Source organism: Streptomyces sp. cg36 (genome assembly GCF_041080675.1).
Taxonomy (GTDB): domain Bacteria; phylum Actinomycetota; class Actinomycetes; order Streptomycetales; family Streptomycetaceae; genus Streptomyces.
This window is the reverse complement of sequence record NZ_CP163521.1, coordinates 280524-336197: the sequence shown is the minus strand read 5'-3', so window position 1 is coordinate 336197 and position 55674 is coordinate 280524. Positions and strand designations below refer to the sequence as shown.

At 68.2% G+C, this 55674-nt stretch carries 54 protein-coding genes and 8 pseudogenes (1 of these 62 cut by a window edge); 29 read left to right on the top strand and 33 right to left on the bottom strand.

The window, feature by feature from the left end:
• Positions 1-106: 106 nt before the first annotated feature.
• A complete protein-coding gene (locus tag AB5J87_RS39565) occupies positions 107-289 on the top strand; it encodes a hypothetical protein (RefSeq protein ID WP_369384165.1) in 183 nt (60 codons plus the stop codon).
• Between the two features lie 457 nt (positions 290-746).
• On the opposite strand, the pseudogene AB5J87_RS39560 reads toward AB5J87_RS39565, so the two are convergent.
• Positions 747-1142 (bottom strand): annotated as a pseudogene (locus AB5J87_RS39560) (transposase); the annotation flags it as partial.
• Between the two features lie 43 nt (positions 1143-1185).
• Here AB5J87_RS39560 and AB5J87_RS39555 point away from each other — a divergent pair.
• Together AB5J87_RS39555 and AB5J87_RS39550 are read left to right on the top strand one after the other, a co-directional pair.
• Positions 1186-1410 (top strand): annotated as a pseudogene (locus tag AB5J87_RS39555) (IS630 family transposase); the annotation flags it as partial.
• Positions 1404-1589 (top strand): annotated as a pseudogene (locus AB5J87_RS39550) (sigma-70 family RNA polymerase sigma factor); the annotation flags it as partial. The pseudogenes AB5J87_RS39555 and AB5J87_RS39550, both read left to right, overlap by 7 nt.
• A gap of 242 nt (positions 1590-1831) precedes the next feature.
• Here AB5J87_RS39550 and AB5J87_RS39545 read toward each other — a convergent pair.
• Positions 1832-2005 carry a CsbD family protein gene (locus AB5J87_RS39545; protein WP_369384164.1) on the bottom strand — a complete coding sequence of 58 codons (174 nt, stop codon included), beginning with the start codon at positions 2003-2005 and terminating at the stop codon, positions 1832-1834.
• 252 nt (positions 2006-2257) lie between these two features.
• On the opposite strand from AB5J87_RS39545, the gene AB5J87_RS39540 reads away from it, so the two are divergent.
• A complete protein-coding gene (locus tag AB5J87_RS39540; RefSeq protein ID WP_369384163.1) occupies positions 2258-2419 on the top strand; it encodes a hydrophobic protein in 162 nt (53 codons plus the stop codon).
• Positions 2420-2895: 476 nt separating this feature from the next.
• The gene (locus AB5J87_RS39535) at positions 2896-3423 is read left to right on the top strand and encodes a hypothetical protein (protein ID WP_369384162.1); all 528 of its coding nucleotides are present in this window, start codon (positions 2896-2898) and stop codon (positions 3421-3423) included.
• Positions 3424-3721: 298 nt separating this feature from the next.
• On the opposite strand, the gene AB5J87_RS39530 is transcribed toward AB5J87_RS39535, so the two are convergent.
• The 4 genes from AB5J87_RS39530 to AB5J87_RS39515 form a co-directional block, all read right to left on the bottom strand.
• Entirely contained in the window at positions 3722-4063 is a 342-nt protein-coding gene (locus tag AB5J87_RS39530; protein WP_369384160.1) for a hypothetical protein, read from the bottom strand.
• A gap of 400 nt (positions 4064-4463) precedes the next feature.
• Positions 4464-4889, bottom strand: coding sequence for a ribonuclease domain-containing protein (locus AB5J87_RS39525; RefSeq protein WP_369384159.1), 426 nt, complete (start codon positions 4887-4889; stop codon positions 4464-4466).
• A 140-nt stretch (positions 4890-5029) separates the two neighbouring features.
• Complete coding sequence (locus AB5J87_RS39520) at positions 5030-5785, bottom strand: hypothetical protein (RefSeq protein ID WP_369384158.1); 756 nt, start codon at positions 5783-5785, stop codon at positions 5030-5032.
• A 681-nt stretch (positions 5786-6466) separates the two neighbouring features.
• Positions 6467-7654 (bottom strand): IS701 family transposase, encoded by a 1188-nt coding sequence (locus tag AB5J87_RS39515; protein WP_369384157.1) that lies wholly within the window; start codon positions 7652-7654, stop codon positions 6467-6469.
• A 100-nt stretch (positions 7655-7754) separates the two neighbouring features.
• Between AB5J87_RS39515 and AB5J87_RS39510 the strand changes: the two genes are divergently transcribed.
• Positions 7755-8551, top strand: a protein-coding gene (locus AB5J87_RS39510) for an IS5 family transposase (protein ID WP_369384199.1) whose coding sequence is annotated in 2 segments (ribosomal slippage) — positions 7755-8091 and positions 8091-8551 — 798 coding nt in all. Because the reading frame shifts where the segments join, the coding sequence is not laid out codon by codon here.
• Positions 8552-8869: 318 nt separating this feature from the next.
• Here the strand turns inward: AB5J87_RS39510 and AB5J87_RS39505 are convergent.
• Positions 8870-9103 carry a hypothetical protein gene (locus AB5J87_RS39505; protein WP_369384156.1) on the bottom strand — a complete coding sequence of 78 codons (234 nt, stop codon included), beginning with the start codon at positions 9101-9103 and terminating at the stop codon, positions 8870-8872.
• A gap of 58 nt (positions 9104-9161) precedes the next feature.
• Here AB5J87_RS39505 and AB5J87_RS39500 point away from each other — a divergent pair, with 58 nt between their 5' ends.
• From AB5J87_RS39500 to AB5J87_RS39485, 4 genes and pseudogenes are all read left to right on the top strand, one after another.
• Positions 9162-9581 carry a hypothetical protein gene (locus AB5J87_RS39500; RefSeq protein WP_369384155.1) on the top strand — a complete coding sequence of 140 codons (420 nt, stop codon included), beginning with the start codon at positions 9162-9164 and terminating at the stop codon, positions 9579-9581.
• An 18-nt stretch (positions 9582-9599) separates the two neighbouring features.
• On the top strand, positions 9600-9980 hold the full coding sequence (locus AB5J87_RS39495; protein ID WP_369384153.1) for a hypothetical protein: 381 nt from the start codon (positions 9600-9602) through the stop codon (positions 9978-9980).
• A gap of 614 nt (positions 9981-10594) precedes the next feature.
• A pseudogene (locus tag AB5J87_RS39490) lies at positions 10595-11660 on the top strand (transposase); the annotation flags it as partial.
• A 143-nt stretch (positions 11661-11803) separates the two neighbouring features.
• Positions 11804-12553, top strand: a pseudogene (locus tag AB5J87_RS39485) (transposase family protein).
• Positions 12554-13367: 814 nt separating this feature from the next.
• Here the strand turns inward: AB5J87_RS39485 and AB5J87_RS39480 are convergent.
• Positions 13368-14438 (bottom strand): hypothetical protein, encoded by a 1071-nt coding sequence (locus AB5J87_RS39480; protein WP_369384152.1) that lies wholly within the window; start codon positions 14436-14438, stop codon positions 13368-13370.
• A 711-nt stretch (positions 14439-15149) separates the two neighbouring features.
• Here AB5J87_RS39480 and AB5J87_RS39475 point away from each other — a divergent pair.
• Positions 15150-16055 carry a LysR family transcriptional regulator gene (locus tag AB5J87_RS39475; protein WP_369384151.1) on the top strand — a complete coding sequence of 302 codons (906 nt, stop codon included), beginning with the start codon at positions 15150-15152 and terminating at the stop codon, positions 16053-16055.
• Between the two features lie 269 nt (positions 16056-16324).
• Here the strand turns inward: AB5J87_RS39475 and AB5J87_RS39470 are convergent, their stop codons facing one another.
• The 5 genes and pseudogenes from AB5J87_RS39470 to AB5J87_RS39450 all read right to left on the bottom strand — a co-directional run bounded on the left by AB5J87_RS39470 (position 16325) and on the right by AB5J87_RS39450 (position 21586).
• On the bottom strand, positions 16325-16708 hold the full coding sequence (locus AB5J87_RS39470) for a DUF6009 family protein (RefSeq protein ID WP_369384150.1): 384 nt from the start codon (positions 16706-16708) through the stop codon (positions 16325-16327).
• Between the two features lie 99 nt (positions 16709-16807).
• Positions 16808-18385 carry a phage/plasmid primase, P4 family gene (locus AB5J87_RS39465; RefSeq protein WP_369384149.1) on the bottom strand — a complete coding sequence of 526 codons (1578 nt, stop codon included), beginning with the start codon at positions 18383-18385 and terminating at the stop codon, positions 16808-16810.
• A 725-nt stretch (positions 18386-19110) separates the two neighbouring features.
• Positions 19111-19920: pseudogene (locus tag AB5J87_RS39460) on the bottom strand (IclR family transcriptional regulator C-terminal domain-containing protein); the annotation flags it as partial.
• Positions 19921-20774: 854 nt separating this feature from the next.
• Complete coding sequence (locus tag AB5J87_RS39455; protein WP_369384148.1) at positions 20775-21350, bottom strand: RNA polymerase sigma factor; 576 nt, start codon at positions 21348-21350, stop codon at positions 20775-20777.
• Positions 21347-21586 carry a hypothetical protein gene (locus AB5J87_RS39450; protein ID WP_369384147.1) on the bottom strand — a complete coding sequence of 80 codons (240 nt, stop codon included), beginning with the start codon at positions 21584-21586 and terminating at the stop codon, positions 21347-21349. Before AB5J87_RS39450 ends, AB5J87_RS39455 begins: the two co-directional genes overlap by 4 nt.
• Before the next feature lie 957 nt (positions 21587-22543).
• Between AB5J87_RS39450 and AB5J87_RS39445 the strand changes: the two genes are divergently transcribed.
• The 5 genes from AB5J87_RS39445 to AB5J87_RS39425 all read left to right on the top strand — a co-directional run bounded on the left by AB5J87_RS39445 (position 22544) and on the right by AB5J87_RS39425 (position 24741).
• Complete coding sequence (locus AB5J87_RS39445) at positions 22544-22741, top strand: hypothetical protein (RefSeq protein ID WP_369384146.1); 198 nt, start codon at positions 22544-22546, stop codon at positions 22739-22741.
• Positions 22734-23339, top strand: coding sequence for a sigma-70 family RNA polymerase sigma factor (locus tag AB5J87_RS39440; RefSeq protein ID WP_369384145.1), 606 nt, complete (start codon positions 22734-22736; stop codon positions 23337-23339). Before AB5J87_RS39445 ends, AB5J87_RS39440 begins: the two co-directional genes overlap by 8 nt.
• Positions 23340-23346: 7 nt before the next feature.
• Entirely contained in the window at positions 23347-24057 is a 711-nt protein-coding gene (locus tag AB5J87_RS39435) for a hypothetical protein (RefSeq protein ID WP_369384144.1), read from the top strand.
• 181 nt (positions 24058-24238) lie between these two features.
• Positions 24239-24499, top strand: a complete 261-nt coding sequence (locus AB5J87_RS39430) for a type II toxin-antitoxin system Phd/YefM family antitoxin (protein ID WP_369384143.1) — start codon at positions 24239-24241, stop codon at positions 24497-24499.
• Positions 24496-24741 (top strand): type II toxin-antitoxin system RelE/ParE family toxin, encoded by a 246-nt coding sequence (locus tag AB5J87_RS39425; protein ID WP_369384142.1) that lies wholly within the window; start codon positions 24496-24498, stop codon positions 24739-24741. Before AB5J87_RS39430 ends, AB5J87_RS39425 begins: the two co-directional genes overlap by 4 nt.
• An 81-nt stretch (positions 24742-24822) precedes the next feature.
• On the opposite strand, the gene AB5J87_RS39420 is transcribed toward AB5J87_RS39425, so the two are convergent.
• The gene (locus AB5J87_RS39420) at positions 24823-25257 is read right to left on the bottom strand and encodes a hypothetical protein (protein ID WP_369384141.1); all 435 of its coding nucleotides are present in this window, start codon (positions 25255-25257) and stop codon (positions 24823-24825) included.
• 207 nt (positions 25258-25464) lie between these two features.
• Here AB5J87_RS39420 and AB5J87_RS39415 point away from each other — a divergent pair, with 207 nt between their 5' ends.
• A complete protein-coding gene (locus AB5J87_RS39415; protein ID WP_369384197.1) occupies positions 25465-26331 on the top strand; it encodes a transposase family protein in 867 nt (288 codons plus the stop codon).
• Positions 26332-26500: 169 nt separating this feature from the next.
• On the opposite strand, the gene AB5J87_RS39410 is transcribed toward AB5J87_RS39415, so the two are convergent.
• The 6 genes from AB5J87_RS39410 to AB5J87_RS39385 form a co-directional block, all read right to left on the bottom strand.
• The gene (locus tag AB5J87_RS39410; RefSeq protein ID WP_369384140.1) at positions 26501-27280 is read right to left on the bottom strand and encodes an ABC transporter permease; all 780 of its coding nucleotides are present in this window, start codon (positions 27278-27280) and stop codon (positions 26501-26503) included.
• On the bottom strand, positions 27277-27987 hold the full coding sequence (locus tag AB5J87_RS39405; RefSeq protein ID WP_369384139.1) for an ABC transporter ATP-binding protein: 711 nt from the start codon (positions 27985-27987) through the stop codon (positions 27277-27279). Before AB5J87_RS39405 ends, AB5J87_RS39410 begins: the two co-directional genes overlap by 4 nt.
• A gap of 13 nt (positions 27988-28000) precedes the next feature.
• Positions 28001-28912 carry a hypothetical protein gene (locus AB5J87_RS39400; protein ID WP_369384138.1) on the bottom strand — a complete coding sequence of 304 codons (912 nt, stop codon included), beginning with the start codon at positions 28910-28912 and terminating at the stop codon, positions 28001-28003.
• Positions 28913-29681: 769 nt separating this feature from the next.
• Complete coding sequence (locus tag AB5J87_RS39395) at positions 29682-30491, bottom strand: SAM-dependent methyltransferase (RefSeq protein ID WP_369384137.1); 810 nt, start codon at positions 30489-30491, stop codon at positions 29682-29684.
• Between the two features lie 49 nt (positions 30492-30540).
• The gene (locus AB5J87_RS39390) at positions 30541-30702 is read right to left on the bottom strand and encodes a hypothetical protein (protein ID WP_369384136.1); all 162 of its coding nucleotides are present in this window, start codon (positions 30700-30702) and stop codon (positions 30541-30543) included.
• A gap of 416 nt (positions 30703-31118) precedes the next feature.
• A complete protein-coding gene (locus tag AB5J87_RS39385) occupies positions 31119-31472 on the bottom strand; it encodes a hypothetical protein (RefSeq protein WP_369384135.1) in 354 nt (117 codons plus the stop codon).
• A 204-nt stretch (positions 31473-31676) separates the two neighbouring features.
• Here AB5J87_RS39385 and AB5J87_RS39380 point away from each other — a divergent pair, with 204 nt between their 5' ends.
• Positions 31677-32198 (top strand): hypothetical protein, encoded by a 522-nt coding sequence (locus AB5J87_RS39380; protein ID WP_369383114.1) that lies wholly within the window; start codon positions 31677-31679, stop codon positions 32196-32198.
• Here AB5J87_RS39380 and AB5J87_RS39375 read toward each other — a convergent pair.
• From AB5J87_RS39375 to AB5J87_RS39350, 6 genes and pseudogenes are all read right to left on the bottom strand, one after another.
• A pseudogene (locus AB5J87_RS39375) lies at positions 32146-32938 on the bottom strand (IS5 family transposase). The gene AB5J87_RS39380 and the pseudogene AB5J87_RS39375 overlap by 53 nt on opposite strands.
• Before the next feature lie 495 nt (positions 32939-33433).
• Positions 33434-34447, bottom strand: a complete 1014-nt coding sequence (locus tag AB5J87_RS39370; RefSeq protein WP_369384134.1) for an NAD(P)H-dependent glycerol-3-phosphate dehydrogenase — start codon at positions 34445-34447, stop codon at positions 33434-33436.
• Positions 34448-34482: 35 nt separating this feature from the next.
• Positions 34483-35256 (bottom strand): class I SAM-dependent methyltransferase, encoded by a 774-nt coding sequence (locus tag AB5J87_RS39365; RefSeq protein WP_369384133.1) that lies wholly within the window; start codon positions 35254-35256, stop codon positions 34483-34485.
• A complete protein-coding gene (locus tag AB5J87_RS39360) occupies positions 35253-36395 on the bottom strand; it encodes a YcaO-like family protein (protein WP_369384132.1) in 1143 nt (380 codons plus the stop codon). Before AB5J87_RS39360 ends, AB5J87_RS39365 begins: the two co-directional genes overlap by 4 nt.
• The gene (locus tag AB5J87_RS39355; RefSeq protein ID WP_369384131.1) at positions 36392-37651 is read right to left on the bottom strand and encodes a TfuA-like protein; all 1260 of its coding nucleotides are present in this window, start codon (positions 37649-37651) and stop codon (positions 36392-36394) included. Before AB5J87_RS39355 ends, AB5J87_RS39360 begins: the two co-directional genes overlap by 4 nt.
• A 77-nt stretch (positions 37652-37728) precedes the next feature.
• On the bottom strand, positions 37729-38343 hold the full coding sequence (locus tag AB5J87_RS39350) for a DUF6415 family natural product biosynthesis protein (protein ID WP_369384130.1): 615 nt from the start codon (positions 38341-38343) through the stop codon (positions 37729-37731).
• Between the two features lie 173 nt (positions 38344-38516).
• Here AB5J87_RS39350 and AB5J87_RS39345 point away from each other — a divergent pair, with 173 nt between their 5' ends.
• The gene (locus AB5J87_RS39345; RefSeq protein ID WP_369384129.1) at positions 38517-39758 is read left to right on the top strand and encodes a hypothetical protein; all 1242 of its coding nucleotides are present in this window, start codon (positions 38517-38519) and stop codon (positions 39756-39758) included.
• A 14-nt stretch (positions 39759-39772) separates the two neighbouring features.
• Positions 39773-40324, top strand: coding sequence for a GNAT family N-acetyltransferase (locus AB5J87_RS39340; protein WP_369384128.1), 552 nt, complete (start codon positions 39773-39775; stop codon positions 40322-40324).
• Positions 40325-40697: 373 nt separating this feature from the next.
• On the opposite strand, the gene AB5J87_RS39335 is transcribed toward AB5J87_RS39340, so the two are convergent.
• The 3 genes from AB5J87_RS39335 to AB5J87_RS39325 all read right to left on the bottom strand — a co-directional run bounded on the left by AB5J87_RS39335 (position 40698) and on the right by AB5J87_RS39325 (position 42843).
• Positions 40698-40964, bottom strand: a complete 267-nt coding sequence (locus AB5J87_RS39335) for a hypothetical protein (protein WP_369384127.1) — start codon at positions 40962-40964, stop codon at positions 40698-40700.
• Between the two features lie 134 nt (positions 40965-41098).
• Complete coding sequence (locus AB5J87_RS39330) at positions 41099-41641, bottom strand: GNAT family N-acetyltransferase (RefSeq protein WP_369384125.1); 543 nt, start codon at positions 41639-41641, stop codon at positions 41099-41101.
• Positions 41626-42843: a hypothetical protein gene (locus AB5J87_RS39325; RefSeq protein ID WP_369384124.1), complete on the bottom strand. Its 1218-nt coding sequence runs from the start codon at positions 42841-42843 to the stop codon at positions 41626-41628. The genes AB5J87_RS39330 and AB5J87_RS39325 overlap by 16 nt, the downstream gene beginning before the upstream one ends.
• 183 nt (positions 42844-43026) lie before the next feature.
• On the opposite strand from AB5J87_RS39325, the gene AB5J87_RS39320 reads away from it, so the two are divergent.
• The 4 genes and pseudogenes from AB5J87_RS39320 to AB5J87_RS39305 all read left to right on the top strand — a co-directional run bounded on the left by AB5J87_RS39320 (position 43027) and on the right by AB5J87_RS39305 (position 46296).
• Positions 43027-43347, top strand: a complete 321-nt coding sequence (locus AB5J87_RS39320) for a hypothetical protein (protein ID WP_369384123.1) — start codon at positions 43027-43029, stop codon at positions 43345-43347.
• 113 nt (positions 43348-43460) lie between these two features.
• Complete coding sequence (locus tag AB5J87_RS39315) at positions 43461-44576, top strand: hypothetical protein (protein ID WP_369384122.1); 1116 nt, start codon at positions 43461-43463, stop codon at positions 44574-44576.
• A complete protein-coding gene (locus AB5J87_RS39310) occupies positions 44576-45304 on the top strand; it encodes a hypothetical protein (RefSeq protein WP_369384121.1) in 729 nt (242 codons plus the stop codon). Before AB5J87_RS39315 ends, AB5J87_RS39310 begins: the two co-directional genes overlap by 1 nt.
• A gap of 61 nt (positions 45305-45365) precedes the next feature.
• Positions 45366-46296 (top strand): annotated as a pseudogene (locus AB5J87_RS39305) (IS5 family transposase).
• Positions 46297-46363: 67 nt separating this feature from the next.
• Here the strand turns inward: AB5J87_RS39305 and AB5J87_RS39300 are convergent.
• Together AB5J87_RS39300 and AB5J87_RS39295 are read right to left on the bottom strand one after the other, a co-directional pair.
• Positions 46364-46945 carry a DUF6417 family protein gene (locus tag AB5J87_RS39300; RefSeq protein ID WP_369384120.1) on the bottom strand — a complete coding sequence of 194 codons (582 nt, stop codon included), beginning with the start codon at positions 46943-46945 and terminating at the stop codon, positions 46364-46366.
• 226 nt (positions 46946-47171) lie between these two features.
• Positions 47172-47588, bottom strand: coding sequence for a hypothetical protein (locus tag AB5J87_RS39295; RefSeq protein WP_369384119.1), 417 nt, complete (start codon positions 47586-47588; stop codon positions 47172-47174).
• 911 nt (positions 47589-48499) lie between these two features.
• Here AB5J87_RS39295 and AB5J87_RS39290 point away from each other — a divergent pair.
• The 5 genes from AB5J87_RS39290 (at position 48500) to AB5J87_RS39270 (ending at position 54080) form a co-directional block, all read left to right on the top strand.
• Entirely contained in the window at positions 48500-48811 is a 312-nt protein-coding gene (locus AB5J87_RS39290) for a hypothetical protein (protein WP_369384118.1), read from the top strand.
• A gap of 369 nt (positions 48812-49180) precedes the next feature.
• Positions 49181-51010: a hypothetical protein gene (locus tag AB5J87_RS39285; protein ID WP_369384117.1), complete on the top strand. Its 1830-nt coding sequence runs from the start codon at positions 49181-49183 to the stop codon at positions 51008-51010.
• Between the two features lie 352 nt (positions 51011-51362).
• A complete protein-coding gene (locus tag AB5J87_RS39280; protein ID WP_369384116.1) occupies positions 51363-52262 on the top strand; it encodes a hypothetical protein in 900 nt (299 codons plus the stop codon).
• Between the two features lie 122 nt (positions 52263-52384).
• On the top strand, positions 52385-52789 hold the full coding sequence (locus tag AB5J87_RS39275; RefSeq protein WP_369384115.1) for a hypothetical protein: 405 nt from the start codon (positions 52385-52387) through the stop codon (positions 52787-52789).
• A 745-nt stretch (positions 52790-53534) separates the two neighbouring features.
• Positions 53535-54080, top strand: a complete 546-nt coding sequence (locus tag AB5J87_RS39270) for a hypothetical protein (protein WP_369384114.1) — start codon at positions 53535-53537, stop codon at positions 54078-54080.
• 133 nt (positions 54081-54213) lie between these two features.
• Here the strand turns inward: AB5J87_RS39270 and AB5J87_RS39265 are convergent, their stop codons facing one another.
• Complete coding sequence (locus tag AB5J87_RS39265; protein ID WP_369384113.1) at positions 54214-55485, bottom strand: peptidase inhibitor family I36 protein; 1272 nt, start codon at positions 55483-55485, stop codon at positions 54214-54216.
• A gap of 14 nt (positions 55486-55499) precedes the next feature.
• Positions 55500-55674 carry the final stretch of a hypothetical protein gene (locus AB5J87_RS39260; RefSeq protein WP_369384112.1) on the bottom strand. 1112 nt of this gene lie beyond the right edge of the window, so only the last 175 of its 1287 coding nucleotides appear in the window; the start codon falls outside the window, past its right edge; the stop codon is at positions 55500-55502.

Below are 55674 nucleotides of genomic sequence, written 5' to 3'. Positions count from 1 at the left end.
AGATCACTTTGACAGGCACTCAAACTAGATGTATGACACATACGGGACATCAAGAGTTAGCAAAGTTATGGATTTTCTGTGATGCCGTATGCATACGCGGGGTGACGTGAGCCGGACTCCGCATCGATGCTGCCGTCAGGCCGCCCTCGGCAACACACTTCCCCTTGCTCTGGCGGCATGGATCCGCGCCTCGCCGGGCTGGTACCAGAACTTCGGCAAGGAACTCCCGGACGGCGGGGACTGGACCTTCCTGGCGCGAGCGCTTCAGACCGCCACCGTCTACGAGTGAAACGTTCGCTCCGAAACGCTCAAGCCTCTGTGCTGAGCAAGTCACGGCAGACGTGGGCGCTCTCGCGTCCGAACCAGTGAAGATGCGTACCCCTGCTCCCGTGCGACACCACAGCCCGGAGCAAGCCGCCCGGCGACCGCCGCGCCCCGCCGCGGTGACGGGTCAGTAATCCGGTGCGCCTGACGGCGACACCCTGTGGGCGTGAAAATCGGTGTGTGGCCGTCCGGCGGACGTCGAGTCTTCTTGGTGCGTTCCGAGCCCGCGGGTCAGTAGGACGCTGGGGGTCCATGACAGGCACCCGGATGTGTTGCTTCGAGCACGTGAATCAGAGTCTTTGGCCTGCCGGACCCCTGCCGGGCGGTCGCGTGCTCGCGGCCGATCACGGAAGGGGGTGCCGGGGCGATGGAAGTGATCCACGAACGCTGTGCGGGGATCGACATCAGCAAGGTGGACGTGAAAGCGAGAGCACCATCTCGTCGACGCCGGTCAGCCGGCGCTGCCGCTTCTTCACGATCTTCGACTCGAAGCTGCCCTCCCGGTCGCGCGGGACGTCGATGGCGACCGGTCCGACCTCCGTGAGGACAGTCTTGGACCGGGTGCCGTTGCGAGTGTTGCCGCTGGTCGTCTTCTCATGCTTGTCGTGGCCGAGGTGGTCGGTGATCTCGCCTTCGAGGGCGGACTCGAGGATCTTCTTCGTCAGCTGCTGCAGCAGCCCGCCCTGGCCGGTCAGTTTGATCCCGTCGGCCTTCGCCCGGTCCACCAGCTGGCTGATCAGCTGGTCGTCCAGGGTGTCCCGTGCCCCGGCGGGCTTCACTTCCTCGACGGCCTCAGCCGAGACGATCACGTTTGTCATCAGGTGTTACTTCCTGTTCGAAGATCCACCGTTGACGGTACAGACCCCATCCTGGCTGAACCTCGTGGAGCGGTGGTTCGCCGAACTCACGCAGAAGAAACTCAAACGCGGTATCCACCGCTCCGTCCAGGCACTGGAACGAGACATCCGCAACTGGCTCACCGACTGGAACGACAACCCACGCCCCTTCATCTGGACGAAGACCGCCGACGACATCCTCGACAAAGTCGCCACATACTGCCGACGAATCTCTGACTCAGGTCACTAGCACCCCTCATCGACCAGCTCGACGAGCGTGAAAGGCGCATTGTCAGTATGCGCTTCGGATACGAACTCACTCAGGCTCAGATCGGTGCCGAGCTCGGCATTTCCCAGATGCAGGTCTCCCGCCTCCTTTACCGGATCCTCACCAAGCTCCGCAGTAGCATGCTCGCCAATACGGCCTGAACTACAGCCTGAACCGGGAACATCAAACCTGTGAGGCGGGCCCACGGTCGAAGGGCCCGCCTCACAGACATGGGGAAAATCGGCTGACGCCCCCTACACGAATCCCGCTCCGCCACGCCGAAATGATACGGAAGAGCTCGCCAGCCGACTGCACCGAAGACTCCGTGGCAGACCTGGTGGTGGGGGTAAAACCCACGGGTTGTGACCCCCACCACCGAAAAGCACCAGAGATACGGTCCAGGTCAGCCCTTGAAGACGTCCTTGACCTTCTCCTTCGCGCCACGGGCATCGCCCTTGGCCTGCTCCGCCCGTCCCTCGGCCTCCAAACGCTCGTTGCCGACCGCCCGGCCGACCGTCTCCTTGACCTTGCCCTTGGCCTGCTCGACCTTCGCCTTGGCCTTCTCATCGCCAGCCACAGCACTCAACTCCTCACGCAATACGAAAGAAAATCCCGCTCACAGCACGGATGTCCCCCGCGCCACGTCGCAAACAGCAACCGGCACACTTTTTTTCAAGACGCCGGACACCAGCCCGGCACCGGCCACACGACTCACCCCGTCGGCGGAGGGAACCAAGAAGTTTCCCGGTCAAGAATCTTATAAACAGCCGCGTCTGCACGGTGTAGAACCACAGCACCAGGGCATCCGGTGGCCCGGAGGTTGATAACTATGGTTCCCCTGCTTCTCGTTCTTCTGCTGGCACTGCTCCTCTTCGGTGCGGGATTCGCACTCAAGGCGCTGTGGTGGATCGCCGTCATCGTGATCGTTGTCTGGCTGCTCGGGTTCATCGCCCGTCCCAAGGGCGGAAGTGCACGCTGGTATCGCTGGTAGACACCAACCGCACATCATCACCGTGTGGGGGCTGCCCATCCTGTCAGGATGGGCAGCCCCCACACGCATATCCGCACAGGCACCTGAGAAATCAGCACGGGCGCGGTGCGGGTCATGCACCGATTCCCGGGTACCAGCACTCAACGACCGCGGCGTCGGCCTCCGCGCACCGGAACCACGCCTCCAGGAAGCCGCCGCCGCGGTCACACCCCGGTGGACCCGACCACGCCCGTCCCCGCACCACGCCGACGCCGACGCCGACGCTGTCACGGTCAAGACCCAGCCGTCGCTCGCACCCAGCCGTCGCCCCCACCCCGGTCGCCGTTCGCGGTGTCGACCACGTACTCCGGACTGCTCTTCACGCCGTCTCGCCGTCCCCTTCTGATGCCCCTGGGCCGCACCCGAGTCAACACGGCTGCGGTGCCTGTTCCAGCACCCCCGCCCTCCATCTGGAAGGCCCCGCCGGTGACAAGGACGTGCGCACTGCAGACCGGGACCCGGTGGTCAACATGCTGCGCGTCGTACAGTCCTACGAGCCCGACGGCGGCCCCGCGGCGGCGGGGCCGAGCAGCCGGAGCGGGTATCTCGCGCTGTCCAGCCAAGAGGAGCGGGAGGCTCGTGCGGAGCGAGCGCGGGAGCTGGCCGGGATGCCGCGTCTAACCCGTCAGCGCTCGTCGCGGGCGGTGGTGGACTGGCTCAAGAACACCGTTGTCTCCGATCCGGTGAGCTTCGATCTGGAGCGGGTCATGCAGGCCGCCACCGCCTATCAGGCTCGCCACGGCGACCTCAAGGCCCCCGCCGCGTGGGAACAGGACGGGCTGCTGCTCGGCGTGGACCTGGACAAGCCGCCAAACCCGCGCCGACCGCGCCGACCTCCACCAGCTCCTCGCCCGCACCGGCGACGAACAGGCGGCACGGGCAGCCTGGCTGCGAGCCGGACCCGCGTCCACCCCGCCCGGTCAACGGCGAGACGGTACCGAGGCCGTGTACACGGTTCTCGGTGATGACTGCAGGCTCCCGTGCCGCAGCTGTCGATCTGTCGGGGCGGGACGGGTGCGGCCTGCACGGCAATGTGCCCCCGCCCGGCCGTCTCCGCTTCACGGGGCGTGCGGCCGGGCAGGGGTCGCGCCCCGCGGGCCCCATGTCCGGGATGGGACCACCCTGGGGGCGGGCCGGACCGGGGGCCGGGGCGTTTACCGCTTCTTTTGGATCATCCGGTCGTTGTGCTGCTCATGCACACCCGGGCGGGGTGGCCGGGTGGCCGCGGGGCGGGAGTTGTTGTTCCGCCCCGGCGGTGGTGGGTCAGCTGAAGAGGACGGAGCGGAACCGGAGGCGGTCACCGAGCTTCTTGCCGGGGGGCATCACGTAGTAGACGTCACCGTCACAGTTGGCGTCGAGGAAGACGGTCGCGGTGGAGGTGGTGAGGTTCCTCGGGGCGAGCGCGGGGAAGTCGTTGCCGACCGTCTCGGGGATGTCGATGCACACCCCGCTTTCGGGGTCGGCCAGCTGGCCGTTCACCCTGATCCCGCCGGTGCCGATGTAGGTGTAGAGAAAATCGCCCGAGGCCGCCTGGGCCGGGTTGGCGAACGTCAGACCCAGCAGCAGGGCGCTGGCCGACGCGACGAGCGCGTTACGAAGTCGCATGGAATGTCCTCTCCTTGCAGAGCCGGAAGTTCCGGCGCGGGCAGACTTCCCGCCCACGCGCCTTCCTGGATGCACCACAGACCAGGCTGTACGGCGGATTCACCCCTGCGGCCTACAACACAGGAACGAGGCGCTCTCACCCCACACCCCCGGCAACCCTCACACCCCGGCCCGGGCTCCCGCTCCCGCTCCTGGCCGTGCCCGTCCGGCGCGGCGGGCCGGACGCGGGGACTGGCCGACGGGCGAGCGGGAGAGATCCGGCCCGGCTGCTGTCTGTTGTCACCGTGCCGTCGATCGGAGCGCGTACTGCCGGCCCGCCTTGGTGGCCGTGGGTTCGTCTCATTGAAGCCGGAAGAGCCCCCAGCGCCCTCTCACTCGCGCTGAGTTCTTCCCCGCACGCTCAGCGCATGCGCTGGAATGTACGGAACAGGTCAGCGCTGTACCAGGCGCTGCCGTCGTCGCCGGTGACGATGCGCTCCGAATCCCGGGCCTGGCCGGGCTCCTTGCGGTTGACGTCCCACTGCCGGTAGTGAATCGGGCTGCCATCACCATGGGTGCGGGGCAATGCTCCGTTGCGATTCGGCAAGGTGGCACCCCCCTTGGTACCTGAAGCATCGTTCGGCGGCCACTCGCCGGCGTCGATCAGACTCAACGTGCGAAACGCACGCTCCGGAATGGCCACGCGCACGGAACGCAAGGAGTCGCCCGACCGCGGCTGATTGGCACCCCCGTTGGCGGCGGTGTCAGCATGGACCGTTCCGGAGAAGGCGAGAAGCGCCCCGGCAAGAGCAAGGGAGGCGAGTACACGCCTGGCAGTGTTGGTCATGCCCCGCCAACGATCTTTGTCCACCGGGGTCACGCAAGCCCGCACTGCCGACGGCCTGCACGCCATCGGCGGTCCGGTGCTGTGCCGGGGCCGATGACACGTTCCTATCCACCACCCCGCTGGTGTGGGTGCGGCTGTGGTCAGGCCCGGGTGGTGAGTCGTGCGAGTGCCGTGTCGTACCGTGCCTGGATGTCGGGGTCCGGTGCCGCGCGCAGGAGGGCGGCGAGGGCGCGGACCGTGCCGTCGTCGTAGCCGGCGGCCTCCGCCTCGCGGGCGGCGAGGTCGAGTTGGGTGGCGCCGTCGGTGTGGTGGCCGAGGCCCACGAGTGCTTCGCCCTTGATGATGAGCAGCAGGATGTGGGGGATGTCGGTGGCACCGGGCCGGTAGTCGAACTCCAGGGCCCGGTCGGTGGTGGTGAGGCCTTGGTGCCAGTGGCCGGCGTCGGCCTGGTGGCGGGCGAGGTGCTGGGTGGCGAGGCGTTCGATCCTGCGGTCGCCGCTCCGGCGGGCCAGGCCGGCGGCCGAGCAGCACATTGCCGGAGTAGGTGACGCCTTTGTCGGACGTTCCCGAGCTGCTGCTGGAGGAGCAGCAGCTGCCCTCGGCCCCCAGGCGGCGGCGACCAGCGCGGGGCCGATGCGCTCGCTGGCCCGCTCTTTCGCCTCGGCCTTCGCTTTCTCCTCATCCAGCCGGGCCTGCTGGGCCTTCCAGCAGCCGTGGCAGTGGAAGCCGGGCCCGGCGGGCGGTACGGTCGCCTCTTCCGCAGGGCGGGCGGGAAGGGGTCTGGGGACGGCTGGCCGGTGGGCTGCCGTCTCGAGGAGTGCGCGGATTTGATGGGCGAAGTCGGGGCCGGGCATAGGCAGGTCGATGTCTGGTTCACGCAGGTAGCCGGTGGCCACGGCGATCCCCCGTCATCCATCTGCCGCCGTTGCCGCACCACCACCCCCCTCTCCGCCTGGCCCCGCGCTCCCCGCTCTTACGACGGCCGCGGAGGGCTTGTGGTCCGGCTGGTTCCATTCGCACGACCTGGATGGTCGTAGCCGCCCAGAGGCCGAGACCGGATCGGGCACGATGTTCCTCGCCGGGCGGCGGGCGACGAACAGCACGCGGCGTATGGAGCCAGCACGGTCACAGATCCGTGGACACCGCCGCGTCGTCGGTCCGTGTGTCCGCCATGAGGCGCCAGGGGTCGCCACATTGACCGTGCGGGTAGGGGCTCGTACCACTGATGAAGCGGTCGACTGCTTCTCGCGGCTTCGGCTGTATGTGCCTTATTGGAATCTTTTGCGATTTCGCCGTGGCTCCTGCGGGCCGTCATGCAAGATGTGCGCCTTGGGCAACACCCTATGTAGTCAAGGAGCGTTGGTGGCTGAGGAGCTGGCCGAGAGCGGTGGGCGTGAGCGCGGCGAGGAGTTAGTACTGCAACGGTCTTTTCTGTGACGGGTGGGCAGTTTCTGGTGGTGTGTGGCCGCGTCGTTTGTAGTGGCTGAGGCGGGCCTGGTACTGCCTTTTCCGGCGCCAGTGGGACCAGTGCAGGATGTGCTCGACGGATGCGGGCCGGCGGTGGGTGAGGCGGTGGGTCAGGCGTCTGATCTCGGCGAGGCTGAGGTGGATGAGTCCGGAGGATCCGTTTCTGCTTTCTCCGTGTCGAGTGCGCGGGCGCGCACGACGGTCAGGGCGGCGTGGGCGGCCATGGCCAGGGTCATGTGGCGGTGCCAGCCGGGGTAGCGGCGGACCTGGTAGTCGTCCAGGCCGCACTCCTGCTTCGCGCTCTGGAAGCACTCCTCCACGGCCCACCGGCTGCCCGCAACCGAGATCAGCTTGTCGAGCGTGGTTTCGGCGGGGCAGTAGGCGATGTAATAGGAGATCTCTTCGGGCCGTCGGACGCTGCGGCGGGCGATCACCCAGTGCCGGCGGTCTTCGCGGTGCCATGGCCGGACCTCGACGCGGGCCCAGTCATAGACCCGTGGGCCGTGGGCGCCCTGGCCGCAGGAGCGGCGTTTCCATGCCTGCCGCGGCAGGCCGGGGAACAGGTCGTGGACGGGGTGGTCGATGGACCAGCGGGTGACGACGGTGTCGTGCCGGGTGGTGGCCATCACATGGAAGACATCGGCCTGTTCCAGCTCGAAGCGCCAGCCCTTGCTGTAGCCGTAGGCGGCATCCGCCGTCACCCATCCGAACGGGATCCTGTCCGCGATCGCCCTGCGGACCATCGCCCTGGCCATGGCCACTTTGGTCTCGAAGGCGACAGTGTCGTCGATGCCGGCCTGCCGACATCTTTCCCGATCGTCGGTCCATGACGTGGGCAGATACAGACGCCGGTCGATCAACGTGCGCCCGCGGTGGGTGGCGTAGGCGAGGAACACGCCGATCTGGCTGTTCTCGGTGCGTCCGGCGGTGCCGGAGTACTGCCGCTGGACGCCGGCGGAGCGGGTGCCCTTCTTGAGGAAGCCGGTGTCATCGATGATCAGGACCGCATCCCGGTCCCCGAGGTGGGAAACCACGTAGTCGCGCACATCGTCCAGGACCTCGTCAGCGTCCCATTCAATCCGATTCAGCAGTCGATGGATGCGATCAGGACTCGCGTGACCGGCTTCCTCCGCGAGTGTCCAGCCGTTCTTCCGCTCCAGCGGAGCAATCAGCCCCCGCATATAGGCAAGCGCCGACTGCCGCGGCTCTTCCCGATTGAACCGGTGCACGAACCGCCCGTGCACCGCACTCAGTTCCCCGGCCCACAACCTGACATCAACAACGTCGTCCCCACCCATAACCACACCAACGACCGACCTACCCACCCGTCACAGAAAAGACCGTTGCAGTATTAGAGATCATCTCATTTGGAGAATCCGGTAGCCTGTAGGTGTGTTGATGGTTGAGCGGTTGGTGCCGGACGGGTTGTGGGAGTTGTTCCAGCGGGTGGTGCCGGAGGCGCCGACGCGTCCGCAGGGTGGTGGCCGGCGTCGGTACGGGGACCGTGAGGTGCTGGCGTCGATCATCTTCGTGGCGACGACGGGGTGTACGTGGTCGCAGGTCCCGCCGGTGTTCGGGCCTTCCGGGGCGACGGCCCACCGTCGGTTCATGGAGTGGAGCCGGCTGCGGGTGTGGGCGAAGCTGCACCGCCTGGTGCTCGACGAACTCGGCGCCTGTGGCGAGCTGGACTGGTCGCGGTGTGCGATCGACTCGGTGAACATGCGGGCTTTGAAAAAGGGGACCTGACGGGCCCGAATCCTGTGGATCGGGGCAAGTACGGCTCGAAGATCCACTTGATCACCGATCGGACGGGCCTGCCCCTTTCCATCGGCGTCTCCGGCGCGAATCTTCACGACAGCCAGGCACTTGAGCCGCTCGTGCGCGGCATACCGCCCATCCGGTCCCGCCGCGGGCCGCGTCGACGCCGTCCCGCCAAGCTCCACGCTGACAAGGCCTACGACAACCGCCACCTGCGGCAATGGCTCCGCTCCCGGCACATCACACCCCGCATCGCCCGCAAAGGCATCGAATCCTCCGAACGACTCGGGCGCCACCGCTGGACCATCGAACGCACGATGTCCTGGCTTGCCGGATGCCGCCGCCTGCACCGCCGCTACGAGCGCAAAGCAATCCACTTCCTCGCTTTCACCAGCATTGCCTGCACACTCATCTGCTACCGCAGACTCACCAAATGAGATGATCTCTAAGGCGCCGAGGGGGTGGAAGGGGAACCTTATCGGAGTATTGAGAATTCCTAATCGATCTATTCCGAAACGTTCAGTAGAGTTCGAGCACAGCACAGGAGTGAGACGTCGGTGCAGTTGGGGCTGAGATGCCGTGCTGCCGATTCGCGCCTGAAATGGGAATCAAGAGGAGCTTCGTGCGGCACGCCATATCCGGGACAGCGGTCGGCCGCTGCCGACCGCACGCACGAAAAAGGAATACGGGCGACGGTATCCGCAGGTCGGGTGAGGGGAGTAACGAGTGCCGTGCTCCGTCTCGGAACTCACGAGTCACACGTAAGCAAAATCTCTTCCCCTATCAGTTCCGACCTTATTGACATCAATGACGAGAAGGGGATCGCCGCAGCCCAGCAAGCGGTCGACCTCGTCGGCACGATCTCCGACTCGCTGATCGAGTGCATTGCGGCGACCATCTGGTCGCAAGACCAAAGAGGGGAAAACCTTGAAGTTGAGAAGACTGACCGCTGCCACGGCTGCGATGACCGCAGCCGCGATCATCAGCACTGTTCTAAACCAAGCTGCGGTGGCCGTCGATCGAGGCGCCTCGGCAGGTCCGGCGGTTGTGGCCGCCAACAAGCACATGTCCGCTGCGGAAGAGTTGAACTCAGCTGACGGGAAGAAGCTTCTCGCCACGCTGAAGGCAATAGACGAGATGCCCGAAAGCGTCGCCGATCAAGGGGACGCTGCAGTCCAAGCCTACCTTGAGTCGCACCCTACTGGTGCGAAGCCGCGCATCGACTGGTCGCAGGCAGCTAAGTGCGCAGCTTCCATAACGGCCGCCCTCGCCAGCGGCCTGGTCCCCGCCGCGAAGATCCTCAAGCTGAAGGCATTTATTGGGAAGGCCGGTTCCGCAAGGGAAGCTGCCTTCCTCCTCATCCGCATCTCCAAGGGCGAGGAAAAACTCAATGAACTGGGCCCCGTACTCGGTAGCCTAGCCTCGGAGGTACTCGGGATCGACGGAATTAAGACGAACTGCACGTAAGAGGTGGACTGGAGCCCTATGACGAACACCAAAGCCCACACGACCGCACTGATCACGCCTATCGCGCAAGAAGCCCAGAACGAGGGGAAGGAGCTGGCTGCTGAAGGACGCTTCATCAAGGCCATCCGTCGACTGCGCAAGGACTCGGGCCTCAGCCTGGCCACGGCCCCAGTGGCAATGGACCTGCTGATTCAGGGACACGCATTGCCCACTAGCTATGGCCAGGCGTTGGATGCACTACGGCAAATTGATGCCCCCCTGGTCGCTGAGTTGAGTGCCCTACTCAACAGCGGCCATCGCGACTCTGCGATCAAGCTGCTCAGGGAGCGGACTGACATCGATCTTGCGGGGGGCTACCATCTCGTCACGGAGCTAAGCGGCCAACTCGATACGAAGTAAATGCTGTGCCGGCAGCGACCTGGTGGTCGGAGAACTGCGGCCCGCTCGTGTCGGTTCCCGTGGCTGTGAGGGCCGGGCATCTGGTGGTCTGCGGTCTTGACGCCGGGGTTGGCGGCCGCGCACCTCGCGCAGCACTCCATGGCTTGCTACCAGCGCCCTCCCGGTCCGTGAGCACGGCCAGGACGACCGGGCCGCCGCACCGCCAGGGTTCGGCACGCGCGTGCCTGCCGGTGTCCCGAAGGTGGGTGTGGCCGCCCTCCAACTTGCATGCGCAATACGCCCCGGGCCTGGGAGCGGGGGCGGTGCGCAAGTGAGTCTTGAGGTGCGCGATGGCGGCCGCGGACGGCAGGCGCTGCTCGGCACACGTGGGACGGCTGCACGAGACGCGTACCGCCGCACTGCCCCGGCCGGCGGCATCCAGACGCACCGTCCAACGACGCCCCGGCACCCGCTCACCGCGGCCTGCGTCATCTCGCTTGACCTTTATCAGCCGGGGTCGAATGGTGCCTCGAACTTGCTCACTCGGTTCGGCATCCGGCGTACGCTAAAGCGGCCTTCGTCTGAACATGTGCTCCGACCAAGGAACACACATGTCCAGCACGAAGGCCGTGAGGGTGAGTCTGCTGCATCGCAACGCCCGGCGAGAGCCGTTGGCACAACTGTCATGCTTCCGGGGCGAGTTCTACTCCTGCCTCACCGCACGTTCAAACGCGTTGTTCGAGCTGGCCGATGCCATTCTGTGCGGCGACGGGCCGGTGAGGTCGTCGGCCGAGCTGTCACTGGTGGGTGAACACCGCCGGGGCCACGGCGGGCTGTATGCCGCGGTGGCCCGTGGACGCATCGACGCCAGCCGGCTGCGGCAGGCCCTGGCCGCAGTGCCACTCCCACGCGCTGCCGGCGGCCGGCTGGTCCTGGCGGTTGATGTGACCTGCTGTCTGCGGCCCGACGCACACACCTCACCGCAACGGATCCTGTGCCACACCTACGGACGGGGCAAGGACCAGCACATCCCCGTCCCCGGCTGGCCCTACTCGATCGTCTGCGCGCTCGAGCCCGGCCGCAGTTCGTGGACCGCACCCCTGGACGCACGGCGTCTGACCCCAGGGGACGATACCGCCACCGTCACTGCCCGCCAGCTGCGTGATCTGCTTCAGCGACTCATCGCCGCCGGACAGTGGCACCCGGGCGACCCGACGTCCTCATCGTCGCGGACGCCGGCTACGACGCGCACCCCGACTCGCCTACGTCCTCAAGGACCTGCCCGTCCAGGTCCTGGCCCGGATGCGCTCGGACCGCGTCCTGCGCAGATCCGTCCCGCACCGCCAGCCACACACCATGGGCCGCCCACCCCGGCACGGAGGCGAGTTCGTCTTCGGACAGCCCGCCACCTGAGGCACACCCGACACCGAAACCATCACCGACACACGTCTCTATGGCACCGCCACCGCACGCTCCTGGGACCGCCTCCACCCCAGGCTCACCCACCGTTCCTCCTGGGCCGCAGCCGACGGTGCCCTCCCCGTCATCGAGGGGACGGTGATCCGCCTGGACATCGACCACCTGCCCAGCGGAGCAACCCCCAAGCCGGCCTGGCGGTGGTGGTCAGAAACCGACGCCACCCCTGCAGACACCGACCGCCTCTGGCAGACCTACCTGAGACGCTTCGCCATCGAGCACACCTTCTGACGGCGGCCGTGAGGTGTGTCAGTGAGCTGTTTTCAAGCTGGCGGTGCTGACCGCGAGTTGGCCGGTCCTGCGTAACGATAAAGCTCCTGGTAGACGGGTTCTCGACCAAGATCACCCGTGTCCGCCAGGAGCTTCGCGTGCTTGTCTACCCGTCCTCGATCGACTTGTCCACCCGCACCCTGCTTTTCCTGGCCGGGCAGCTGACTGCCAGACGGAAGGAGATCGGCACGCGGTGGCGGCGACTTCCCGCGGCACGGCATGCCCTGCTGACCCTGGCCCACCTGCGGTGCGGTGACACCTACGCTCAGCTGGCCGCCGGGTTCGGCATCGGGATCGCGACCGTGTACCGCTACATACGCGAGGCCATCGAGGTCCTGGCCGCTCTCGCCCCGGCCCTGACCGAGGCGATGAAGACCATCCGGACGAAGGCGTTCGTCATCCTCGACGGCACCCTGCTGCACAGCGACCGCATTGCCGCCGACACCCCGTACTACTCCGGGAAACACAAACGCCACGGCATGAACGTCCAGGTCTTCACCGACCCGTTCGGCCGACTCCTGTGGACGTCCCCGGCGCTGCCCGGATCCACCCACGACCTGACCGCCGCCCGACAGCACGGAATCATCGAAGCGCTCACCGCAGCGGGCCTCAAATGCTAGGCGGCGTACCAGGGTGCCGGACACCCCGTCCGGGTCCCGTTTCGGGGCCGCCGCCTCAAGCAGTGGAAGCGCCGCCACAACACCACCCACGCCAAGATCCGTTGCCTCGGCGAGCAGGCCATGGCCATCCGCAAGGGCTGGCGCCTCCTACGGAAACTCCGCTGCAGCACCAATCGCATCACCGACGTCGTCAATGCCGTCGTCGTCCTTCACCATGCATCAGCGTGAGGTTGGAAAAGGCTCACGGTCCGACAACCCTGCCCGAAGGTCACAATCACAAAAGCCGCAATGATTAGACAGACGCTCAAATTACCCCAGCGAATGCACTGCCTCACCGTCATACTGCACCTCCTAGCTCATCATTTTCTTTGACATGATGCAGGATCAGCACTGGCTGGCGCTCATGCCCCGGAACCATCTCTGCCAGGGTGCGCCGCATGCGTCGGCCCGCCATCGCGGCTCGCTGATCGCCGTCGTGGACCAGCTGCTGCACGAGTGTGCGCAAAGCATGGCCGTCGTAGTCGTCCTCGTCGTTTGGGCAGCTAGAGGTGGAACTGGGTACGGTGGCAGACAAGATGCCGCGGCGGTCAGTCGTTCGGTCATGCTTGGATCGGGGTGTCGTGGTTCTTCGGGGGATTGGTGCAGGAAATCCGTCCAAGGGGACTTCAGGGTGCCTGAATTCGTCCAGAGGATGCTGATGTTCACTAGCAGCGGAGATCTCGTCTACTCCCTAATGCATTCGCAGTGTTCAGAGGATATAGGCCGGAGGCGTCGTACCGTGATGAGGATCCTCTGTCGGAGCATCAGAGGGATGTCCTGTTCGTCGCAGGAACGCAGGATGCCGGCAAGGTGGCTTGGTGTGATCAATGTGACGCCGCATAGTTGGATGTGGCGAGGCATGAATTCCGCTGCGGGGACGACCTCCACGAAATTCCGGGTGTCGCTGACCGCGCCGGACACGATCTCCTTGCTCATGTCCGGCTGCTTGGGTTGAGCGACTGCAGAGCGATGGATGGTCGACCGCCAAAGGGATGGTGCGGTGTCAGTCATTGCGTAGGTCCCCGCTGGAGTTCGTGCGGGACCTACGCGCTCGCTGTTCTATGTCCCTGGCCAGGTGTTGCCAGGTGAGGGAGCAGTTGTGGGCGAGTTGGGCCAGGGCACCGAGTCGGTAGGCCGGCACCGCATCGACGAAGAGCCTGAGCTGTTCCGCCTCGAGGGAGACGCTGAGCCACTGAAGGATCTGACGGCCTTTGTCGGTCCGCCGCAGCGCGGGATCCTTTCGCAGGCTCTCCAGCAACCGGTGAACTGCGAGCATTTGTGTGGTGGGTTGCATCACTTCAGCGCTCCCTGGAGTCTGCGGCGAGAGGGAAGGGGGTTGCTGTGTGGTCTGGACCTCTCTGCCCCGAGAGGAGGTGTTTGTACGAGTCTTTGCCTGACTGATGATTCCTACTCGGATTCTGTGTGCGGTGCCTATCGAGATTCCGGCTTCGCGGGCTATTTCCCTGATCGTGGCATGCGGACGCTCCCGGATTATCTCGACGGCTTTCTGGTGCCTGAGTGTTCCTCTGACGGGGCGCCTGCGGCCGTCACGCCCTACTCTCGTGTTCAACTGCCATGAGTTTTCAGTTGAACGGTGACGGATGCTCGCAACGGTTGGCGGGCTGATGCCCGCGACCTCCGCTATCGCCCGGTCCGACCAGTCGGGATAGGTTCGAAGGATTCTCGCTGCGGCCGTCTGCCGCTCCCCTGTCGTCAAGGGGAGACCGTGCGTCACGTTCGCGCGTACGGACTGTACAAATGACTGTTCGTCACTTCCTTCGAAGTATTGAACCAGAATCTCTTCATCGCCCCGTGATCGCGCGGCGTGCAGGCGATGCATGCCGTCGATGACACGCAGGGTCGCTCGCTGCACGAGGATCGGAGGGGTTGCCCCGGCCATGTCCGTGAGGCGCAGCACATGCTCCGGATCCGTTCCGGCGCTCCTGGGGGTGTCGGCAGGAAGCAGCGAGTCGATGGGCACGACCTCGAATCCGCCGAAGACAACGGCCCAGCTGGGGCAATTCGGCACTTGACTTTCGCTTTTCTGGTACATGAACCTGTCCTCGCCCGTCACGCCTAGATCCCCATCAGGATTTCCCACTCGCGCTCCTCACTCTTGCTCGACCAGTCGCTCTGATCGATGTGGCGCAGGGCCTCAAGTCGCTTCCGCCACCAGATACTCCGGCCGTATCGCACACACCCGACTACTTTCGAAGCGCATCCTAAACCGATATGCTCTCCACCCCGACCATCAGAGGGATAAAGGTTGTTCCTGTCACCAGGCAGGGAAATCATTTCGGCCCAGGTCAACGCTTGGAATTATTGCCGGCCAGGCCGGTCGGCCGGGCGTCGCAGCAGCAGCATCTTCCCGTTGACGGCTTGCTGGCGCACTCTCGAAGGGCAACCCGACGGGGCAGCCCTGCCGCGGCATCAGGGTGATGCGCGCCAGGGCAAGACAAATGCTCGCGATTGGTCAATGGCCGATGCCATCACTCCTGATCAACTTCCCGCATCCTTTTGGTCCTTGGGGGTGGGTTGCGGTCTGCTGATGCAGGTCCATGAGGCTGATTCCGGGTCTTGGCAACTCTCTGCCGGACTTCTTCCGGACCTCTGCCGGTGGTGGCGCGGAGCACGCATCATCGGCCGCCTCTGGAGCTTGTTCAATAGGCCCGGCTCGGGTGATCGGAATACCCGATCTCGTGGCAGGGGCACCCTTCCGTCTATCCTTGCCTTTCCTCGCTCGTCGCACCAGCCGGTTTATGATGGCCGTCGGAGGTAGCCCACCATGCGTGTAGAACAATTGGAATACCTGGCTGCAGTGACACGGCTGGGGTCATTCCGTCGCGCCGCGGAGGAACTGCACCTGTCCCAGCCAGCATTGAGCGAGACACTCCGCAATCTGGAACGTGAACTGGGCGTGGACCTCCTGGAACGCACGCGGCTCGGGGCAAAGATCAGCAGTGGAGGACGCGAGCTGCTGCCGCACATCGCCGAGGTGCTGGACGCGGTCAGCCGACTGCGCCAGGCAGCCGACGAGCAGCAGAACGTCAGCCGCGTGCTCAGGCTGGGGACAGTCCACGCAGCCACGGCTACACTCCTGGCGCCGGCCATCCGTGAGTTCCGCACGGCACATCCATCCACCCAGGTGGAAGTCGTCGCGGCCCGCCAGGACGGCATCCAACGCCAGCTGTCTGATGGACGGTTCGACCTCGGGCTGGTCAGCTATCTGCTCGACGACGAGCCTCCACCTGGTCTGCACACCATCGAGCTCTTGCGCGGCCGGCCGGTCGTCTGCATCCGTCCGGACAGCCCCCTGGCGTCGCTCGAGACCGTCACCGTCACCGATCTGCTGGCCCAGCCGCTGATCGCGATGCGATCGGGCTACGTCATGCACCGCTACGTCCACCGGCTTCTCAGCGGCCGTACGCCCTCCCATTCCTACTCGGCTGACGGCACCGAGATGGGCAAGCTCATGGTCGCGGAGGGGCTCGGCGCCGCCGTGTTGCCCGATTACAGCGTCCACGGCGATCCGCTGGAGCGCTGTGGCACCATCACCTCCCGTCCACTGGCAGATGACATCACCGAGCTCCGCGTCATGATCCAGCAACGGCACGCCCACGCGGTTCCCAGGGCGGCCCGGGACCTGCACGCCATACTCGTGCGCCGGGCCTCGGTACCGCGCACCAGATGATCACCGTGGAAGCGACCGCTGTAGGCGACGACGAGCACGGCCTGGCCGTGCAGCCCGCCCGTCCCCGGCATCCCCGCAAGGCGGGCACGAGGTCAAAAAATTGCGAGCATGCGGTAGTGCGAGGACGTGGACAGTGTGTACGCGCCTCCAGACCGGCGGGCGGCTCAGCCACGGCGGTGGAGTCCGGACCGCGCCGGGCTGCGCACCTTGGGTCCATGGGCGGCTGGGCACGGCTGGTGTACATCCGACGCCTGTACGTCGGCGGGCGGTCAGGAGCTGGTTGCCGCTATTGCCGTGGTGCCCTGCTGAGAGCGGGAGGTTTTCTCGCCGACGCGGCCAGGTTCGATAGTGCGGGGGTCAACCGCTTCACCAGGGGCGCCTTGCTGGTAAAGGCCGGCCGGTTCGCTGTCTCGGTCGTGCGGGAGCAGGAAGAAGACCCGGCGGAGCTGGAGGCCGCTGTCGGGATCGGCTTCGGCGTCGGGGGCGAGTTCGGTGTAACCGACCATGCGTCCGTCACGGGCGTAGCGTGGCTTGCCGCGGCGGCGGGTGGTCTTGTCGAGGGCCTGGCGGACGTAGTCGAGGCGGGTGGTGTCTTCGAGCCAGACGACGTTGTCCTCGTGGGCCAGTTCGCTGTCTTCCAGTAGCGAGCTCATCTCTGTGGCCCCTTCGTGTCCCTGTCGCTGTGGCTGGCGAGTGGTGCGGCACTGATCTCATCGTACGTGCGCGGGATCGGGGCGGGCAGGGCACACTGGTTAGCCATGTCCGCTCCCGGCGGCCGTTCTCGGGTCGGTGTCGGTGTCCTCGGGCAAGAGGCCAAGGCCGGGGTAGTACTTCTTGCCGCTGGACTTCATCATCTCGGCGGGTGAGGCGAGGCCGAGTTCGCTGCGGACGCGGGTGGCGAAGGCGCGGGCGGTGGCGGGGCGGATGCCCTCGCCGACCGAGCACCAGGCGCCGTAGGCGCTGTAGAGCAGGCCCTGCTCGACGCGCAGGTCACCTGCGCCTGCGTCGGCCAGTGTGGGGACGCGGGTGCAGCGTTCGGTCAGGAAGCGGCCGATGTGGTCCTCGGTGGTGGCGTATGCCTCGGTGGCGACGCGGACGGTGGCAGGGCCGGTGAGGGGGTCGCGGGTGGTGAGGTAGCGCTGGGCGCCCTCGGTGAGCCAGTGCAGGATGCCGGGGCCTTCGTCCTGGACGAGCTGACGGGCCAGATTGTCGATCTTGCGGTCGGCGGCCACCACGCGTTCGAAGGGGATCAGGCGGATGCGGCGCCAGAAGGCGTGGCCGCCGGTGCCGACTTCGGGGCGGTGGTTGCCCAGCAGCCACAGCTTGTGGGTCGGTGTGAAGGAGAAGTAGTCCTGGCGCATGCGGCGGGCCATGATGCGGTCGCCGCCGGTCAGGAGTTTGACGCGGGCCTCGTCGAACCGGTCGTCGGGCCTGAGTTCGGAGCACACGACGATGCGCCGGCCATGGAGTTCGGTGAGTTCGGTGGAGTGTTCGGCGAACTTGCCCTTCTCCATGAGGAAGCCGGGAGGGGCGGCTTGGGCGTAGTCGCCCAGGATCTGCATCATCACGTCCAGGAGGACGGATTTGCCGTTGGCACCGGTGCCGAAGAGGAACGGCAGGACCTGGGCGCCGACGTCGCCGGTGATGGAGTAGCCCAGCAGCAGGTGCAGGAATGCTGTCGTCTCCTGGCCCTTGGGGTCGTCGCCGAAGGTGTCGGTGAGGAAGCGCTGCCAGCGCGGGGTGGGCATGGGGTCGGGGGCGACGTGGGTGGCGCGGGAGTGCATGTCCATGCCGGGGTCGGGTTTGCGCAGCTCGCGGGTGCGCAGGTCGACCACCCCGGCCGGGGTGCACAGCGCATACGGGTCGCCGTCCAGGACGTCGGGGTCCAGGGCGAGCAGCGGGGACGCCTTGGCCTGGGTGAGCATGGCCTTGATCCCGGGTGTCGACATCGAGCGCTTGCGGTGGGTTTCCAGGTCGCGGTCGGTGAAGCGGCCGCGCGGATCGGTGGCGGCCATCTCCTCGGCCATGTCCCCGGCCGCCCACACGGCGGCTTTCTCTCCGCCGGTCCGCTTCCACCGGTAGGAGTCCCACACATACCAGCCCAGTCCCTCGACGTGCCGGAACTGCCCGGCGTAGAGGGTCGCGAACAGCTTCGCGTTGCCGCGGTCGGACAGCAGATCCGGCAGTAGTCCCGCGGTCGTTGCCGGCACGGGCGGCGCATCGACGCTCTGCTGGGCGGGCAGGCTGGCCATGTTCTGGCCTTGGCCGAGGTCGAGCATCTGCTGAACGACGGCCTGGGCGTCGAAGCTGTGGCTCTCGGCGCTGCTCATCGACGTCCTTCGCAGTGGATGGGGTGACACGCGCCGGTCGACACGGCAGAGGGCGGGCCGGGTCGTGTACCACCCCCGGCCGTTTGCCCGCAGGGACGGGGTCCGGGGGTGCGGGCTTGTACGTACTTCTTAAGGAGAGGGGGACGGTGGACGCTGCGCTGCGTGGAGAAGGGGGCCGGTGTCTGTTGCGCCAAGACGCTGCTTTCCTCCAGGCGCCGCACGTTCTCGTCCTCTCTTTCAGTCCCTCACGAAACAGCAGGTCAGAGCCTTGATCATCTCCTTCGAGGGACTGAAGGGACTGAAAATCCCAGTTATGAAGGCGTCAGGGCAGAAGAGTGTCCTGTCGCGTACGCGCATACGCACACACACGCGATAGGAGGAACAGGAGAATTGAGTCCCTTCAGTCCCTCCAGTCCCCGCCCTGTTCACAGAGAAGGGATCTGACCTGCTACTTCGTGAACGGCGGGGCGGAGGGACTGAAAGGGCCCAGGCTGGCGCGGTCCCCTGTCGAGGACAAAACCTGGTGCAGCGATGCCGGCAGCCCAGCCGGGCTGGGCCGATTCCCTCGTCGGCTACCGCGCTGCGAGCGAGCCCCTGTCCCGGGTGTCCGCGGCGAGTTCCCCCCTCGCAGGCGGGGAGGAGTCATGTGGCGGCTGGTGTCGGGCTGCTGTCTGCGGGGAGGACGGCCCTTCGCCGACGGTTTCGGAGACAGTGGTGGTGCCGGCGATGAGGATGCCGAGGAGGACGGCTGCTGCCTCGCCCTGGAGGATCCGTGCGGCTGTGCGTAGCCGGTGGGCGTGCTGCAGGGGCAGGGACAGGGCGACACATTCTGGTGCGAGTCCTTTGGTGATGGGGATGGCCGCGCACACGGTGCCCAGGGAGTATTCCTGGATGTCCAGGACCGGCCTGCCGAGGGGGCGGGTGTCGAGCTGGCGGAACAGGGCCCGCTCGCTGGTGATGGTTCGGGATGTGAGGCGGGCGGTGTGATGCCGGGTCAGGTGGTCTTTGCGTCCGTCGTAGTCGAGTTCGGTGAGCAGGCACTTGCCGACGGCGCTGGCGTGGGCGGCGGCGCGGAAGTCGACCCATTCGGTGACCTTGGGCGCGTGGGGTGCGTCGGCGTACTGGGTGATGGCGACTTCGCCGTCGCTGTAGCGGCTGACGTAGACGGCGGCGCCGACCGCGTCGCGCACCAGGGCGAGGGTCTGCTGGAGCTGGCCCGTGCGTTCGGCCGCGGAGACGGTGAAGTGGAGGGCGGAGCCGGTGATGTAGGCGCTGGGGCCGATCCGGTGGGCGAGGTTGTCGCGGACGAGAAGTGCCAGTACCTCGGCGAGGGCAAGCTGGGGCAGACGGGTCTCGCGGGCGATCTGTGCCGTGCTGACTCCGCCGGAATAGCGTCCGATCACCTCCAGGACTCGCAGGGCCCGGTGCACTTCTGCCAGTGCCTTCGGTGTCGGCCGGTCCGGGATCTGCTGGACGGCCTGGGTGATCGCCGGGCTGCGCAGCGCGGCCGGTGACCAGGCCCCGACGCCCTGCATCGCCCGCAGGGGGATACGGCCGTGGAAGCAGCTGAGTTCGGCTGCCAGGTGTGCGCTGGGTCGCAGTACCTCCCCCAGATCAGCGTCCTCCTCGGCCACCAGGGCGGCGACGGCGCGGTGCAGGGGCCGGGGCAGGGCCCGTCGTTCCTCGCCGCTCCTGCCGAACGGGGCTGAACACGCGGCCAGGGGCAGGAACGTGAGGTCCTGGGTGGTGATGGGGGGCGACGTCCAGATCACCGACGCTTCCAGCGCTTCCTCCAGCCCGTCCGGCAGGGGGGGCAGCTCGGGCAGGCCGGACTCGGGTGGCAGTTCGAGCATCTGCTGCTTCCAGTGCCGGGCGGTGCGGACTTCGGCGCGCGTCAGGTGCAGCAGGTACAGGCAGCGGGCCGCTGCCTGTGAGCCGGCGCCCGCCGCGTACTGGAACCAGAACTGGGCTCCCTCAAGGCGCCCTCCCAGGTGCAGCAGCGCGGCGAACAGCAGCGCGGACTCCCGTCCGTGCGGCCATGAGGCCGCGTCCAGCGCGCGCAGGGCGAAGTCCTGGTCCCTCACCAGCCGCCAGGCCAGCAGATCCAGTCCGTTGCCCGCCCGCACGTGGCAGGCCGCGTCGAGCACGAGATTGTCGGGGCCCGGCACGGTCCGGGGCCCGGGCACGCTCACCGTCCGTGGGTGGTTGAGGGCCGGTTCGGGCCGCGCCCCGCTGCGCGAGCCCGCTTCCTGGCGGGCCTCGCCCGCCACCAGGCGCCGTGCGATCCGGCGCCGTGCCGCGTGGTCGTCGTAGCCGGCGTAGTCCTCCACGAGCACCTGCGCGTCGCGCAGGGCCGCTGCCACCACCTTCAGCACCCGCATCATGTCGCTCACTGGTCCGATTCCTCTCCAGGGGCCCAGTCCACCCCGAGTGTGTGAGACAACTTCCGGCGCGCCCCGCGGATGTGGGACCGGACCGTTGCGGGCGAGATGCCCATCATCCGCGCGGCGGTCTCGGTCGAGCAGCCCTCCAGGAAGACCAGGAGCACCACGTCGTAGTGCCGCTCCGGAAGCTGCGCGATCGCCGCGTACAGGCCGAGCTTGGACTCCAGCAGCTCCAGGCGGGTGCGCGAGGTGCGGCGCAGGGCGGCGAACCAGGCGGTCTCCACCATCGCCACCGGCCGGTCCAGTACAGCCCGTCGGCGCTCGACCGCCTCGCGCAGTGCGGCCCAGGCGAATGCCTCCGTGCTGGGCTCGCGCAGGGCGTGGTCCCAGACCTTCAGCAAGAACGTGAACACGTCCTCGACGACCTCTATCGCCTCCGCGTCACTGCCCAGCTGCAGATGGACGTAGCGCAGGTAGGTGCGATGGTGGTGGGCGTGGAACGCGACGTAGTCCACCGGCAGCACTCCGGCCAGCTCACCGCTGACCGCCTGCTCACTCAGCCAGTCATCGCCCTCGCTCACGAGGCCCCCCACCCTGCCTCCGCACCGGCATCCGCCTGGGCAAGGGGCACCTCGGGGCGAGGGCGGCGGGAGTCCGGCCCGGACCGGTGGCGGCCGGTCAGCTCGGCTGCCCCCACCCGCACTCCCGCCCCCAGCAGGCGCCTCCAGCAGCGACCCACGTCCGGGGCGAAGACCCGGCCCGCCGTCACCACCACCAGCACCCACATGGTCTTCTCGACGACATTCACGTCGGCCAAGGTCCTTCCGCTCAACGCAACAACCGGACAGCCTGCCCGCCCCCCTACGGCAGCCGGAGAACCGAACGGCCCTCACTGCCCAGCCAAGCGAAATCCCACCCCCCTCGTGCACGCCGCCCACCGCCCAATTCACGGAACGGTGGCATCCGGATACGAACACGCCCCCTCACACCCGCGCACGCCCCAGCGCGCAGACACCTTTCATAAGGCCACCCGGCGGCATCGGCCCGAAGGCAATACCCTCACCCTCCATGGGCGTTGAAGCGGCATCCCTCGGGCGGACCGGGTTCCCTCTCAGGACGGACAGGCCATCACCGAGCACCCTGCGCCCATGGACGAGATCATCGCCACCGTCAGTGCGAGCCTGACCGGCCGCGGCTGGAGCGGCCGCGTAACTGAGTCCGCCGGGCGGCTCATCGTCACCGACCCCGCCACCGGCGAAGACTGCGAAGCCGACAGCATCAAAGAGGCCCTCTGGGCCTCACCCCACCACGAAGTACGGTTCGGTCCTCGCCCCCGGCGACGTCCTCGGAAACGGCGCCCCGTGCATGAACCGAAGGCGGCGTCACGATCGGCTGCCGGGAAGCCGTGTGCGCCCGGCACCTGCAGCCTCTCCAGAGTGTGACGTCCATCACGCTGGAAGTGGAGGGAGACATACCGCTCTTTGCGCAAACGGTAGTTGATTGCGCACCTAAAGACATGATGCACAGGTCGGCGCCACATGTTGAACGCAACCCCCAAGCCGTGTACGCCCTTTTGAGGGCAGAGTGAACCCGTGAGCGAACCTCTCGTAACTGACCAGTAACTTTGTGTCGAAGATTTGTTGCCGTTCACCTCAACGATCCGCAGGTCCGGCCCGCTTTGCTGTTCCGCAAGAGCAATGTCGCTCAGGCGCCGGGCGGGGATGCCCAGGGGGCTGGTGCCGCACACGAACGCGAACAAAGGACGACAACCACCGTGAAGTCAGACGTTGTCAGCCTCGTGCTGGCCATGGCCGCCGCCGCGCGCGCGTACGCGCCGGATGCGTGGTGCCTGCTGCGGCGCCTGTTGGGCGCCGGCGTCCGGATCGGAGCCTCAACCCTCGTCAGCCAGCACCCCCGCCCTGCGGTGCGCCACGACGCCCCCCTGCGGGCCGAAGGAGCTGACAGTGAGTGAGAGCTCGTCACCGGAGCCGAGCGAGCGGGCGATGACGGAACTGATCAACGCCATGCCGCTGCCTTTTCGCGCCTTCCACACCGACTACCACCGCCCCTACTACGAATACGCCCGCATCCAGCTCGGCAACGAACGCGACGCGAGTGAACTCGTCCACGGCACCTTCCTCTACCTGGCGATCAACTGGCAGCACTGCACAGAGCAGCCCGACTTCCACTCCTACTCCTGGGCACTGCACAAGGAACGCGTCGCCACCGAGCTGATGATGCAGGGACGGCCGGCCGCGGGCCCCCAGACGATGGTGTTCGAACGAGCCATCAAGGCAGCCACTCATGTCGTCATAGAGAACTTCCGTGCCCAATTCCACGCTCAACTCGACGAACTCGAGCACACCATCGGTCTCTATGCGGCTATGGCCCGCCTGCCCGAGCGCCAGTTTGATGTGATGGTCCTCAACTACGCACTCGGCTTCACCACCAAGCGCACCGCGCAGACCATGGGCATCACTCCCGAGACAGTGCGCACCCTGCGCTGCAGTGCCAAGCGGCGGCTCGCGGCGGAACTCGGCTTCGACATGAAAGACGACGATGACCAGTGAGGACACCATGCCAACCCAGCCGCCCGGCAGCATCGACCACGCCCTCACCCGCACCCGGGTCTTCCAGGGCGACTACACACCCGCCCACCTGGAAGCCTCCCGCGCCCGCCTGGCCCGCGACCTCACCGAGCTCACCTGGATGGGCCTGCTGATGGCCGACCAGGGCCGCGGAGCGCGCCGCCGGACCCCCACCGCGCTGCATGAACAGGCCGCACACCGGCTGTGGGAACTGTCGCAGAACGTCATCACCGACTCCGAGGCCGCCTGCCGCCTCGCCCGCTTCCACGCCGACCGCGACCCCGGGGGCGCCCTCACCTTCGCCTGCCTGCTCGACCTCGCCGACCGGGAGGAAGGCGCACAGTTCTGGTGGCTGTTCGCCGCGGGCGCGGGCAATCCGACCAGCGCGCTGTGTCTGTACTTCCTCCACCTGCGCCGCGGAGAGCTGCGGGACGCCGACTTCTGGGCGTCCCAGCTGGCCGTCCTCGACCGCGAGGTGGGCCAGTACACCCCCGTCGGTCACAGCGCCATCACCCCCGGCGCCCCTGGCGCGGGCATCACCATGCGCTTCGAAGCCCCCGGCGACGACACCTACGTCCCCGACGACGCCGTCAAAAACGCCGTCCGGTACCTGGCTGTCGAAGGCGACGACGAACTCGGCAACATTCCCCAGCCCAGTGCCGCTCTCGCCCACCGGCTCGAAGACCTTCTCACCCGCTGACTGCCCTACCGGCCGGTCTCCATCCGGCCACCGGCAGCTCCGCCCCGCTTCGGCCGGGTAGAAGAGGAGCGGAGCTGCCAGGTTCTTCACACCGCGCCCAGGACACCAATGCATGTCGGATTGTTCCCGTCTGTCCTGCGGAAGCGAGCGGGATAGTGCACACTTCCGTACACTGGTGTGCATGACGGAGAGCACGTACTCGATCGTGGAAGCCCGCGCCCGCCTGGGCGCCATCGCACGCGAGGTCAGCGCCACCCGCGAACCGGTCGCCATCACCGACCACGGGCAGACCGTCGCGATACTGGTCAGCCCCGCCGACGCCCTGGAACTGCAGGAACTGCGTGCGCTGGCCGCCTACCGGGCGCGCCAGGCGAGGGGCGAGAACGCCGGCGTCCCGCACGACGAGGCGTACCGGCGTGTGTTCGGCGGAGCTGAGGCGTGACCTACGAGGTCATCTGGGAACCCGAGGCGCTCGCCCAGGCCGCACGCTTCGCCAAGGACGACCCCGACGGGGTGCGCCAGGTGTTCACCGCCGTCGACCACCTCGCCGAGGAACCACGGCCCAAAGGCGCGTTCGGCAGTGCCGACGTGCTGCGCATCCATGTCGGGGCCTACCGCGTGATGTACGAGATCAGCGACCAGCAGGTCCGCGTCAGCGTCATCCACCTCGGCCGCCTGCGCTGACACCACAGGGTGGGCCTCACCCCCGGCGACCGGCGTGCATCCAAGGATCCACCGGAGCTGGGACAGTCCGCCGTGCGGTCGCTACCCGGTGCTCTCCCGCCGGCAGTAGATGCAGTAGCCCTCCTGCGGATGGGGGCCGGCCAGTCGTTCCAGCTGCTCCCAGGCAGTGGTGCGGGGGGTGGTGGCGAGGAGCGATTCCAGTGTGGTGATGAGCCGTTCGTTCCTGCTGGGTGCCAGGCCGACCAGGTGCACGGCGATGCCGGGGTGCCAGACGGTGTGCTCGATGACGGCCGCGAGCCGGTCGGCCTCGCCGCATTCGGGCAGGATCACCAGATGGTCGCGGCCGGTGGTCACCAGCACGACGGCCGGCGCCGGGCCGGAGGAGCCGCCGGTCTTGACCGTGCGCAGCACGACCGCCTCCAGGTACGCCCCCGTCGCGGGGCCCGGGGCCGGCACGCTGCGCGGGATGTGGACGGCGAGCAGGGAGGCGGGCCCCGCCGCGGTGCCGCTGGGCAAGGAGGGCGACTAGCTGATCGAACCTGCCGTCGCCCAGTGTGCCTTCTCCCCGGTCAGGGCCACTCTGATCGAAGCCTGCGACGAGCCCGAGATGGTCGACGCCGTGTACTTACGAGTTGGTGCGTGATAGCGGGTGGGCATGCTCTCGTGGTGAGGGACACGGTTGATCGGGCAGTGCTGGCGCATCCGTTGTTCACGGGTGTCTCGATGGCGCATCTGTCGTCGCTGGTGGCGGAGTTGGCCAGGCCGTGGGTGGCTGGGGTGGAGGGTCGCCGGTATCAGGCGAGGGGCGGGGAGAGGAAGCGGGCTCTGGGGGCTGGTGCCCGCTACCGGCTGGTTTTCGTGGACCGTCTGGTGGCCACGCTGATCCACTTGCGTCACGATCTGCCGCATTCTGTTCTGGCCCTGCTGTACGGTGTGGACCGATCCACCGTCACCCGTGCGGTCGGTGAGGTACGCCGGCTGCTGGCAGAACGGGGCTTCGCGGTCCCTGAGCGGCCTGGCGTGCGGCTTCGCACGCTGGAGGACGTCTTCGCCTACGCCCAGGCCGAAGACGTCCGGCTGCGGCTGGATGCCACCGAGGTCCAGGTCCGCCGCCCCGCCGCGGGCCGCAGCGGCCGGCGTGCATTTGTGTCGGGCAAGAAGAAGCAGAACACGATGAAAGCTACCGTCATCGCCGACCACCACGGCCGCACACTGTGGGCCGACACACTCAGGCCAGGGCGGATGCATGACACGACCGCCGCCCGCGCGGCAGGTATCAGCGGGTGCTTCGACCACTTCGGGCTGGTCCAGGTCCTCCTTGATGACGGCTACCTCGGCCTGGGCCGTGACCACCCCGGCCAGGCCCTCACCCCGCCGCGCAAACTACGACCGGGAGCCATAGCGCCCTTCGTCGAACACCGAGAACGCCAGCGACATGACCACTCCTCACAGCGGATCACCGTCGAACACGCCCTCGCCGACTACAAACGCTGGAAACAACTCATCCGCTGGACCCACCCCCGCGACCGCCTCCCCGACACCTACCGAGCCATCGCCGGCCTCGTCTCCGACCGCACCGCCACAACCTGAACCACACCCCCGAGCAGCCCAACACACCCCACCCGCTATCACGCACCAACTCGTTAGCCAGTGATCGTTTGCCCACCCCCACCGGGTCCTTGAAGTCTGCCGCCGACTCGCGGAGCGTTGGCCCCCCTTGGGTATCCCCTCCGATGTTGTCGCCTCGTCGTTAGCGCGCTTATCGCTCTGACGTCAGGGGATCCGCGCGACGGAGCAGAGAGAGAGCGCCTGCGGACGTCAGGAGCGCCCAGATCGCCGACCAGAGGAGCCCATCGAGCGAGCCGGACCACACATCGCGCAGCCAGTCGACCTGGTAAGTGAGAGGGTCGACACGGGCGATGATCTTCAAGTATTCGGGGGCCGACTTCAACGGATAGAAGAGTGGCGCCGCGAGAATCACTGGAAGCGTGATGACGGACACGATGAGGTTACGCGTCGCGTACGAATGCACTCGCGTGGCGACCGCCGCGCCGACTGCTGTCCAGCCAACGCTTGCCAGCACGCCCGTTGCTAGGGCGCTGGCCAGCCGTCCACCGGACGTGCCGACAAGACCACCGAGTGGCACGGCAATCACGAGGATGAGAGCAAGTTGAACGAGGAACATGCCGGTCAGGACAATAAGGATGCTGGCCAGATAGCCAGCCACGCCACCGCCATACATGCGGTAGAAGGCGAAGACACCCCACTTGCGATCGTTGGCGACGTCTGACATGGCCGCAGTCGACGACCGGAAGGCGAGCATGGCGATCATCCCGGGGATCACGAAGGACAGGTAGTCCTCAGGGTGTCGACCGTCGGCCGATGCGAGTGCCCCGCCAATGCCGACAGCGAGGAACACGAAGTAGGTGACGGGCTCGATGATGCGTCCATAGTAGACCTGCCGCCAGTTCCACATGGAGGCCGTATGGAAACGTGCAGCGACGAGTACCCGGTCAAGACTGACGCGAGTGGAAGTCATGAGCCGTCCAGGTCTGCCGTCAGGAGTTGATATCCGTCCCAAAGGTCGGTGGATCCCGGGACGGGTTCCAGGAAAGCGGCGGTGGGTGCGTCGGCAACTACACGACCACCGTGCAGGGCAATGACACGTGTGCAGTGGTCGGCGAACCGCGACGTCTCATGCGTACTGACCAGCGCCGCACCAGAGTTCAGCGCGCTCTCGCGCAAGTAGGTGAAGACACGAGCGATGGCGTCGGGGTCCAGCCCGGTGGTCGGTTCGTCCAGGAGCATGAGGCGAGGACGACCGGCTATGGCTCGGGCTATCTGGCAGCGCCTCAGCTCGCCTCCGGACAGGGTCTCTGCCTGGTTGTCCAACTTTTTCTGCAGCGCGACCACTTCACAGATTTCGACCACTTCTTGCCGGACATTGCGCCGAGAACCCTTGCGGAGCGCCAGGCCCAATTCCACGTTCTGGCGCACCGTCAGAGACCAGTCGATGATTTCGCGCTGCGGGCACCAGCCGAAATCGTGCCGGGGTACCGAAAGTCGTACGGCACCCTGGTCGGGACGCTTCAGCCCGGCGACGATGTCGAACAGAGTGGATTTGCCTGCCCCATTGTGCCCGATCAGGGCGACCACCTCCCCTGCATCGAGAGAGAATGACACGTCTTGCAGGGCCGGGGTGGTGCTCTTAGGGTAGGTTTTGGCGATACGTTCCAGGGTCAGCATGTCGCCTCCGCCATCAGCGCCCCTCCAGTGAGTCGAGGATTTGCTGAGCCGTCTCGCTCGGAGTGGCTTCGGGGGCCACGGTCACGATGCGCGTACGAGGTGGGAGCCGACTGCGTATGTCTGCAGGGTCAACGCCGGAGAACCACCGAGAGGTATCCGTTTCCTGCCAGGAGGCGTGGCCGGTCGGAGCCTCCTGGCGGACCAGCCGGACCACGTGCTGCACCTTCGCCCGGTCAAGGTTGGGTCGTCCAAGAACATCCTCAGGACGGGCAAGGAGCACGAGTCCGGTGTCAGGGGAAACTGTTTCCTGATGGTTGATGCTGGTGATCTTCGCGAGGTGCTGGCGCCTGGAAGCACGGCGGAAGCCGATGGGGCTGTCGTGCCGCAGAAAGTACCCGGTGTTCACGTTCAGTACGGCCAGGCTGTCGCTAATCAGGCGGGCTCCCCGATCGCACAACTCTAGGGCTGCCGAGGTCTTGCCGACATAGTTGTCTCCGGTCAGGAGAAGCCCGCTGCTGTCGGGCAGGCGCAGGCATGTGCCGGCTGCTACAGCGAGGGTGTTCCACAGGCTCGAATACCGGAAGGGTGGGAGGGGGGAAGGAATGCTCGACCATGTGGTGAAGGTATGGTCTGCCACCCGTTGCCACTGGGAGTCGGTGCGCTGGTCAATCTGAATGCGCTTGGCCAGCCCGTCCTTGCGGAGCAGGCTCGTGAAGAATCCGCGGCTGGGCCATTCCGTGCAGTCCAGACTCACCTGAACATCGGTCTCCTTGAGGGAGACTGGAGCGATGCGCTGACCGCCGAAGTAGAAGAGCGCTGCATCGATGTCCGCCTGTGTGATACTCAGGCGGGTTACCGTCCCATAGAAGTCGAAGTAGAGGCTGTGGCCGGAGCTATCGGGGCTTGGGCTGCCGTATTGCGTCATGTCCTGTCCTCGGCAAGGGCCGCAGACAAGTCTGCGGCAGCGCGGTGTGTGTGCAGATAGGGGTCCATGGTGATGGACCACTCCGAGTCGGACTGTCGGGTGAACGCATAGCGCGCCGAGGGGGCGAGCCGGGCCGTCCAGGTCCACGCAGTCCTTGCCGGGGCGCGTCGACTAGGCAGTAGGTTTGGATGAACGGCCCAGGTTGTACCCGTCGGGGTGTGGAAGCTGGGCGTGCGGCGTATGTGCGCGGCCAGCCACGGGTGGATCTTCAGTGTGCGTTCCCGGATGCCGATGGGACGGCTGTACGTCAGTGTCGTGTCACGGGCCTCGATAAGCGCCGTGTCGTCGCAGACGAACCCCCACCCTCGGTTAAGGAGTTCCAAGAGGAGGGCAGATTTACCCGAGCGTGACGGTCCGTGCAAGAGAATAGATTTGCCAGGGGTATCAGGCGGGGTGGCGGCGCTAGCGTGAACCGTGCGAATGTATCTATTCAGTGGCCATAACGCAAACGGGGGGAATGGCGTCGGGCGCTGCGGATAGTTTCTATACTCGTCGTATATTTCCCAAGGCCCGTTATGGCATCTTACGTGGACGCGCTTGAGTGAACCCGCACGTTCACCGATGAAGCTGTGAGATTCCGAGGTGAGCGCCACGGTGAGTAGTGGTGCCCGATCTGATGCGGGAACCAGATAGTCCTGGAAGTAATACGAGATATGGGAGATATCATAGCTGCTCTGAAGCAGCAGCATGACGTCTATTCCCCAGAAATTCAGGCGGGTCGAGGATAGAGTATCGAGTTCCGTCGGGAACGTGTCCACTCTTCACTCCCTCCGATATAGAGGCTCATACCGCTGTGGCTACTGGAGGCGAGGGTGTCGATCTCACCCACGGTCGTATGTGCGATCTGGGGCGCCATGTCCGCTCGCCAGGCCGACAAAACTGCGGCCACGGGCCGGTCCGTGGGATAGAGGTCACGGAGACGTCGGGTGAGCGGGGCGAGCCGACCGTAGAGGTTGTCCCGCTGCCTCAGTCGGCCCACGCCAAAGGACCCGAACTGAGACAGCACGACAGGGAACCTGATGTCTGGTTGGATCTGATACCTAAAGAAGACATTTGCCTCGTAGGACTGCACCGCACGGTCAAACCTGGCTCCCAGGTCGATCAGCAGTGAATCCAGGAAAGAGGTGGCTGGGATTGCCTTGACCGTGATGCCGTACTCAGCTGCTGCTTGTTCAATCCACCATCCGGAGTCGACAAGGAACAGCGGGTGACCGTAGGTGAGAAAACACGCATACCCCTTACCCCGAGCGTCCACCCCGGCGAGAAGTGCCTGCGTGGCCATCTCTTGGTATGCCTGCCGTGGATCAGAGCCCGTTCCGTAGACCTGCTCAAGATCGACGACGTCCCCCGCGGAGAGGCGCCGAAGATCAGCGTCAAATGCCGTCAGGTGCAGCACTTTCTGCGCGCTCTTCAGCAGGTTGTCAACTTCTACACTCCTGCGATCAAATCCCCCGATGCCCAGACCGACCAGATAAAGGTCGGCCTGAGCATCGGGGACGCGCAGGTCTTCACGCTTCATGCGCACCCGATGACCCTCTAAATACTCTCTTGGGATTCTCTTGATGAACTTAGGAAACGATGTTCGGCGTCGGGTCTTCGGCAGCCTGCATGTGGCCACCGCTTGCCTTGACGGTTTCCTCGATGGTGGGGATGTACGCCGGAACGGTGTCCACCCGGTCCGCCTCCTCGGGAGCGGAGGGTGCGATCGGAGCGGTAGCTGTCGTGGCCATCTTGTGACTCCTCGGTAGTGATTGAATGCCGTCCGGAGGGCTACCTGAATCAATATATTCAGATGAGCCCGGCATGATCAACAGGGATAGGCGTATTCAACGTGGACTTAATGTTTCGGAAACTTCACGGCAAGGGTGGATTGCCCTGCTGCGATCAGCGGGCAGCCGCCTTCTTCGCGCAAGTCGTGTTACTGCGTGGCGAGTTGGTATGCTTCTTGTGCGCGAGAAGTGGGTCGAGGCGCTGGATCGCTCCGGCGGGATGGCGGGGCCTCTATTGCTTCGGTCAAGAGGCAAAAGGGAGCGGTTGATGGAAGCCCCATCGCGGAGGATCGCGAAGAGCACGTCGGCTCGGCGTCGGGCGAGGCAGAGGGAGTTGGCGTGCGCCCGGTCCCCGGCAGACAGCTGGTAGGCCTCCGTCAGCGGACCGAAGTGCCCATCAGGGCGGTCCCAGAAGTCGTAGGGCCCGGCAAGTTGAGCCAGCAGGCGCGCGAGCCCGGCCGGGACCACGGCTCCGGGCGGCCCGAGCGGTCCCGGTGCGCAGCTGTGAGGTCCTCGGTGAACGTCACGTCTCTCACGTGGTGCCGGGCCTCGGTCTTCCCGTGGCCACGGATCAGTTGGGCGAGCCGGGCGGCGGTGGCCTGTTCGGCGGTCAGGCCGGTGACGGCGTAGACAGACTTGTCTTTTCGGGCCTTGCCACCGGGGTGGGGCGCCATGTTCTCGCGCACCATCCAGTAGTGCGCGGCTGCGGCAGGGTACCTACGGTCGTTCACCTCCCCAAAGCGCCCAACGTGCTTTTCGCTGGCCCGCGACAGGACGCAACTGGATGAGGGAACCGCTCCGGGTTCGATAGAGATCTCAGAAGCCGTATCTCAACCGAACATCATCGCTTGATTTCCGCTGGTCAGGCATGGTCTAGCTCGGAATGAGGGAGGCATGCGGCGTCTTGTTTCGGCTCCGTGATCGGGGGGTGCGCGATGGCGTCGGTGCTGGGAATTCTGGAGGAGCGGGAGACAGCAGCCCGGGTGCGAGTGGAGGGTCTGCGGGAGGAAGTTACGCGGCTGGCTGGGGTGTTGGAGGCCGCGGAGATCGAGCTGGACCGACGGGTGATCGCGCGGGAGGAGCTGGTCGAGGCCCTGGCAGCCTCGGCTGCCGAGACCACCGCCGTGACCGCGGCGAAGGCGGAAACCGCGCCCTCGCCGGTGCCGGGTTCGATCGTGCCGCCTTGGCGCGAAGGACTGCCGGTGACGGTGCTGGCGCCGGACTATCAGCGGATTCTGGGCGTGCTCGACGAGCGGCAGCCTGCGGGCCAGGGGCCGCTGAAGGCCAGGGAGATCACGGCTCGGCTGGGCTTGGAGACAACGTCGGCGAAGGTCGAGGGGGTGCGCTCGAAGGCCCGGCGCCTGGCCGAGCGCGGGTGGCTCCTCATGGAGGAGTCGGGGGCATTCAGTGCCGGGCGGCGGCCCGTGGCCGTGCCAGACGCCGGCTCATCCGCGTGACCATCGACCACCGGATCATCGCCTCGCTACTGGTACAACGTCTCGTAGTCCCGGCCCAGCCGGCGCGAATGCATTAGCCACGCGAACGTGCGCTCTGCCACCCAGCGCCTGGGCAGCACCACGAACCCTGTCATGTCGTCGGTGCGTTTGACGATCTCCAAGGTCAGCGCGAGTCTGTCCCGGCACCAGTCGACGAGGGAGCCGGTGTAGCCGCCGTCGGCCCAGACGAGGGTGATGTCGCGGTGCAGACGGCGCAGCTGCTGCAGCAGGCCCGTAGCGGCGTCGCGGTCACCGATGTTCGCGGCGGTGACACAGACGACCAGGAGCAGACCGAGTGTGTCGGTCACGATGTGCCGCTTTCGCCCGGGCACTTTCTTCCCGCCGTCGTAGCCGCGTGAGGCGGCCGGCACCGATGGGGCGGCCCGCACCGACTGCGCGTCGATGATTCCCGCCGTGGGCTCGGCCTCACGGCCCTCGTGCTCACGGACCTTCCCTCGCAGCCGGTCGTGGAACTCAGCGATCAGCCCCTGCTCGCGCCAGCGGCGGAAGAAGGCGTAAACCCGGCCCCAGCCGGGGAAGTCCGCGGGCATCGCCCGCCACGAGATCCCGCCCGCGACCAGGTAGCGGACCGCGTCCAGCAGTTGGCGGTGGCAGTAGCCCTCGGGGCGTCCGCCCCTGCCCCTCAGCCAGGGCGGCACCGGCAGCAACGGCCGGATGGCCGCCCACTCCGCGTCCGTCATGTCCGACGGATATCGGCGTTCCCGGTCGGGATGGTCGGCCGCATTGCCGTACACGTGCGCGAGGCAATCACACGATCGTGCAGCCGAGTTGAACTGGACGGGCTCCAACGCGTACAACAACGACATCAGGGCCTCCCGGCACTGCTCGGTCAGATTCGCATCCCCGAGCTACCGAGAGGCCCTGTCTTCATGCGCGCACAACGGGAAGATCACCCCAGCGGGAAACCTGTTCGACCCGCACGTTCCATGATCGGTTGAGATACAGCTTCTAAGGACCGGGGCGGACAATCCCGTCCGGCCCTCCCCTACCGCCAAACCTTGCGAGAGGACCGCTGCTGGTGGCGGCCCCCGTATTCACGGCCGACCCGAACTCGGGCCTCACCGGTGGTGAATCCGGCTGGACCGCCCGGACACCGCCTTGGGCCGACACGCGAGGGACCCAGATGTACAGCTCCGACCCGACGAACGGAGGGTCGTCTATCCCAGGACGGGTCTTTATCGTGCTGTCGCCGTGTACTGCTCGGGTTTCGGGGTGCGGGACATGAGCAGTTCGGCGGCCTGCCGGGCGGTCAGCTGGGCGTCGAGGACGCCTACGACGACCTCGGTGATGGGCATCTCCACGTGGTGGCGGCGGGCCAGGGACAGCAGGGCTGCGGCGGATTTCACGCCCTCTGCGGTCTGCGAGGTGGCGGTGGTGGCCTGGGCCACGGTCATGCCCTGGCCGAGGTGGGTGCCGAAGGTGCGGTTGCGGGATAGCGGGGAGGCGCAGGTGGCGACGAGGTCGCCGACGCCGGCGAGGCCGGCGAAGGTGAGGGGGTCGGCGCCGAGGAGGGTGCCGAGGCGGGCGGTTTCGGCCAGGCCGCGGGTCATGAGGAGGGCGGTGGCGTTGTCGCCGAGTCCCAGTCCGCTGGCCAGGCCGGTGGCGAGGGCGATGACGTTCTTGACCGCGCCGCCGAGTTCGCAGCCGATGACGTCGGTGTTGGTGTAGGGGCGGAAGTACGGGGTGAGGGACGCGGCCTGGAGGGTGTGGGCGAGGTCGTTGTTGGTGCTGGCGATGACGGAGGCGGCGGGCTGCTTCGCGGCGATCTCCCGGGCCAGGTTCGGGCCGGAGAGCACGGCGATCCGCTCGGAAGGGAGTGCGGCTGCCTCCTGGATGACTTCGCTCATCCGCATGCCGGTGTCGGTCTCGATGCCCTTCATCAGGCTGACCACCGCGGTGCGCTCATCGAGGTGCGGGGCCCAGATGGCGAGGTTGGCGCGCAGGGACTGCGCGGGGACGGAGATGACGGCCGCGTCGGCGCCGGCCAGGGCCTGGGCGGGATCGGTGGTGGCGCGCAGGGTGTGGGGCAGGCAGATGCCGGGGAGGTAGGCGGGGTTCTCGTGCCGCATGTTGATCGCCTCGGCGATCTCGGGCCGTCGGGCGTGGATGAGCACGTCGTTGCCGGCGTCGGCGAGGACGGCCGCGTACGTGGTGCCCCACGATCCGGCGGACAGCACCGCGAACCTCATGGTGGATTCTTCCTTCCTGAAGGGATTGCTGGAGCTTAGCGGCCCTCGTGCCGGGGGCGGCGCAGGGTGAGGACCAGGGCGCGACGGTCGGACAGGCGGGGCAGCATCCGGTGGGCCTCGGCGAGCATGCGGCTGGCCTGTTCGTCCCCGAGTACGCGGTGCAGCGCTGTCTCGTGGGAGATCCAGAGCTGGTAGAGGCGGCCCCATGCGGCGGGTTCGTCGGGTCGTTCGTCCAGGTGTTCCAGCTCGAATCCGGCTTCGTGTAGGGGCTGTTCGAGAGCTGCGGTGGGGGTGTCGTGGCGTACGGCTCGGGTGAGGACGGCCCGTCCTTGGGGGTGCAGGACGCGGTGGAGCTCGCGCAGGGCTGCGGTGCGGTCCGGGGCGAAGGAGAGGGCGTCCACGCAGACGATGCCGTGCACGTGCTGGTCGGGGAAGGGCAGGCGGGACATCGGGGCGGTGTAGAAGGCGGCGTGGCCCGGGGGCAGGAGGAAGCGGGCGCGGCGGGCGGCGAGGTGGGTGGCGACGGGTGAGATGTCGATGCCGATCAGTTGGGATGCCAGGGTGCGGGCGAGCCACAGGCCGATGCCGCCGGCTCCGCACCCGGCATCGAGCAGGAGCTGGCCGCGGCGTAGGTCGAGCCGTTGGGCCAGGGTGGTCAGCAGGGCGCGGTCGCAGGAGCTGTGGGTGGCGAGTCCGGCCGGGTAGGCGTCGCCCAGGGCCTGGGCTTGCAGGCGGGAGATGAGGCGGGTCTGGGAGCGGGCGAGGTGGAAGGCGTCGAATCCTTCGCGGAGTTGCTGTTCGGCGGTCACCGGGGTACCGCCCTGGTGATCCGGGAGCGGGTGCCGGGGCAGACCACTTTCACCGCGGCGATCGGCGCAGCGGGGTCGGAGAGGTCGGCGACGAGCGGCTGGTGGCCGGTGGTCTTCTCTACTCGCCGGGCCACTGCCGTGACCTGAGCGGCGAAGCCGCCTTGTGGCGGTGGCGCGTCGTGCATCACGGTGTTCCATGCATGCCGGGGGCCGGGGGTGGGCGCGGGTCTGGGCTGGGGGGCGGCGGTGAAGACTTCTTCCTGGGAGGGAAGGTCGTCGCGGGTCCCGGCGATGCAGGTGAGCCTGGACTGCATCGCTTCGCTGAGCGCGCGGGACAGGGCGATGGATGCGGTGGTGTGGCAGCCGGAACCGGCGAACCAGAGCGGGAAGTCCTCGCTCCACAGGAACGCCAAGCAGACCGGAAGGCCATAGGCGCCGTCGATGGTGCTGATCTCCACCTCCATGCCTGCCTGGTGCAGGGAGTCGAGGAGCCGTCGGCAGTGGTGATCGTCGACGGTGGCGGGGTGGATGAGCAGACGGCCGGCCGCTTGGCCTGGATCACTGTCGGCGAGGACGTCGCGCTCGATCACCTCGAACAGTGCGTGCAGGATTGCCTCGTCGCGGGTGTTGCCGCAGGCGAGGCCGGTGCTGGTGGTGTGCCACAGGTCCGGCTCCCATACGCGGCGTGCGGCGCTGCGGTGGATGAGACCGGCGGGCAGCAGGTGCGCCTGGCCGGTCAGCAGGCCGGTGCAGGTCACCCAGTCGACCTCTACCCGGGCCAGTTCCGGGTGCTGGTGGTGGAGCGGGAGGGCGCCCAGCGGGTAGGGCAGGTCGAGATGGGCTGCCGGGGCCCTGGTGGCGATGCGCGGGGGCTGTTCGGCGTGCCACAGCTCGATGCTCTCCATGACGGCGGAGATCTTCGCCAGCAGGTCGGTGGCGCCCTTGCCCTGGGTGGCCGCGAGGGTCTGCGCGGCCGGCCGGATCGCTGTCCACACCGGCCATCCCAGGCAGTCGAGTCCGGTCAGCCGGGCGACCCGGGTGATCCCGAAGTTGGCCAGCAGCGGTGACAGTGCGTTCCAGGTGTCCTGGGGGGTGCGGGCCCGCACGGTGCCCTCCAGGCTGAGGATGTGCGTGTTCACCGGGCCGCCGGGGCGTGGAGGCGGTTCTGGTCCCGCAGGAGTCCGGTCATGAACATCTTCAGTTCGTCCAGCGGTTGTTGGGTGGTGCGGTAGCCGCAGGCGGCCGCGTGTGCGGGCATGCCGGCCGGGCTGGTGTTCCACAGGCGCAGCAGGGTGTGGCGGGCGGCCTCGGTGCTGATCGCTTCGCAGCAGTGGCCCGTATCGGTGCGGGCGCTCTGGTTGGCGTCGAGGTAGCGGGTGAGCGCGGCCCGGTCGGCGGGGGTCTCCCGCGCCAGCAGCAGGGCCTTGGTCGCCGGGTCAGTGAGGTCGGGCTCCGGCCGGAAGGCGAGGTGGGCCGGCAGGGTGGCGGCGTGCGGGGCGATCCGGTGCAGGCGGCTGGCCAGCGCCATGGCGTCGCCTGCGCATCCGGGGCCGGGGTGGCGGGAGAGGTGTTCGAGCCAGGCAAGCCACACGGCGGGGTAGGCGGCGTCGAACAGCCGCTGGTAGGAGAGCCGCAGGCCGAGCGGCACGGCGCCCTCGGCCGTGGGGGGCGCGGTGAAGAGGCGGGCCCAGCGGCGGGAGTAGGCGGTACTCCAGCAGCCGGCCGTGGGGGCCGGGGACGCCTGGCGCGGTGGTGCGGTGCGCGCGGTGCTGACCGCCTCGATGGCATCGGCGCGCTTCACGTCGCCGAAGTGCTCGTCGGCGGCGAGGCGGGCCATCAGCCACCGCTCGAAGGCCCCGCTCCCGATCCGCCGGCAGGCGGCGCGGACGGCACCGGTGGTGCGCTGCGCGTAGTAGACGGCAGCCCATTCCCGCAGCAGCTCGGACGCCTGGTGTTGCTCCAGGATGTGCTCGGCGACGGCGTGTCGCAGGACCTCGCGCAGGTTGACCAGCGGCCAGGTGAGCCGTGTGTAGTGCCCGGCAGGGTCCTGGCCGACAGCGACCTCGTCATCGCCGTCGATCTCGCCGTGGGCGTAGGCGTGGTAGACGCGGCCGATGCCGGTCATGCCGTACGGGGCGAGCTCGGCCGCCCGCAGCGCCCCGATGGACGCGGCGCCACAGACGCGGACTCCCCGGGCCAGGGCGGCGAGGATCTCTTTGTGCCGCAGTGCGGGCGCCTGGTGGTAGGCGCCGTCGAGCAGTACGACGACGTCGCCGGGTGCGATCGACGGGTCGAAGAGGTCGCCGTGCCGCGCCGGGGGATGGACCCTCACCTGCGGGGTGCACAGCACCGGCTCGGCGCTGCCGAGCGTGGGGCCGGTATAGACGTGAATCACCCAATGCTCCTTGCCGACGGGAGCGGTGCCGGGACCGAGTCCCGGCACCGCCTTCCAAGGGGTCAGATCGGGCAGGGTCAGGGGCCTTCGTCCTCGACGTCCTCGATACGCACGACGCCCGACGGCGCGAGCATCGAGTCGGCACCGTCCGGTGCCACGATGACGGGGCCCGCCTCCAGGGCGTGTTCGGACTTGGACTGTTCCATCACGGTCTCCTCTCGGTGAGCGCGGACCGGCTGTCCGCGCCCGTAGGGGTGGGGCGTGTCGTCCCGTTGCCAAGACGGCAGCGGGGGCAGTGCGCGCGCCGGCGTGTCCTTGCCCGGGCCGCTGGCCCCCGAGGGCTGTGCCGGAATCGGGTCCGTGGCATAGCGCAGGAGGTGCTGCACGCTCTTGGCGAGCAGCCGCAGCGTGGCCGCCGGATCCCCGCCCGAGGTCGCCAGGCTGCGGGCATGGCGGACCGTGCCCGCAGCCACGTCCCGCTCGCGGGACGCGGCCATGCGCCGCACCCGGCTCTCGGCCGGGACGGCCAGCACGGTGATGTAGCCGCGCAGCCGCTGACGGACCCGTCTCGCGGCCTCACCGGCGGGGGCGTGCACCGCCAGCGCCATGGCGATCTCGATGTCGCGGGACATGCACTCCCGTGCCACAGCCTTGTCCTGGCGGGCCTTGGTGTCGGCGAGCGTGTGAGCCACAGCTGTCTCCCGGCGGCGGGGAATTCCTCGTTACCCCAGACAACCCCCGCACGACCAGGTGAGGTCAGGCGAGAAAGCGGGCACCTCACGCACGAGGACCGGAGAGTTTTGCCCACGCACCGCGCGCGGCGCCGCTAGCGTCCCTTGCACGGCCCGCACCTTGAGGGGAAGCGATGGACCCAGTGCCCAACCGCCAGCTGGCAGAGCTGATGCGCGAGCTCGACTTCACGCAGGCCACACTGGCCGAAGCGGTGAACGAGGCCTTGGCCGAGCTGTTCGGGCCTGACTGCCCCCGCCGCTGCAGCGACCGCACCGTGCGGTACTGGCTCAGCGGCACAGTCCGCTGGCCCTGGGTTCAGTACCTTCTCGCGCTGGAACACCTCTTCGGCCGCCCCGCCCCGGCGATCGGATTCGTCCCCAGGGGAAAGGCCAGTGCGAACCTGCCCCCACCGCCGCGACGGCCGCCCCTCGCACCGAAGGAGGCTGAGGTCCAGGTGTTACGCCGCCAGTTCATGACCGCGTCCACCACCGCGACACTCGCCCTGGCCCTGGGCATCGACGAAACCCCCCACCGCGGCCGCCTGTCGATGAGCGACGTGGAACGCGTGCGCCGGCAGACCGCCCGGCTCGACGCGCACTTCTTCGCCATCGGCGGGGGCCCGCTTCTGGCCGCCGCCACCGCCTTCATCGACCGGCTCACCACCGCTTTGGACACCTGCCGCTACGGCGACCGCGTCGAACAGGCCCTGCACAGCGCGATCTGCAGCCTGTACGCCTCCGCCGGCTGGGCCGCCCACGACAGCGGCAACACCGCCACCGCCGCCCGGCTCCACGCAGCCTCCCTGCACAGCGCACTGCAGGCCGCCGACCCCAGTGCCGTCGCCCGCGCCTGGTCCAATCTCGCCCTCCAGGCCCGCATCGAGGGCCGCCACCGCGAGGCGGTCCGCCTCACCCGCACGGCCCTGGACCACCGCCAGGTCCAAAAGGACCCGCACCTGGCCGCGCTGCTGCACTCCCGTCTCGCCATCGGCCAGGCCACCACCGCCGACCGCACCGGCGCCGCCCGCTCCCTGCTCGCCGCCGAAAGAGCCTACGACCGCGCCACCAGCCCTCCCCCCTCCTGGCTCGCGTTCCTCAACGAAGCCGAGGTCAGCGGACTCGCCGCCATCGCCCACACCGCGCTCGGCCACTACGCCCAGGCCGAAGCCTCCACCGTGCAGGCCCTGCACCTGCTGCCCGGCCCGATGCGCCGCCAGCGCGCCCTCTACCGCGTCCAGCTCGCCGAACTCCAGCTGGCCCAGCACCACCACGAGCAGGCCGCCGCCACCCTCGCCGCCCTCGACACCGCCAGCCTCGACAGCCGCCGCATCACCACCCGCCTCACCGCCGTCCAGCACGCCCTCGCCACCACCTAGCAGGAGCCCCCGCCGTGTCCCTCGACATCCGGCACTACGACCACCACCAAGCCGCCGGGCTGCGCCCGCTCCTGATCGACCTCTACGCCGAGATCTACCAACAAGCCGCCGAAACGGATCCGTTCGCCACCGTCGACCGCTTCGCCCAGGGCCTCGACGGCTGGTCCTCACGCCCGGGCTGGACCTGCACCGTCGGCTACGACCACGCCTACGACATGCAGCCCGTCGGCTACGCCTACGGCGCCCCGCTGCCCGAGAACGCCCGCTGGTGGGGCGGCCTCCTCACCCCCGTCGACCCCGCCGTCACCGAAGAGAGCGGACAGCGCACCTACGCACTCAGCGAGCTGATGGTCCGCCCGCCCTGGCGGAAAACCGGCGCCGCCAGACAGCTCCACGACGCCCTGCTCACCCACCGCCCCGAAGAACGCGCCACCCTCCTCGTCGACCAGAACCACCCCAAAGTGCGTGCCCTGTACGAATCATGGGGCTGGACCGTCCTCGGCGACCTCCGCCCCCGCATCGAGAACGCCCCCCTGTTCCACGCCATGCTGCTGCCCCTGCGCTGAACTTGACGTTGAACGTCATTCCGCTGCTCTTCCGTTCAGTCAGAGTTCGGCGGCTGCGTGTCATCGTTGGCCAGTTTCGTGGACCACGGCCGTCACCCTGCGGGGCTGTTCGCGCCACCGTTCACCGTTCTGGTCGACCGATGGCTCCCCGCCACGTGAGTCCGATCCGGGCCGTGCAGTGGGCGACAGCCAGGCAGGGGGCGCTTCCGGGCTGCGGTTGCAGCACGCCTCACCCGGTGACGGACAGCCGTGACGGTGGATCATGGCGTGGGCAGAGCGCCGTGCTGTTCTTGGCGGGGCTGCGGGGTGCGGGCCGGCGAGCCGACCGTCCAAGGAAGCGGGCCTGACCTGGGGGGCCGCCCTCACCTTGATGCTATATCTCGTTGTAGCCGCGGGCGGCGTCGTAGATGTCTGCCTCGATGACGACCACCCAGAAAGCCGTCACGACGTAGTGCACCATGACACCGTCGTCCCAGGCCGAGCGGGTCACTGTGTCAGTGGTGTAGGCGAGGTGGGTTTCGGGGCCTTCGGGGTTGGCCGCGATCCGGTCGATCAGCCGTATCAGGTTCTGCCGGTCTGCCGCGGGCAGGTAGTCGCGGAACCGGACCACTTGCTCGGTGAATTGCACACGCTTCTTCATCGCAGCCAAACCTAGGTGCGCCGTGCGGATGCGCGCTGGGAATATTGCGCGCGGCGCCACCCGCCGCCGCCCCGGACCGGCCGGTCCCCACCCCAGTCATGTGCGGTCTTCTGCCCTGCCGGCGGGCGGGTTCGTCATGCTGTGAGGTCCAGCAGCATCACCGCGTAGAGCGGGGAGTCGGGGAAGGGCTGCTGCTCGCCGACCTTCCGGTATCCCCACGCCTCGTACATGGCCTGCAGGCGGGGCCGTTTGGTGTCGACGGTGAGCACGGCCAGGGCCTCGGGCCTGCCGTGGAGGAGTGCGGTGTGCAGGCGTTCACCGAGTCGCTTCTTGCGCCAGGCGGGCCGCAGCATCAGCTCGGACACCGAGAACGTCGTCGGGTCGGCCGGGGAGGGGTCGAGGTATTCGCGCCACCATTCCCGGCCCGGCTCGCAGGGGGCGCCGTAGGTGAAGCCGACCGGCGTGCCGTGGTCATAGGCGATGACGCAGGAGAATCCGGCCCGGGCGCCCCAGTGGTCGACGAACCACGGGAAGCGCTGCACGAACTCCTCGTGCATCCGGTCGGCGTAGGCGTCGGTGTGGACGTCGAGGAGGGTCTGGCGGATGGTGGCGAGGTCGGCGTGCTGGTAGTGGCGCAATTCGATGGTGTGCGCGGTGGTGGTCAAGAAGGGCTCCATTGGGATCGGTAGCGGTCGCCCCACTCCCGCGCGATCTGGGCGGAGGGTGCGAGGGTGAGCAGTTCGCGGTAGTAGTCGCCGAGCAGCACGCGCAGGCGGCCGGGCAGGGGGCTGCCGGACATGAGGGTGAAGACCCCCTCAGTCGTCGTGCAGGCTTGTTCGACGTCGCCTTGGTGGAGCTGGGCGGTGGCGAGGTCCATGGTGGTCATCGCGCGGTTGCGGCGGTAGGCGGCGGGGAGCGCGGCCAGCGCCCGGTGGGCGGCTGCCTCGGCGTTGGCGGGGTCGGCGAGCTGGTTGCGGATGAGGCCGGTCAGGGCGTGCAGTTCCGCAGGCCCGTAGAAGGCGATCCAGCCGGGCCGGGGTTGTGGCTGGGCGCGTGTGAGGGCGTCTTCGGCGTGGCCGAGTGAGCGGAGGGCGGCTTGCCGGTCGCCATGCTGGGCGTGTCCGATGGCGGTGCGGGCGTGTGCGAGGGACGCGAAGAGCGGGTCGCGGCGGGTGATCGCGGTGGCCTGTGCGGCGTGGGCTGCGGCGATGACTTCCCCGGCGTCGCCGCGCTGGTGGGCGAGGATCGCGGTGGAGTTCCATACGCGCATCTGGGCGATGGGGTCCTGTGCCATCCCGGCCAGCCGGAGGGCTTCGTTGAGGTGTGCCTGTGCGCGGCTGTTGTGCCGGGCGTCGATGCAGGACCAGGCGGCGGCCGCGGTGTAGTTGGCGGCCACGCTGAACAGGCGCTGCCGGATGGTCTGGGAGGCCGCCTTCTGCTGCAGCGCGACTGCTTCGGTGGCACCGGCCAGAGCGGAGCGTTCCAGGGCGGCATGCCCGCCCCTGCGCTGGTCGAGGTGGGTGAGTGCGTCCATGCCTTCGCGGAGCCGGATGACGTCGCAGGTGCCGACGGACGGGCGGGCGCCCAGGAGAGGAACTGTGGAGACGGCGGCGGCGGTGGCGATGAAGTTTCGGCGGCGCACGGCGAACCCCAATTGTTGGTCGGTCAGGCCGGTGACGGCCCGCAGTGCGGCGCGCTGCACCGACTGTGGCCTGCGGGTCTCGCCGGACCTCCATTTCATGACGGTCCGTTCCGTGACCTGCCCCTGTCGTCCCGTCAGTTCGCGTACGGCGTCGTTGACGGCGTCGGTGAGTTCGCGGGTCCTGGTCCCGGTGTCGTCCATCCACCGGATCAGCGCGACATTGCGCGTGCGCTCCATGCCCCCACGGTAGAGCTGGGCTGCCGCACCGCGCAGGTAAAGGAACAGTCAATTGGACAGGAGGGGTGCGGCAGGCCCGTGCCTGCTTCGGCATGGCCAACTCGGTCGCACCGGCGGTTACTTACTGCGTGCGGCGCTCCCCGGTCCGGGGCGGGGCCGCGGAGCTGTGGAAGGACTCTCCCCATGAGCGCCATGACCAACCCGACGGCCGCCGACATGAACCGTGACGTCCGCCTGGCCAAGGCCCTGGTCCGCGCGCCGGCGGATGAGCGGGCGGGAGCCTGCCGGGAGCGTCTGGGCGGCTACCTCGCGCTGCTGGCCGAGGATGCCGGGGCGCGGGTGCGGCGGATGGAGGCGGACCGGGCCCGCGATGTCGCCGAGGGCACGGTCCGCCTCGCCCGCCACCTCCTGGTGGAGCGGACCGGCGAAGACCCGGCGGCCGTCCTGCGGCTGCGGGCCGGGGTCGTCGAGCAGCTCCTGCGCTTCGGCGCCCGGCCGTTGTGACGGCCCGCGCCGGGGCGGACCCCACCCTCCGGCACGGGCGCCCAGAAGACCGTCCGAATCAGGCTCCAGGCCGCACGCGGCCCTCGCTCCACCCACCCGGAAGGCCCCCTCGCATGCCCCCGACCGCGCAGCACGCCGTAACGATCAGCGCTGCCACCCACCGCGTGACCCTCAGCTCCTGCCACTACCTGGTGACCGCCTGGGCCCGCGACCACTTCGGCTCCTGGTGGACCACCAGCGCCGAGCACCCCCCTTATGCGGGGCCCCTGGTGGAGGCGGACGTCTGCCCTGTGGAGGCCGACGAGCTCACTCAGGACGTCCTCGCCTGCCGGCACGAGTCGACCCGGTACGCGGGCGCCTCGATGATCTACCGGCGCACCCCGGGGGACGTCCTGCTCGCCGCCCAGCCGGGCGAACAGGTTGCTTACCGCTATGAGCCCGGCGGACCGCTCCAGATCTTCGGCCACGACGCACTCCCGGTCGCCCTTGCTGCGGCCCGCCTCGTGCGCGAGCGGATCCGCGGGCAGCTCCTCGCCGACGGCTGGTCCATGCTGCACGCCTCCGCCGTCACCGACCCCGACGGCCGCACCGTCCTCGCCCTCGGGCCCGAGGGCGCAGGCAAAACCACCGTGGCCCTCCTCCTCGCCCGTGCCGGGTGGTCGCTGCTCGCCACCGACCGCGTCTTCGTCCGCCGTTCGGGATTCCGGGTACGGGTCCTGCCTTGGCCCACAGCCGCATCCGTGGGCGTCGGGCTCCTCAACTCCCTCGGCCTGTACGCCGCAGTCGCCGACCGGGTGCAAGGCGGGGATGTGCTGGACCCGACCCAGGACCAGCGCGTCACCGACGCCCTGCTCAGCGGATCACGGACGCCGGTCCGCACCGCCCGCGGCACGGAACTCCGGGTCCGATTCCATCCCGGCCAGCTCGCCGACTGGCTCGGCCTGACCCTGGCTACCCAGGGCCAGGCCACACGGCTCCTGTTCCCCACCCTCACGCCCGACACCACCCCGGCCGTACGCGACGAGGACCCTCAGCTCACCCCCGCCCACTTCGTCACCCGGGACACCGAGAGCCGCTACCCCGACGTGTTCGAGCTGCTGCCCCCCGCGGGCGGCGAGCAGTACACCGACCAGACCGCCGCTGCCCTGCGCCTCCTGCCCTGCCAGGCCCTCGCTCTCAGCCACGACAGCGACGCGAACAGCTCCCTGCTCACCAAGGTGACCGCCTGATGGACCTCAAAGACCTGCGCCACGACCTGGACATCCTGCTGCGGTGGCAGCACCACCCGTGGCCGGACATGGTGCAGGCCGCCGGGGCGGCCGCCACCCGGCTCTGGGACGGCCTGCACGAAGCCGGCCGGTGGCAGGCGCTCCCCGACCACGATCACGCCGCCGTCTCGGCGGCCCTCGCCTCGGCCTACTGCCTGCGCAGTGCCCTGCCCACCCGCGTCACCGAACAGCAGTGGGGCCCCCGCCTCGCCCCGCTGGCCCGTGAACTCGCCTATTTCGCCACCTGGCTGGACCCCGATACGGACTGCTGGCGCTATGCACTCCCCGACCGCGCGCAACAGGCCACCGATGCCGTGCGCCTCCACCGCGAGCTCCTCGCGCTGCCCGACGAATGGCAGGCCGAGGCGCTGCGCCGCACCGAGCCGGAACGGGCCGCACCGTGGCGCCCCACCCCGCCCGCGCCGCCCGCCCTCGACGCTGTCCTCGACCGGTGCGCACGCGCCCGCTACCGCACACCGACCTGGGTCGATGAACCCGGCGCCGACGGCCCCGGCACCACCTACCTCGCCCTGGAAATCCTCCACACGCTTCTCGCCCTGCCACGCGGATGGCAGATCGAGTGCGTCCGCCAGATCTCAGGCGGGGAAAGCCCGACGGGCGCCGTCACCAGAGCGGCCCTCGCCCGCAATCTGCTGCGGCCTGCGGCAGGAATGGAAAGAAGGCGATAGAACTAGGCGCTGTTTCTTGGATCTCCTGACAGGTGTGGGGTGTTGGGGTCACGCTGGCTGTATGGGTCGTGGGGATCTGACGAATGCGGAGTGGGATCGGCTGGAGGCGTTCTTGCCTCGTGGTGGTGCTCGTGGGGGTCGGTGGAGTGATCACCGTCGGGTGATCAACGGGGTGTTGTACCGGGTGCGGACGGGTGTGCAGTGGCGGGATCTGCCTGAGCGGTTCGGGCCGGGAGACGGTTTATAAACGTCATCGCCGCTGGTCAGCGGATGGGACGTGGACGATGCTGCTGTCGAAGGTGCAGGCTGCGGAGGACGCCGAAGGGCGGATCGACTGGGACGTGTCGGTGGACTCCACCACGGTGCGGGCTCACCAGCATGCTGCCGGTGCGAAGAAGGAGCCGCCCGTTGTGATTCCTCAAAAGGGGGTCGCGTCGGGGACGAATCAGGTCGATCCGGTTCTTCGGAAACTGGCCGTCCGGCTGGAGGAGGTGGTCAGATCGGCGAGTGCCTGGGACGTTCCCGCGGGGGTTTCACCACCAAAGTCCACCTCGCCGCCGACGGACGCTGCTTGGCCCCTCTGTCTCGTCCTGACACCTGGTCACTACGGTGACGGCCCACAACTCGAGCGTGTGCTGGAGCGGTTGTCCGTGCCCCGTATCGGAGTTGGCTACCCCCGCACCCGGCCCGACCGTGTCCTGGCGGACAAGGCCTACACCTCCCGCAAGAACCGCCGCTACCTGCGACGACGCGGGATCCGCCACACCATCCCCGAACGTCTTGACCAGCAGCGTCACCGGCACAACCGAGGCTCCCGGGGCGGCCGTCCCACCGGCTTCGACAGCGAGCGTTACAAGAAACGCAACACCGTCGAACGTGCCATCAACCGGCTCAAGGGCTTCCGTGCCGTCGCCACACGCTACGAGAAACGGGCCTACATCTACCTCGGCACCATCACCCTCGCAGCCCTCACCATCTGGCTCCGAACATGATCCAAGAAACAGCGCCTAGCGCGTTCAGCCCCTCGCCCGCGGCCAGGACACCAGCCGCCGGCCGGCATTACCGGGCGTTCTGGCCGCTTTGGTAGATGGCTCCGTGTTCCCGGCCGAGCCGGTTGGCCGACGCGCTCGTCCCAGAAATCCGCTCGAGGAAGAAGGCCCGCGCCACGGAAGCCACCTCCTGCTCCGTCAGCCACAGCACGTAGCGGCCGCCCTGCGCCTCCTGAACGGCATCGAGCAGCGCCTTCTCCAGGCCCTTCACGGGCGGAGATCGCAGCGCCGCGGCCGCCGCTACATAGCGGCGTAGAACCAGCATGTCCACGGGTGACAGCCCGACCCGTCGCCGGCCGGCGTCCGCGTCGGAGGCAGTCGCGGGGTTCGCGGGCGGGGTGGCGTTGCGCAGGGCCTCGTAGACCAGGGCGTCGTGGCCGTCGTCGGTCAGGCGCACGGCCCAGCCGGCCTGACGGCCCAGTCCGAGGGCGGGCACCTGTTCGGGCGGGGCCATCTCACACAGGCCCAGGCTGGCCAGGCCGCGGAAGACCGCCGCGGAGATTCCGCACGCCGGGCCGACCCAGCCCTGCTCCGCGGCCTCTCCGGCCGCGGCGGTGCGCAGCGCTTCCCAGTGTTCAGCACGTAACCGCATCCCCCGCGCCCCTCCGTCCCGATGAAGGTAAAGGGGGACGCTACCCGCCCGGGGAAGACCGGCACCAGTTGCGGCGTCACCGTGTTGCCGCATGGTCAGCGCATCAGTGCCTGCCACGCCCTACGGTGGAGGCACCGTCTGTCACGGGCAGGCGGAACGAGCGAGGCCTGCGGCCACTTCGCACGACGCCGGCCCCGCTCAACCCCGTGTCCTGGGCGCGCAGGTGTCAGGGGAGGGTCCGCTCAAGATCGGGGAGTTGCGGCGGGAAGTGGCGTTCCAGGATCTCCACCCAGTGGGGCAGGATGAGGAAGCCGGTGGCGTCGGCTTGTGCCTGGACCAGCTCGGTGAGGGCGTCGACGAAGGGCTGGGCAGCGCTGCCTGGCGGCAGGCCGGCTGCTGCTTCCTTCAGTCGCGCATGCGCGGACGGGAACACGCCCCTTGCCCAGGCTTCTTGCTCCCGGATTCGCCTGCCTCCTTCTTCCATGGTGATCTTCATGATGGCCAGGGCCGGGCAGTCGGGCGTGTGCCAGGTCTCGCTCATCCCTCCGCCGGTTTTCAGGTGCGCGATGCGCGTGTTGTCGGGCCCCGGCATGGCAAAGCAGTCGGTGCAGTCGACACGTTCGATCTCCGGCTTGCCGGTCATGATGCGGCTCCCTTCGAGAGGAAGCAGAGCCTGCCATTCCGCCCACCGGTTGACCAGAAGGTTTCACGAGCCCAGCGGTCTCACCGCGGACCGCTGGGCGTTGTCCGCCCTCCCGCCCCTCCATGAGCGCTCGCCGTTCTACACGCAGTCAGCCGAGGGCCTGACGGCGGGAGTGGAGTGGCACCGATCGGGGGGGAAGCTGGTGGCGGGTGTCGTCGACGCCGTGTCTCGGCGGGGCCGGTGAGGGTGGGCGGTGACGCAGAGCGCTCCGCCGGGGAGATCCACGCGGTAGTCGGCGGGCGCCCAGGCGGGGGGGGGGCGACTGCGGCGCAGTCACCAGTGCCGCACGCCCGGATCTCCCCCGCACCATGTTCATGGATAGGCAGGACGGGGTGGTGGGGCCGCGGACAGCGACGAATTCGGTGGTGAAGCCGTGGGGTGGCCGGCCGACGCATCGCCCTCAGCACCGGCCTCGCACTCCAGGGCCTGGGCACGTGGATCGGCGAGCACGGCTGGTAGCTCACACTCGGCCGCAGCGCCGCTCTGGTCCCGGTCGCCGCGTCCGCCCTCCAGGCCGGGCTCCATGCGCCGCACTTGGCGATCGCCGTACCCGTCGTGTGGCCGCTGACGCATGGCCGCTCTCCGATCCGTCCGCCACTCCCCCACCGGACCCCGCCGCCCCTCCCGGAAATGCTCTCGCAGGGGGACCGGAGAAGTCGAGCAAGTGCAATACCAGCCTGGGGAAGAAAAGTTGACCACGTACTCCGTACACGAGGCAGGTGCCGGAACGATGATCCGAGCCCGGTTCGCCGCCCTCGCCGCGCCGCGCACCGACCACGCGACGCACTGCTGCGCCAGCTGCGCAGGCCCGAGCAGCCACTTCGGCTCATGATCCGCGAGAAGATGTCCCCATGGACAAGCAGCTTCCCAACGCCATCGCGCAGACCCTCGTCGCCCTCGACAAGACGGCCCACACCCGGGGCTACGAGCACACCCGGCAAGTCATGACCTTCCTCTACCAGCAGGGCAACGAGGCCATCGACCTCGGCCTCTTCGAGGGCCCGCTCCCCATCCCCGTCGTGGGCCAGACCGTGACCCTGTGGGCCACCGGCAACCCGCTCCTCGTCACCCGCATCGAGACGCACTACGGGATCGGACAGCACGGCGACGACACGACCAGCGCGCAGGTCGCCTCCGTCCTCGTGTTCGTCGAGCCCGCATAAACGACCGCCGTCCAGTCCTGGCAGGCCGGCCGGCGCGTTGCCCCCGCCCCCGCATCCACGCGGGCCCCGGGGGCAACAGCCTACGAGCCGGGTCTCGCTGCTCCACCACCGTCCACACTCCGCACACCCTCAGCCCAGCTGCTTCACGCGCCGACCACAACGCACGCCGCCGTGTCCGCAGCGAGTAGGCATGCTCAGGCACATGCGCCTCAGCGCACCGTGCCTGAGAGATATCCAGAGGTTGTTCAGGAATGTACGGCATGTTCGCAGCATGGGAATCGACCTTGGGCGCTGCCCGTCGTCGAACCGAACCGTTTCCGTCCCCGGGGCGTCAATAGGGGCATCTGACACCCGTGGGAGCCGCCCGCTATGAGTACACCCCCGACACCGCCGTCCTGGCCGCACTGCGGGCACGGCGCGGACCCGACCACCGATCCCGTCGGTTGCCGCGGCGTCCACGTTGTCGGCCACACCGCGTGTCTTGCCCACCTGGCCTCCGCCGACCACGCCGCCTACCTGGCCGGTCTGGCTCCTGGCTCCAGCATCGATCACCGAGGCACCACCTTCACCGAACCCCTCCTCAACTCCCTGCTCAACCCCCTCCGTGACCCAGCAACCAGCAACCCCCGCTTAGGTAAAGCCCAGTTCGAGGCAGCGATCTTCGAGCGCGACGCCGGGTTCGGGTCGGCAACCTTCGAACGCGACGCCGGGTTCGGGTCGGCGACCTTCGAGGGCATGGCCTGGTTCGGGTCGGCAACCTTCGAGGGCATCGCCTGGTTCGGGTCGGCAACCTTCAAGAGCACCGCCTGGTTCGGGTCGGCGACCTTCAAGAGCGGCACCGGGTTCGGGTTGGCGACCTTCGAGGGCATGGCCGGATTCGGGTCGGCAACCTTCGAGGACATGGCCGGATTCGGGTCGGCAACCTTCAACAGCAGCGCCTGGTTCGAGGCGGCAACCTTCAAGAGCGACGCCGGGTTTGGGTCGGCGACCTTCGAGGGCATGGCCGGATTCGGGTCGGCAACCTTCGAGGACATGGCCGGATTCGGGTCGGCAACCTTCAACAGCAGCGCCTGGTTCGAGGCGGCAACCTTCGAGGAGGCTGACCAGTTGGGGCCTTTTGTGTGTGCCGGGCGGGTTGTGCTGTCCGGCGCAAGGTTCGGCGGGCCGGTGACCCTCTTGTTCGCTGCGCGCCGTCTGGAGTGCCGTCGCACCCGCTGGTCCTCGACAACGGAGATCCGTCTGCGTTACGCCACGGTGGACTTCGCTCATGCTGTGGTCGAGTACCCACTCACCATCGCCGCCGAAGCCGATCCGTTCGTACTCACCAGAGGCCCGCAGCTGGCCGAAGACCTCCTTTCGGGCGCGCCCGGTCCTGGGGTAAGGGTCGCGTCGCTGCGCGGGGTGGACGCGGCCCATCTGGTCCTGGCCGACCTCGACCTTTCGCGATGCCTGTTCGCCGGCACGGTCCACCTGGACCAGCTCCGCCTGGAGGGGGCCTGCACGTTCGACACCGCCCCGCCCGCCGTGCACTGGCGGCGCCGGCGGCCCGTGCGGTTCACCGCGCGCCGGGTCCTGGCCGAGGAGCACCACTGGCGTGCCGCCCAGCCCAGGGCCGTTCCGGGCTGGAACGCGGCAGTCCTCGGTGCCGGGCGGGCGGGACCGGTACAACTGGCCCCGGTCTACCGGGCCCTGCGCAAGGCTTTCGAGGACGGGAAGCACGAGCCGGGGGCCGCGGACTTCTACTACGGGGAAATGGAGATGCGCCGCCACGCAGACGACATCCCCCGCAGTGAACGGGGGCTGCTGACCGCCTACTGGGCACTGTCCGGCTACAGCCTGCGCGCCTCCCGCGCCCTGGCCTGGCTCGGCGCCGCCATGTTCCTCACCATCGTCCTGCTCATGGCCTTCGGCCTCGCCCAGAACACCCCCCAGCAGACCGCGACCGGCACCATCCCGGCCGGCGGCGGCACAGTCACCTTCGAGATCGGCAAGGACGCCCCCCACAACCCCACCGGCAACCGGTTCACCGGCAAGCGCTTCGACCAAGCACTCAACATCACCCTCAACTCCGTGGTGTTCCGCTCCTCGGGCCAGGACCTGACCACCTCCGGCACCTACATCGAGATGACCTCCCGCCTGACCGAACCCGTCCTGCTCGGCCTCGCCGTCCTCGCCATCCGCAACCGCATCAAACGCTGATGGCCCCATCCCCGGCAGGTGAAGCCCTTCGGCACCCTGGATAGCGTTCACGCTCGGCACGCAAGGGGGGGGCGCGGCGAACGATGATGCCGACAGGTCGCCGCGCCTCCGCCGGTCTCGATCCGTGCAGCCATGCGCTCCGGCACAGCAGCCCGATCCGCCGAATCCCCACCCCCCACAGGCAGTTGCTCGACCGGGGCACCGCAGACACGCCGCCTGCGGCACTATGCCGAGGAAAATCCCGCGCCGGTTGTCAGTGGCCTCGCATAATCTCCACTCCCTGACAAACGATCACAACACGATGCGCTCCGGCGCACACATTCCAGGGGTGGGATTCATGGGGAAGCGCTGCGTGACAGCCTGTGCGGCGGCCGCAGTCGTCCTGGCGGGGCTGACGGCCTGCACGGCCCAGCAGGCCGACAAGGCTGCGAAGCCGCCGGTGAGGTCAGCGAAGGCCGCGGCGTCCAGCGCCCGGGCCACGGTCCTGGCCGCCCTCGCGCGCACCACCAGCAAGACCGACCACGCCCAGTCGGCCACGATCACTGCCACCATCACCGGCGCAGGCCAGCCAGCCCCGATGACGGCGTCCGGCACGTACACATGGGGCGGTGACGCGCCCGCCTTCGACACCGTGATCGACACTCGCAGCTCTGGCGTCAGCGACCTGCGCGCCGACGGCCACACCCGCATGCTCTTCGTCGACGGGGGGTACTACTACCTGATCGACCCCCAGAAGACCGGCCCCTTCACGGGCAAGCACTGGCTGAAGGTCGACGCCTCCGCCGTCATCGGCCAGCAGGGCAAGGCGGCCATCGGCCGGGGCAGCAGCGATCCGACCGTCGGCCTGAAGGCCCTCAAGGGGGCGCGTGACGTCCTGGACCTCGGCACCGAGACCGTCCGGGGCCGGGCCACCCGCCACTACCTGGTCCGTGTCGGCCCCTCCCAGTGGGGCGAGGCCGGTGACGCCCTGACCGGACGCACCAAGGACAGCCAGATGGGCGGCTACACCGGCGACGTGAAGGAGATCACGATCGGGCTGTGGGTCGACCCCCGCACCGACCTGCCCGTACGGATGGAGGAGACGATCGGCACCGCTCAGGTGAAGATCGACTTCAAGAGCTTCGGCGGCCCCAAGACCATCACCGCGCCCCGGACCAGCGACATCGTGGACATCACCGATGAGGTCAAGGGCCAGTCGCCACAGGACTCCGACGACGAGACCACCGCGGGCCAGGACCAGACCCGCATCTGAAACAGGGCGAAGACCCCGGGGCACCCCTTCCCCCCGGGGCTCCAGAAGTTGAGCCAGAACCCGAGAAATGACGGCAGTGCCGTGCCACTGGGGCAGATGGCCAAAGGTGCGATGATTCGTTCGTGGTGACAGATGCCGAGTGGGCCCGGATTCGGAGTGGTCTGTGCTTTGGGCAGGTCTTCGAGGGCACCGTGGTGAAGGTTCCCAGGCCCGGTGCGATCGGGATCTTCGTGGACATCGGCCTGAGTGTCGGGGGCTTCGTCGATGTGCTGCTGCTGCCGAGCGAGGGCGAAGACTGGCCGGCGCAGGGCACGGTTGCCGATTTCGAGATCTGGTGGGCGGACAGCCGCCAGCAGATCCGGCTGAAGCCGTCCGACTCCCGATATCTGCGGACCGACTTCACCAACTTCGTCGAAAGCTTCCGTCCCAGTTGGCCTGCCGACGTCGGCCAGCCCGTTCGTGAGCCAGGGCCTGTCACTCCCGACGAGTTGCGGGCCCTGCTTCGCTCCGATCAGCCGAGGATCTAGACCAGGGCGCGGAGCTCCTGGAGGCGGGCGTGCCCATCAGCCGGGCCGCGAGGATGATCGGCTTCTCGGCGGCAGCCCTGCGCGATGCGGGCCAGCGTCACGAACGTCTGCGTATGCCCCTGCCCCCCCCCAAGCGGGACTGGGCCGGTGTGGGCGCGGTGAGCCGCCTGACACCGCAGGTGGAACAGGAACTGCCCCTATGTGGAGCGACCTCCGCTACAAGACCAAGACAGCCCTCGCCGCTCATCTTGGATCAGCATCGGCACGCTGAACGTATGGCAGCAAACGCTGGGACAACCGCGCCGGTCCACACAGGGCGGCTTCCCGAAGAAGGCCGCCGTCCGCTGACCGCGGCGCACTCCATCCCCGGTCAGCAGCCTCACGCGGCGGAACGGTCACCCGGCGCCTCCCGCTCGAAGTCCTCGGCGGGTCCGCTGAGCGCGGTGCGCCCCCATTGCCGTCTCATGGCGATCGCGTGACCGCGTGCAGAGCAACCCGGCGCCGGACTCCCCCGTCTTGTCGTCCGATCGGGCGGACTCCCCGGCCCCGAGGCATGTCTGCGGGACGGGGGGACAGAGTCCCGCCACGCCGACCACCTGGGGGTCCCGCCATGCGCCGCCGTCTCACCATCACCGCCGCGGTCGTCTTGCTCACTGCCTCGATGGCAGCGTGCTCATCAGGCAGCAAGACATCCGACAACGCCAAACACACGGGAGGACCAGGAGGTTCCACGCACGCCAGTAGCGTGTCCGCGCCGGCCCCGGGGGCGCCCGCCGCGCTGCAGTACGGGCCCGGCCCGCAGTCCAAGTACCGCATCCAGCCCCAGCCCGCCCCCGGAACCTGCACCTACCGGTACACCGCCAACAAGCAGCCGCTCCCGGACCCGAAATGCACGCCCGGCGCCCTGAACCCGAAGGTCACACAGGCCACGGTCAAGACCACGGTCTGCACGTCGGGGTACACCGGGACGATCCGGCCGCCGGTGTCGGTGACCGGCCCGGAAAAGACCGCCAACGCCCGGTCCTACGGATACACAGGCCCGATGGGCGACAGCGAGTACGACCACCTCGTGAGTCTGGTCCTCGGCGGCGACCCCGACGACCCCCGCAACCTGTGGGTGGAGCCCCCCTCGCCCGACCACAAGCCCGGAGGCGGCCCCAACAACCCCAAGGACGTAGTCGAATCGAAACTCTCCAAAGCAGTCTGCTCAGGCAAAGTCCAGCTGAACGCCGCACAGACCGCCATCGCTACCGACTGGACCACCGCACTGGCCAAGCTCGGCATCCAATAGCAGGCACGCGGCCCCAGCCGGCGAGGGCTGGGGCCGCACAGGGCCCCCTCCAGGTCACATGTCGTAACCGGGAGGGCCTGCGGTGGTGCAGCTGCGAGGGGAAGCTGGCCGCTCTCGCTCTGTTCGTGACGGCTCAGCAGGGCCTAGCCGATCGGGTGGCGTTGTCGAAGTTCCAGGCAGGGTCCGCCAGGTCCGGGATGGTCTTTCCGGGCGGGACCACACGGGCTTCGACCTGGTAAGCGTCCCCGCGGTAGATGCACCAGTTCTGCTTGGTGTTGTTGGTGACAGAGCTGACCTTGTTCTCCAGGCTGTCCGACGACAAGTAGGGCCGTTCGCTCTTGTAGAAGCCTGAGCGTCCCGTGTAGTTGGTGTCTTCCCACATGCAGAAGCTTCCGGTCTGGCATCCGCGGACCGCGAGGGTGTGGTAGGCGCCTGCGGTGATGGCCGTGGTGCCCCACTGGGCCGCTGCGGGCCGGGTCTGCTGGTAGCGGTCGTCGCCCCAGGCGATGACTTCTCCCGTGCTGCGCAGGGCGACTGCGTGTTCGTAGCCTGCGGTGATTGCCGTGACCTGGGTCTTCGCGGTTTCGGGCACGACGAGTTTGCTCCGGCTCTCACTGCCCCAAGCGTAGACGCGGCCCTGGTCGCTGAGGGCGAGGGAGAAGTCCCGGCCGGCGGCGATGGCGATGATGGAGCTGGACTGAACTTCCGGAGGGACCGCGGTCTGCTTGTTCCGGTTATCGCCCCAGGCGATGACCTTTTTGTCCGCGGTGAGTGCGAGGGCGTGGTAGGCGCCGGCCGCGATGGCAGTGATCCCGGACTGGGTCTGCTGTGGCAGCTGGGTCTGCTGGTAGCGGTTGTCGCCCCAGGCGATGACCTTGCCGTCCTTCAGCGCGAGGGAGAAGAACTGGCCTGCGGCGACTGCGGTGACACCGGACTGAGAGTCCTGCGGGACCTTGGTGGCGTCATAGCGGTCGCTGCCCCAGGCGATGACCTTGCCGTCCTTGACGGCGAGGGAGTGGAGATAGCCGCCGGAGATCGCGGTGACTCCGGAGGAGAGCTCTTTGGGCACGGTGGTCTGCTGGTACAGGTTGCTGCCCCAGGCGTACACGGCGTTGTTCTTCAGGGCCAGTGAGTGGAAGCGGCCGGCCGAGATGGCGCTGGCGCCCTTCTGTACCGCGGACGGGATCGCCGACTGCTGGTAGGCGTTGTCGCCGAAGGCGCCGATCTCCTGCGAGTCCTCGGGAACGATGCGGGCCGCGGCGGTCGCCGACGACGCAGCAGCGGACGCGGGATGGCCGGGGACTAGGCCGAGCGCGGCCAGGGCAAGCAGGACCGCGGTCGTGCCGATGCGGCGGGGGTTACGGGCGGGCGGGCGGCAGTGTGCCGCTTCGCGGGGTGTGATCATGGCGTGGCTTTCCTTCACGGCTTGTTGTAGATGTGCAGGGTGCCGGGCGGGCCGACGGGGTTGGATTCACGGTCCGCTCCCGTGGCGGGGGCATCCGCGCCATTGGGGGTTACGGCGTTGGGGCGATGAGACCTGCAGCGCTGCAGCTCGGCCGGGGCCAACGGGCCGGTGCGCTGGTAGACGCGGTCG

Bases quoted from the DNA above. Each gene is read 5' to 3' on its own strand.
- AB5J87_RS39540 (WP_369384163.1), top strand. From the start codon at position 2,258: ATGGTTCCCCTGCTTCTCGTTCTTCTGCTGGCACTGCTCCTCTTCGGT.
- AB5J87_RS39530 (WP_369384160.1), bottom strand. From the start codon at position 4,063: ATGCGACTTCGTAACGCGCTCGTCGCGTCGGCCAGCGCCCTGCTGCTG.
- AB5J87_RS39525 (WP_369384159.1), bottom strand. From the start codon at position 4,889: ATGACCAACACTGCCAGGCGTGTACTCGCCTCCCTTGCTCTTGCCGGG.
- AB5J87_RS39515 (WP_369384157.1), bottom strand. From the start codon at position 7,654: ATGGGTGGGGACGACGTTGTTGATGTCAGGTTGTGGGCCGGGGAACTG.
- AB5J87_RS39495 (WP_369384153.1), top strand. From the start codon at position 9,600: ATGACGAACACCAAAGCCCACACGACCGCACTGATCACGCCTATCGCG.
- AB5J87_RS39475 (WP_369384151.1), top strand. From the start codon at position 15,150: ATGCGTGTAGAACAATTGGAATACCTGGCTGCAGTGACACGGCTGGGG.
- AB5J87_RS39470 (WP_369384150.1), bottom strand. From the start codon at position 16,708: ATGAGCTCGCTACTGGAAGACAGCGAACTGGCCCACGAGGACAACGTC.
- AB5J87_RS39465 (WP_369384149.1), bottom strand. From the start codon at position 18,385: ATGAGCAGCGCCGAGAGCCACAGCTTCGACGCCCAGGCCGTCGTTCAG.
- AB5J87_RS39435 (WP_369384144.1), top strand. From the start codon at position 23,347: ATGCCAACCCAGCCGCCCGGCAGCATCGACCACGCCCTCACCCGCACC.
- AB5J87_RS39430 (WP_369384143.1), top strand. From the start codon at position 24,239: ATGACGGAGAGCACGTACTCGATCGTGGAAGCCCGCGCCCGCCTGGGC.
- AB5J87_RS39415 (WP_369384197.1), top strand. From the start codon at position 25,465: ATGGCGCATCTGTCGTCGCTGGTGGCGGAGTTGGCCAGGCCGTGGGTG.
- AB5J87_RS39410 (WP_369384140.1), bottom strand. From the start codon at position 27,280: ATGACTTCCACTCGCGTCAGTCTTGACCGGGTACTCGTCGCTGCACGT.
- AB5J87_RS39405 (WP_369384139.1), bottom strand. From the start codon at position 27,987: ATGCTGACCCTGGAACGTATCGCCAAAACCTACCCTAAGAGCACCACC.
- AB5J87_RS39400 (WP_369384138.1), bottom strand. From the start codon at position 28,912: ATGACGCAATACGGCAGCCCAAGCCCCGATAGCTCCGGCCACAGCCTC.
- AB5J87_RS39395 (WP_369384137.1), bottom strand. From the start codon at position 30,491: ATGAAGCGTGAAGACCTGCGCGTCCCCGATGCTCAGGCCGACCTTTAT.
- AB5J87_RS39390 (WP_369384136.1), bottom strand. From the start codon at position 30,702: ATGGCCACGACAGCTACCGCTCCGATCGCACCCTCCGCTCCCGAGGAG.
- AB5J87_RS39380 (WP_369383114.1), top strand. From the start codon at position 31,677: ATGGCGTCGGTGCTGGGAATTCTGGAGGAGCGGGAGACAGCAGCCCGG.
- AB5J87_RS39370 (WP_369384134.1), bottom strand. From the start codon at position 34,447: ATGAGGTTCGCGGTGCTGTCCGCCGGATCGTGGGGCACCACGTACGCG.
- AB5J87_RS39345 (WP_369384129.1), top strand. From the start codon at position 38,517: ATGGACCCAGTGCCCAACCGCCAGCTGGCAGAGCTGATGCGCGAGCTC.
- AB5J87_RS39335 (WP_369384127.1), bottom strand. From the start codon at position 40,964: ATGAAGAAGCGTGTGCAATTCACCGAGCAAGTGGTCCGGTTCCGCGAC.
- AB5J87_RS39330 (WP_369384125.1), bottom strand. From the start codon at position 41,641: ATGGAGCCCTTCTTGACCACCACCGCGCACACCATCGAATTGCGCCAC.
- AB5J87_RS39325 (WP_369384124.1), bottom strand. From the start codon at position 42,843: ATGGAGCGCACGCGCAATGTCGCGCTGATCCGGTGGATGGACGACACC.
- AB5J87_RS39320 (WP_369384123.1), top strand. From the start codon at position 43,027: ATGAGCGCCATGACCAACCCGACGGCCGCCGACATGAACCGTGACGTC.
- AB5J87_RS39315 (WP_369384122.1), top strand. From the start codon at position 43,461: ATGCCCCCGACCGCGCAGCACGCCGTAACGATCAGCGCTGCCACCCAC.
- AB5J87_RS39310 (WP_369384121.1), top strand. From the start codon at position 44,576: ATGGACCTCAAAGACCTGCGCCACGACCTGGACATCCTGCTGCGGTGG.
- AB5J87_RS39300 (WP_369384120.1), bottom strand. From the start codon at position 46,945: ATGCGGTTACGTGCTGAACACTGGGAAGCGCTGCGCACCGCCGCGGCC.
- AB5J87_RS39295 (WP_369384119.1), bottom strand. From the start codon at position 47,588: ATGACCGGCAAGCCGGAGATCGAACGTGTCGACTGCACCGACTGCTTT.
- AB5J87_RS39290 (WP_369384118.1), top strand. From the start codon at position 48,500: ATGGACAAGCAGCTTCCCAACGCCATCGCGCAGACCCTCGTCGCCCTC.
- AB5J87_RS39285 (WP_369384117.1), top strand. From the start codon at position 49,181: ATGAGTACACCCCCGACACCGCCGTCCTGGCCGCACTGCGGGCACGGC.
- AB5J87_RS39265 (WP_369384113.1), bottom strand. From the start codon at position 55,485: ATGATCACACCCCGCGAAGCGGCACACTGCCGCCCGCCCGCCCGTAAC.